Source organism: Mycolicibacterium stellerae (assembly GCF_003719305.1).
Classification (GTDB): Bacteria; Actinomycetota; Actinomycetes; order Mycobacteriales; family Mycobacteriaceae; genus Mycobacterium; species Mycobacterium stellerae.
In genome coordinates this window covers 55,955-110,826 of record NZ_RARC01000019.1, presented here as the reverse complement: position 1 = coordinate 110,826, position 54,872 = coordinate 55,955, and the positions used below count along the sequence as shown (strand labels likewise).

The following is a 54,872-nucleotide window of genomic DNA, read 5'->3' as shown; positions in this document are numbered from 1 at the left end:
GTAGACGAGGACAGGTACGGCCAGGATCGATCCGCCACCGCCGAGGAGTCCCAGTAGGACGCCGATGATGGCACCGAAGATCAATGACAGTGTGATGGCCATGTCGCGTGTTCCGTAACCGGATGTGTCGCCGCAAACCCTCGTGGTCGATCTGGTGGCCGGTGGATGTTGTGTCGCCAATGGGGTGGTGAGGACCGTCCCCCTAGCAGCGGCGGCGTTGCGGGGTAGCAGCAGCCCGATCCGGCGACCCGCATTCATGACACGCTGCGCAAGTGTCGGAATGTACGCGGCTGATGCATGTCACTGTTCCCGTGGTGGCGTCGTTGGAGCCTCACGCGAGCGCGAGGAACAGCTTCTCCAACTCCGCCTCGGTCAACGGTTGTGAACTATCGGATGTCTCACCGGTCAGGCACTGCCGCAGCCCGGTGGCGACGATCTTGAATCCGGCTTTGTCCAGCGCGCGAGATACCGCCGCCAGTTGGGTGACGACGTCCTTGCAGTCGCGGCCCTGTTCGATCATCGAAATGACCCCGGCCAGTTGGCCGTGCGCACGGCGCAGTCGATTGAGCACTACGCCGACGGTCTCTTCGTCACCAATCATGTGGCTGCTCCTCGATATACCAGTGGGGGTATTGATCTGCTGTCTTCGACTATACCCCCATGGGTATCTGTCGTCGAGCGTCGAGGCGTGGCCGGCCCGTCGCGGGTGCGACGGGCGGGGCCGCCCGGTGGAGCCGGGGTTCCGACACCGATGCCGCTGTGGGTGCTGATCCGACGTTGGATGGCGGGGCCGGACAACCACGGAGGGAATTCCCCCTCCGTGGTCTCCCCGGCGCCGAAAAAGGCCCCAAAGGCCGCTCGCGCACGGACGGGTCCAAGGCATCGAACGGGGCGCTCGCAATCATGCTGACCGCTCCTCCCTCTCTGCACACGTCCGGCGCCGGCTGCCCCGGCTAATCGGACGCAGTCACCCAGTGGCCAGCCCTTCCGCGTCAGGCGTCAGGACTGGCTGCGTGCGGCACTCAAGTCCGCTTGGATTCGCGTCGAGTTCTCCAGGGCGAATCGCAGCGTCTTGGGTGCGCGCCCAAGCAGTTCGGCCAAGTCATCGGTGGGAAGGTCGAAGTAACGAGCGCAGGCCATCAGACGCGTCAATGTCTTGAGGTGCTCGCCGTTGTGTGGCTTGCTCGCGGCGAGTGCGCTGTCGACGTAATCAGAATTCCAGGACTCGAGGTCTTGGGGTACATACATCACGGGCTGCTTCAGCGCCGCGGCGTAGTCGTCGGCGAACTCGTACATGGTCTTGAGTTCGGGCCCGATCAGCGTATAGGTCTTGCCGACGTGTGGTTCCGGATCCTTGAGGATGTTCACGCACAGTTCTGCGACGTCGTACCCCGCGATGGGCGCCACCTTGCTGTCGCCGAATGGCAAGCGCAGTTCACCCGTGGCCAGCAGGTCCGGGATGGGGAACCATGCGAAGATCGGGTTTTCGACGAATATGCTGGCGCGGATGTGGACGACCGGCAGGCCCGACCAGTCCAGAACCTGTTCCCCGATCCAGTGCGCCCGCTGTTGCGGTGACCACTGGGAGACGGTGCCGCCGAGCCAGGTCAGGCGAACTCCTTCCGGAGCCGTCATCCGGTCGAACGTCAGCAGCGACTGCTCCGACTCGGAGATGTTGACGAAGACCTCGAGATCGCCCTGCGCATGTGCCACGGCGGCCATCAGCAGGTTGGCATCGACGTAATACGGCGACAATCCCATGCTGAAGTACAGGCGCTGGCAGCCCTGCAGAGCCGCGGCGACATCGGCGACGTTGAGCAGATCACCGACGAACACGTCGGCTCCCGCTTCCCGCAGCGCCGCGGCGCGGTCATCGTCGGTCCGGACGAAAGCGCGGACCGGCCAGCCTGCGTCCAGGAGCATTCGGACCATCGTGGTGCTGACCGAGCCCACCTCACCGGCCGCGCCCGTGATCAGGATGGGACGTGTGTGCGTCGTCGACATGATTCTCCATTGCTCAATGAGTCGTGCGGATCTCTTCGCCATCGGTGTACCTGGGCACTCGCAGGACGCCGGTATTCTCAACCATCATTAATCTGCATGATGACCATCATCCAGAATGCTAGACTAAGACCGCGGATTCCACACGTCGGCACGGCAATCGAGAAGGTAGGGCGATGGGACACTCACGCGCCGAAAAGCAGCAGAGTCACGAACGGATCCTCGATGGGGCAGCCCGGATGATTCGCAAAGCCGGGCCGAATGGAGTCAGCATCGCCGACCTGATGAAGTCGGCGAACCTCACCCACGGCGGCTTCTACGGGCATTTCCGCTCTCGCGAGGCCCTAATTGATGCTGCAATCGAACGCGCAATCGCCGATGGGTCGGACTCATTTGCAGCGCTGCCCACCAAAGACGATCCCGGTTCGGTCGCGTCGATCGCGAACCGGTATCTCAGCAGTCGCCACCGCGACGACATCGCCGGCGGCTGCGCAATCGCCGCTCTGGCAACAGATGTCGGGCGCATGGATGATCGAGAAGCTCGCGAACTACTCGTGAACCACCTAGAGGCCCGTTTCGATCGCATGGCCGCGGCCATGGGTGGCGGAACGGTAGCTCAGGATGCGGCCGTGACCGCATGGTGCACGATGATCGGCGCGATGGTGCTCTCCCGCCTATTCCGCGGAACCAAGCGTGGCGATCAAATCCTCCGGCAGGCCCAGAAATCGGTTCTCGACCTCGCTGCCTCGGTGAGCGAGTCGTGACCCTCGCCGGTGGTGGCACACCGCGACTCCTCGGCGATACCGTACAACCAAGGGCCGCAGGGACGTTCGAACGAAGACCCCGCCAGAGGCATGCGCACGAGTGGCGGCGTCGCCACGGGACGCGTGCCCCGGCACCGATGGGCAGGTCGCATCCGCGCCCAGCGATCAGCCAGCCGGTCGGGCCGGCCCACGCGGCCTACGGCCAGGGCTCGGTTCCGCTGCTAGTGACCAACGTCGGTGGGTGCTGGGCGCAGTTGGCTGAGGGCCTGCTCGGCGGCTTGAATGACGACCTCGTCGGTACACCCACCCAGGGCGAGAGCAGAGATGCCGCGCAAAGTCGCCAACAGCAGGCTGGCAGCGGCCATGCAATTGATCGCGTGGTGAACGGAGCAGTGGCGCTGCGCCTCCATCACCGTGTCAGCCAGAAGCCGGTGCAGCAAGTCCAGAACGTCAGCGGCGTACGCCACGACCTGAGGGTCGGTCGCGGCGAGTTCGACGGTGCTTCTCTCCAGCAAGCAACCTTGCGGATCGACGAGCCCGGCTCGTGCTGCCGCCCGGATGAACTCGGACAAGCGCAACCGCGCGTCGGGGGAACCGGTGGTGAGTTCGGCTTTGACAGAGCTGACGATTTCGGCGCAGTCGTCGGAGAGGTCGAGCAGCAGCAACGTGCGTTTGTCCCCGAACGTCGCGTACAGGCTACTTCGAGACAGGCCCGCCGCGGCACATTGATCGTCGATCGACATCGCCGCGTACCCGGTGGTGCGGAACTGCTCGCTCGCCGTTCGCAGCGCGGTAGCTTCATCGAAGGTCATGGGGCGAACCCCTTTCGGAGATCAGCAATTTCATGTACTGATCGATCAGAAGGTGGTGAGCCGCGGTGGCGCCGGTCGATGTTCGAGGTGTCGGGGTGAGCGTCTCGTCGGGTACCGCGGGACGAGCTCCGGTGCTGATGGCCGTGCATGCTCATCCGGACGACGAGTCCAGCCAGACCGGCGGCACACTGGCGCGCTACAGCGCTGCTGGCTATCGCACCATTCTCGTCACCTGTACCGACGGGGCGTGCGGCGATGGGCCCGGTGGGGTCAAACCCGGTGCGCCTGAACATGATCCGCGGATAGTCGCTCGGATCCGCTCGAAGGAGTTGGACGCCGCCACCGCTGCACTGGGGATCAACCAGGTAGTCAAGCTGGGCTACCGAGATTCGGGCGTGCCTTCGGACACCGGCTCGGACACGACGACGGCCCTCCACGGTGACCCTTGGTCATACCGCCGGCGCGCATTTAGGCCACTGGTCACTCAGATGCTGCAATTGCTGCACGCGTACCGCCCGCAGGTGTTGATCACCTATCCGCCCAACGGACTGTCCGGGCATCCCGACCACATCCGGGTGCACGAGGTGGTCACCGCCGCGCACCGTCAGCTGATCACCGGACGTGCGCCGGACAGCCCCGAACCCGCGTCACCGTGGCTGTACCACATAGCACTGTCACGATCTCGGCTCGCGGTCGTTCAGGATGCTGTGCGGGCGGCATCGGGCCCCGATGCATGGGTTCCGCCCGAGGCGATGGCCGTCGAGGACCTCGACATTACGGCGGCGATTGACGTTTCGGCATTCTGGGACAACAAGATCGCCGCGCTGAAGGCACATGCCAGTCAGCCGGACGCAGCCAGCTTGCTCAAGGTGTTCTCCAACTTCTCCGGCCCGGCGTCGCTCAGCATGAGGGTCGAGGAGTATGTGCGTGTCTGGCCGCCGACCTCAGGCGTTGTGCCGCGGCAGCACGATCTGTTCGACCTCCACGCCGCACATGCCGACCGCGGAACCACGTGATGGGCGCTACCGCTCTACCGCGCGTGCCGAGGTGGGGGACGATCGGCGTATCCGGCGTCTTGCGATCAATCGTCATGGGCCCCATGTGATTCGCTTGGGAGCCTTCTCTCCGCCACCCTTGGTAGCGATGAGGTTCTTGACGCGCCCCTCCAGTGCGTAGTGGTCCAGGCAGCCTTGGCATCCCGCGAGGTGCCGGCACAACCTGGCGTACATCGCGGGGGCGCACTCGCCGTCGAGGAAGGTCCACGTCAGGCCGACTACGACGGCGCATTCGACCGTGTCATTCAGCGAGTCGACCACCGTGGTTCGTCCTTCGCTGCCGTACAACACGACCACACAGGGTTGGCTACTCCGCTGAGTCGCCGCTTGTTTGGCCGTGATCCAACGTTGTCGCGGCGCCGCGCGGGGCTGTGGGACAACACCGCACGCGCGAGGCGCACTGAGCGGCAGCGGGTTGACGACACGGTCGCTAGTCGTCGAACGACGCGGACTCCACGTCAACTCCAATGGCTGCCAGTAGCCCGCGCACCTTGTCGTCGAGTTCGCGACCAACGGCAGAGATCCGTGGGTCCTCCAGGCTGCCAAACAGCGTGCCGGGTCGATCGAGGCTGAACACGGCGTCGCCACGGTCGTCACTGAAGACGAGGATGCGCAGGGGGGCGTAGAGGAGGGTCAGGGGGTTGTGCCGGAACATCCGCTCGGCGATCGTGTGGTTGCCGATCAGGTACTCGACCGCGCGGGTGTGATGTCCCGCCGGTGTCATGAGCGCTGTGCCGTCGACCGTTGCGAAGACCATCAACCCGTGGGGTGCGTTCTCCGCGACCGCGGCCAGCACCTCGTCCCAGGTACCTCCGCGGTTGACGATGCCTTCGATCCGGTCCTGCCGAAACTTCGGCGCGGCCGTCTCCAGGGCTGTGAGGAACGTTTCGAAGGGGATGGCGGTCGAGATGTCCAGACGGGTCGCGAGGTGCTGCGTCCTCGTCGTGCGGGCCGTGGTCATGATTGCTCCTCGGTGTGCTGGTGTTGGTCATTGCCGCGGCGTGGGATCGCCGTGTCACTGGGTGGATGGATGGACGGTCAAGGTGTCGAAGTGCGCTGAAACGGTTGAAGAGTCGTCATGATCGCCTCTGCATCTCACATCCGACGTCAACTCTCGGAATGCACGTTGTCGTAAGACGGGTATATCGCGTCAGATGAGATTGAGTGTGTTCAAGAAGCGTTGTGCTGCCACGTGATCGCCGGCAACGGAGACGGTATTTCGCCAGTCGACCCGTCGGGTCGACCAAGCCAGGAAGTCAGCCGTCGTGGACCGGATCGTCGCAACAACGTTTGCGCAGACGTCGATCGTCGGCGTCACGGTGATGGCACCGTTGATGACACCGACCACGAGATCCCGTGCGGCCGGACCGGTGAGTTCGAGGCGGAGCGGCCCTCCAATGGCGGCGACGAGCACGGGCTGCATCTTTGTCACGCCAGCTACCAACCACGCCATCGAGGGTTCGAGCAGTACTTCGTCGAAGGCAAGCACGTCGCGGTCGATTGGCCCACGCGGAGCGAGGATGTCGTAACGCAAGTGTGTCGTCATGTCGAACGTGAACATGTCGGCGATCGCGTGCAGCGGGTAGGAACCGAGGTCCAGCATCTGGGTCTCGGCGGACGCTGCCGGCTCGTCTTGCAACGGCTCGAAGGCGGCCAGCGCTTGGTCGAGCTGATGTTTCAGGATTGTGATGGTCTCGGCACCAGTGTGATCCCGTTGTTCGGCGACTTGGATATCGTTGAGCTTCTCAATCCCCAAGTCGGGTAGCGGTTGATGATTTACCGCAGCGACGAGGTCGCCGAGTAGGCAACCGACATGCGTCACGACGTCTTGCACCGACCACCCGGAGGCTGCGCTCGGCGTCTGCCAGTCGCGATCGGTGAATGTCTCGGCTACGGAGATGAGGTCCTGTGCTGCCCGCCTCATTCCGGTGATTCCGGCCCTACTCATCTGTCGTCCTCTCGTCGTTGATCCAGTGACTGATCGCAGTCGTGCGTCGAGGAAGTTTCCTTCGAGGCGATAAATTGGGGAATGTCAGCGGCCAGTCCGTCTGCCGCACTTCGTAATAGGACGCGTCACGTAATCGTCCTATTCCCAAATGGGTCCTATAATCAGATTGTTAACGGCCGGTCCACATCCGACCGTCTTTTCTGATTCCGGAAATCCGTTCCGACGGGACGGCCCTCGCGGATGGGATTCCGATTCGAGCGTAATTTCGACGGAGCGACTTGTGGTTTGACGGATCGCGTTCGCGTCCTAGGTACCTCGCGCGAGGTCAGGTGCGACCCCGACGAGGACTCGGTTGCCCCCGAACCTGGTCCTGCCGATACCAGGATTGGCGGGGTATCCCCAGAGCTGGTGACGTGGTCGCATCCTTGTCCCAGCGGGAGCATGCATTATCACGCAATAGTGAAGGGAAGAGTCATGACCACCGGTACATCAGAAGCCAAGACGCTGTCGAACTTTGAGGGCGTCCTGGTCACGATTCGCTCGAAGAAGTCCTTCTTCGAAATCACCGAGGCGATCGAGCACCATTTGCAACGCTTTTCGATCCCCAAGCTCATGGAGTATGTCACGCGCAATGACCGAGAAGGCTTGGAGGCGTATGTCGCCGAAGCGTCGCAGCCCTCCAAGTTCTCGATCTTCTGGGAGTTCGAGCAAGGCTCAGTGATGCGGCTGGCCGGCATACCCATCGAGTCGAAGTTCTACCTCGTGGGCAACGCGGTCATCGCGCGTGGACTGTTCAAGTATTCCGCCGCTGCCGGACTCGGCGCGCCGGTGCGCGTGTGTGTCTCACAACGCGACGGCGAAGACGCGCGAATCGACTTGGATCTGCCGTCTGCGTTCTTCGGGAAGTTCCCCGAGGTCTCGGAGTCGGACGTTCCGAAACTGCTGGACGAAGAGATGGTCGCGGTCTTCGAGGAAGCGGCTCGCTGACGACTGCTGCGAGCGGTGCAGTTCCAGCAGGAAGCGCGAGACCACGGTTGCTTTCAGGATGCGGCCCTTCCACGGACCTGATTCGTCGACAACCGTGGTCTCGTGGGGTGGGATGCGCCCTGATTACTCCCACTCGATGGTGCCGGGCGGCTTGCTGGTGACGTCGAGGACGACCCGGGTTACCTTGGGCACCTCGTTGGTGATCCTGGTCGAAATGCGTTCCAGCACTTCGTAGGGATGGCACGCTGCACCAAGGCCGCGGCGACCGCGGAATCCACTCCGCCCGACAAGCCGCAAACGGCACGCCCCTCACCGATCTGCGCACGAACCTGATCGACCAGGTCATCGGCTATGTTCGCCGGCGTCCACGACGCGTCGATGCCCGCGAAGTCATGCAGGAATCGGCTCAACACCTGCTGCCCATGCACGGTGTGCATCACCTCCGGGTGGTACTGCACCCCGGCCAAACGCCGCTCGCGGTTCTCGAACCCCGCGATCGGGGCACCCGCACTGGTGGCCACCACCTCGAAGCCGCCGGGTGCCAGCGCCACCGCATCTCCATGGCTCATCCACACAAGCTGACTCTCCGGAAGATCGGAATGCAGCTCCCCGCCAACGACCTTCAAGTCCGTGCGGCCGTACTCACTGGTGCCGGTCCGCGCGACGGTGCCACCGAGGGCCTGCGCCATCGCCTGAAACCCGTAGCAGATCCCGAACACCGGGATGTCCAGGTCGAACAGGGCGGGGTCGAGTTGCGGTGCGCTGTCGGCGTAGACGCTGGCCGGGCCGCCGGATAGGACGATAGCCATCGGGTCCTTGGCCTTGATCTCGTCGATCGTCGCGGTGTGGGGGATCACCTCCGAGTACACGCGCGCCTCGCGGACGCGTCGCGCGATGAGCTGCGCGTACTGCGAGCCGAAGTCGACCACCAATACGGGCCGGGGGTGTCCAGATTCTGATGCCGTCTGCACTGGCGGCTCTGCCGTGCCCTTCAGTGGTGGGCCAATTGATCGCGGTGAACAAATGGTCCGTCGTGGGTGAAGGTCTCGGTGTTGGCGTTGACGAAGTCCGCAACGGTCATAGGCGGGTGCCCGCTGATGACCTCGACAAGGTTGTTCTCCCCGGAGAAGATGCCGTCTTGGTAGTCCCGGGCGACGTTGCTCACGTGCTGGACGAAGTGGTCACTGACGCCCTTGTCGGCCAGCAGCTTCGCGAACGCCGGGATGTCGAGGGGCTCATATCGGACGGTGATTCCCAGTGTGGCGGTGATTTCGTCGGCGATGGCGTAGTGATCGAGCTCCTTGGCGCCGACCAGGGGATAGACCTGTCGGTCGTGCGGGGCGGGATTCTGCAGGATTGCGGCAATGACATTGGCCTGATCGTGTGCGGCGATTGGAGCATGTCGTCCCGTTCCGAACGGTAGCCGTAGCACTGCTTCGGTGTCGTCGCGGCGCCACGCCCAGGTGAGCCACTCGGCGAAGAACGTCGGGCGCAGATGCGTCGTGAGGAAAGACGAACGATCCAACAGGCGTTCCGACAGCCAATGCTGCTGGGCAGCATTGCTCTTCGCGTCCCGGCGGGCCGAGATCTGGGACATGTTGACGACCGCTCCGACGCCGGCCTCGCTTGCTGCCTGGGCGAATAACACGGTTCCGGCAAGCAGCCCGTCGGTGAGAACCGGGTAGCAGAAGTACGCGGCATCGACACCGGCCATTGCCGCGCTTAGCGCGTGGAAGTCGAGCAGATCACCCTGTACGACCTCGGCGCCGATCTCGGCGAGCGCCTCGGAACGTTGGTCGATGACGTGCACGAACGCGCGCACTCGGTGCCCGGCCTCGCGAAGGATCTTGACGGTCGGTGCAGCGGTGTTTCCGGTAGCTCCGGTGATCAGAAAGAGTGGATCGGATGACATGAAGGGTCTCCCTGGATGTTCAGCGTGGGCGGGTAATTGGCAGTCAAAGGGGCGTCGAGAGTGCGAGACTGCCCCGGAGTGCAACCGGTAGCGGCGTGGTCGCAACGTCGACGACACCGTACGCGGTCGTTTGGGTTCCATCGCGGCAGGCATGGCTCAACGCCGTTGGCGTGCAGTCGGTCTCGCACTCGGTGTCGTCGCCGCGCGTCGTTCACGGTCGATGGGCGACCCTGCCGAGAGCCCCGTTCGGGGAGGAACTCATCGTGGGCTCAGTAGAGCGTCGGCAAATGCGTGGGGCTTCTCCAGTGCACTGAAGTGGCCGGCGTTGTCGATCTCTCGCACCGTGGCGGTGGGGATCGCGGCTGCGGTGGCCTTTCGGTCGGCGCTTCGCGACCAGTCCTTGTCTGAGTAGATGAGCGTCACAGGTGCGGTGATCGCCGGATAGGTGCTCCGCGCAGCGATGAGGGTCGGGAGGTTGCGGTATACCGCGCGGGCGACGCGTGAATAGCCGGGTCGCTTTCCCACCCGCATGAGTTCGTCGAGGAACGATGCCGGGAGCCGGGAGGGGTCGGCGTATCCGCCACCCATGATGCCCCTGACGATGGGCTTGTTCTCCAGGCTGGCGAACGTCGGGCCGATGATCGGCGCGCGCACCGAGGACACGATGACCCGCGCCAGGAGATTTGCGCGCTCCAACCCCTGGGGGTAGTCGTAGGTGTTGGAGGCCACCACCCGGGTGACCCGCTCGCCGAGCTCGACGGATCCGGTGAGCGCAATGGTCGCGCCCATGGACTCACCCGCCAAGGTGACGTCGGTCAAGTCGAGGCCGCGGACGAACTCCACGATGGCCGCCTGCAGGTCGGCATGGTCGTAGTGTGCGCCCGGTTGGATGTCGGACCAGCCCATCCCCGGGAAGTCCACGGCGTAAACCCGGTAGCTTCCGGTGAGCAGCGGAATCACCCGTTGGAAGTAGTCCAGCTGGGTCCGCACGGTGTGCATCAGGACCAGTGGAGGTCCGTCCCCGGTGACGACATACCGAAGTCTGCTGCCGTCGGCGCGGGTGAACCAGTGACCCTTCGCGTTGGTCCACGAGGGGAGGTAGTCGAATGCGGGTTCTCTCAGGTGAGTGGTCATATGCTGAGTATATGACCAGTCGTCTTGAATTGTCAGCAGCTATCGTTTCGCTCGTGGGCGAACGACATGGGTAGGCCGAGCGTCAAGGAGCAGTTGGTCGATCGGACCAGGGGGGTGTGGCTCGAGCGCGGGTTCGAGGGTGCCAGCGTTCACGACCTCGTCACGGCGGCGGGTGTCCCGAAGGGGTCGTTCTACAACCACTTTCCCAGCAAGGAGCACTTCGCCGTGGAGCATGTGCACCGCTACGTGCGCACCTTGCAGCTCGAAGCATTACGCGACGCGCCGGGTTCGGCCGTGGACGCTGTGCGCGAGCACTTCGAGCACCAGATCGCCGCACGCCAAGAGGGGCGGATGGACGCCGGCTGTCTGCTGGGCACCTTCAGCAACAGCGTCACCGATTCCTACCCTGCGTTGCGGGCAGCCGTTCGCCACGGGTTCGAGCAGTGGATCGAGGCACTGACGGCAGTGCTTTCTCGAGCCTGTGCTGCGGGGGAGATCCCCGCCACCTCGGAGCCTGCCGACCTCGCGGCGGCGTTGGTCGACGGTTTCGAGGGCGCAATCGCGCGTACCCGGGCCACCGGACTGGCTGACCCGCTTCGTGTGTTCGTCACCGTCACCCTCGCCGAATTCACCCGCCGCCCATGATGACGTCTCGACCGCGATGTAGCGGTCGGGGTGTGCGGCGAGGCCGAGCTGTCCGTTGAGATCACGCGTTGACTTTCAGCTGGCGGTCAAGGGCCGCGCTGCGCCGTTCGCCGGATATCTAGGTATAGTTCGCCATACCCAGTAGCGAGCGAGCGACGGTGCTCGCCGCAGACTGGCCACCGTCGGACGACATCGTGAGGCATACGTGGTTGCAACGGCGCAGGGGTCGACCCTACGGCCGACGGCCACTGTCCTCGTTGCCTCTGCGGCGGCATTTCTGGCCAACCTGGACCTGTTCATCGTCAACATCGCCTTCCCGGAGATCCGCTCGGCATTCGGTCATGCCGATCTGGCCGCGATGTCGTGGATTCTCAACGGGTACACCGTCGTCTTCGCGGCGTGCCTCAACCCCGCGGGTCGACTCGGAGACCGATACGGTCATCGCCGAATCTTCTTGTGCGGCTTGGTCGTGTTCACCGTCGCTTCGGCGGCCTGCGGACTGTCGGGGACGTTCGCCATCCTGGTCGGGGCACGTGTCGTTCAGGCCGTCGGCGCAGCGATGCTGATGCCCAGTTCCCTCGCTTTGTTGTTGGCGGCCGTTCCCGCGTCCCGGCGCGCGATCGCCGTGAGCACCTGGTCCGCCGTGGGCGCGATGGCTGCGGCCCTGGGGCCCCCGGTCGGCGGTCTGTTGGTCGAACTGTCCTGGCGGTGGATCTTCTTCGTGAACGTGCCCCTGGGCCTGCTGGCTCTTGCCGCCGGCCCGTGGGTTCTCGCCAAGACGAAGACGACCGGCGTCGGGGTGCCGGATCTGTTCGGCGCGCTGAGCCTGATGCTTGGCGTCGGGGCGCTGGTGTGGGCATTGATCGAACTGCCGACCGCCGGCTGGATGGCTACCAAGGTGGTGTCGGCCGCAGTCTTCGCCCTGTGCGCCATGGCGACGGCGGTGTGGCGGTCGCTGCGCCATCCCTCGCCGGCCCTGGACTTGGCTGCCATCCGCGTCGTGCCGATGTGGTCGAGTTGCCTTGCCTTGCTCATCTTTTCGGCGGCGTTCGCGGCGATGCTCCTGGGCAGCGTCATGTTCCTCACCACCGTGTGGGGCGAGACCCCGGCAGTGGCTGGCCTGTGTCTGTCACCGGGCCCGATCGTCGTGGTGATCGTCTCGTTGACGGTGGCGGGCCGACTCATCGGCAAGGTGGGAATCGGCGCGGTCGCCGCAGTCGGAGCGATCTTGTACGTAGGCGGGATCGTCGTCTGGCTGTGCCGAGTCGGCGCTTCACCCGACTACATCGCCGACTTCCTCCCGGGGCAACTACTCACCGGAGCAGGCGTGGGGCTGGTCATTCCGAGCCTGTCCGCCGTCACCGGTCTGGCACTGCCGTCGCATCGGTGGGGCGCCGGATCCGCCTTGACCAACACCGCCCGCCAGCTGGGAACAGTGCTGGGGACGGCGGTGTTGACGATGATCTATCAGCCCGGCATCGATCTGACCACTGTCCGACGCGGCTGGGTCTTCGTGGTCGCGGCGGCCGGGACGGCGGCACTGATCGCCGCGGCGCTCGCCGTCCGGTGGAGACCAGACCCCGAATGATCGCCGCAGGGTCGTCGAGGTGCTCGGAATTTCTGTCCCGGACGCACACCGCAGTGTGCGCCCGTAGGTCTGCTCTACGTCTTAGAGTCGATGAGTGTCCGCGAACGGCAACGCACTTGGTGAATACCTTCGGGCACGTCGCGCCCAAGTCCGACCCGAGGACGTTGGCTTGGTGGCTGGCTCGCGGCGGCGTGTGCGGGGTCTGCGACGCGAAGAGCTCGCGACGCTAGCCGGCATCAGCTCCGAGTACTACTTGCGGTTGGAGCAGGGACGGGACAAGAATCCTTCGCCACAGATCCTAGGAGCGCTCGCTAGGGCCTTGCGGCTGGACGAGAAGGCTATCGACTATCTGGACCAGCTAGTCGGCGGGGCACACGCTGAGCGCCCAAGCTGCGAGCTCGAGGTGGCCGCCGACGGCTTGGACGCGTTGATCGATCAGTTCGCGATGCCGGCCATCGTCGCCAACCGCTACCAGGACGTCCTCGCCGCGAACGGGCCTGCGCGTGCGCTGTCACCCCAATTCTGGCCCGGTCAGAACTTTCTTCGGTGGCGCTTCGTCGATCCCGCCGCCCGCGAATTCTTCCTAGATTGGGACGACGCCACTGACAATGCCGTCAGAGGGCTTCGAGAGGTAGCCGGCGGCGCTTCCGACGATCCCCGAATGCGTTCGCTCATCGAGGAATTGAGCGCACTCAGCCCGCGATTCCATGAATTGTGGGGCCGAGCCGACGTCGGATACCAAGTCGGAACGATGCGTGTGCGACATCCCATCGTCGGTGAGATCGATCTGGAACGCAACCGGCTGGCGGTCCCGCACTCGGGCGGACAACACCTGATCACCTTTCGCGCCGAGAAGGGCAGTTCCTCGGCGCTTGCTCTGGAGAGATTGCCCACGGCGTGAATGAATCTCCTTCATCGCCGGACCTTTGGCCGGAAGTGACTTGACCCCTCACAACGCCCCCCCGATGTTGCCGCAGCTCAGCTGCAAACAATGGGAGCGCCCAAACACACGCGCACGTGAGCAAGGACGCAATATTCAGGCCATTACTGGTAACCGCCATATTCGGTATGGACGTATTGCCACCCGGCCGAGTCCGATCTCGTCTTGCCTACCGAGTTGGGGCTGAGCGTCATCTAGCCCACCCCTGTAGGGCGAGAAGCTGGTCGCCCCCAAATCCTGAGCCCGCTAATTCATTTGCTGACTGCTGCCGACGATCTAAAGAATGCTTTCTGTCTACAAGGATCCAGAGCGCGGTGGATTATCAGCAATCGTCCGCCGGTGGCTCCATGTCCGGCCCGATATTCAAAGGCGGGCATGCACTTCCGCCCTTGAAAGTGCGGTCGGTGTCGTCGACGATAAGTGGATGACAACTCGTCGTCCGCTGGTGGTGCGGTTGGCAGGCCAGGTGTGGGGTGTGGCTGCGTGGGATGCGGGTGGCCCGATCGTGACCACCACATACGACGGAGAGGATCTCGGCACCACGGTGGCTTGTGCTGTCGACCTTGCGGGCAAGGTGCTGTGGCAGCGGCGATTCCAGGGCCATCCGTTTCGTCCGCGGTTGTCCGGCGACCGAACAGCGTGGATCGCTCATCGCGGTGCCCGAGGCGTGGAGATGAGCCAGCTGGACTCGGCAGGGAAGACGCTCAAGACGATCGGACTAGAGAGTCACCCATCGGAGGTGCTGGGCGAGTTCGTGGTGCTGCCCGACGGGTTGATGGTCTTGTGGACACCGGCTGTACGAGGACTGCACGCTCGTCTGGCCCGCCATGACAGCGACGGCAGCACACGGTGGTCAGTTCCCTTGCCGCTGCTCGACATTTCCCTCGCGGGTTTCGTGGCGATGCTCCGCGCGGGGGAAGTTCAGCCAAGTCCACCCCAGCCGCCCCGCGGCGTTGTGGAAGCCGGTCGCCCGACTGCACTGCTGGTGTCGGGCTCTCGTGCCGCGGCGACCGTCTGTTGCGACACGAGCGGCATCGCGGTGACCTTCTTCGTCGACACCGACACCGGGCAAGTTGCCGGGACGACTGCGCCGAGTCCGATATGCGAGAAGGCGATTGCCGGGCCTGGCGAGTTCCTGATCGGTTTTCAGGGGTACGGCGCCTTCCACACTGCTCATTACGACGCAGCCGGCACGCCGACACAGGTGTGGCCCACGCACGCGCACATGCTGGTCGACGCACAGGGCGTGGTATCGGGCGTGGAATCGGAGAACACCAACAGCGCACAATATTTCGTTCAATTCGGCGCTGACAGCACCGTAGAGTACGGCGCCGAGCTGAGCGGCTACTACACCGCTTACCCAGCCCTTGACAGTCAGGGCACCGCGGTGTTCTGGCGTGATGGCTTCTTGCTTGCCGTCGACGCCGAGGGGGCCTTGAGCAGGGTGCTGTCGCCCGAGGGGTTGCACGTCGACAATTCGGCGTACGACGAGTTGATCATCGCTCGGGAACCGGAGCCGCAAACCGTCTACCGGGTGCGCGGCGAGGGCGGATTGAGCAGGGTGCTGCTGCTCGAGGAGGGGCACGTCGCCTTTGCTCAGTCCGACGAGTTGATCATCTACTGGCAACCGAAGCTGGGAACCTTGAATGACGGCATCTGGCCGTGCGCCGATGGAGGCCTGCAAGGCAATCCCGTGAAGTCGTTTCCGCCTACGTAACCGAGTGCAATCCCGCGATTGGATCGGCGATCGGTCGCCCACCCACACCACCACTAGGGCAGCAGACCTTGCTACCAAATAGCGTTGAACAGCAGGGCAATTCGAAACGTTTACCTGACGTAATGTTCTCGGCGCCGCTTGCGTCGATCAGCGCGCAGACGGCGCAGATCGCTGAAGAACTCCTCCACCATCGCCGGCGTCCACGTCCACGGGAATTCATTGGTGTGCTCGATGAAGCGCTCGACGAGGCGCACTCGCCCCGCGATCGTGTCAGGATCCAAGTTGCGGCACAGTTGCTGGTTGCGCCAACCCTCGAGCATTTCCTCGACGGTCTGGGCCTCCGGATGCAATACCGGAACCGAACCGACAACATACACGCGACCGCTGTTATCGACGGGCAAAACGGCCTCCAGACCGGTCTCATCCAATGAATCATTGAATCATCCACTGAATCATTAGCACATCGGTGCAGGCAGGTACATCACATTCGGCACAGTTCGACCGGCGTGTCGGCAGCACGCCGCGAGCGGGCACCCTGGGACCTACCGCCACTGAGCCCAAACCCCCAGATCAACAACAGCTTTCGTCAACAGAGCACGGCGGCTACCAACCGCAGGCCACGCCGTATCCGTGATTCATCTGATGAAAACGGAGCAATTCTTCATGGATAATGCCAATTATCCATGAAACGTGAAATATCGTTGCGGGGCCGTGCTTCTCACGTGGCCGGGGGCGGGGGGAGGGCCGTCACAGTGACGAATGGGCCGCCCGGCGAGTACGGTGCAGAAGCAACGATCCATCCGAGTGCGAGGTCATCAGGAACGCGAGATTGAGCCCATGAGCGACTACACGCCGACGGACGGCCGGGCCAAACCCACGGGGAGCGCCGCAAACGCGTGACGATACAAGACCTGCGCCGCGGGGCGGAAAGCTTTCGAGACCTGGGCGATCCCGAGTTGATGGCCCAGGCGTGGCGGTGCGCCGACCCGGCCAGCCAGACGCTCACCACAGACTCCAAAGCGGAATTGCCTGCGCGAGAACGTGACTGACCAACTCAGGAGCCGGCCGTAAGGCCAGTGCGGACGAGTTGCCCTAACTCCTCCGGCCCCTGAATCAGGCCTGCCCAGGAGTCAGCGCTAGGCGCCGAAGCCCGATGCTGGAAAAGGGCCATTACACCACAGCCCGCCCCCTACACCGGTGACATAACGTCACGTGACAAATCGCACGGCAAAGACAGCGGACGGCCAACCTGCCAGCCCCGGACGACACCGAGATCCGGCACTCTCAGTTAGTTCTGGACGTCTCGAAGCTGCCCTTTCTGCACTTGCAGGTATTCGCGGATTCAGCCGACTGTGGGTGCCGCGCCAGTTATCGCACCCGAACTAGCTCCTCAGACCAGGGGCGATGGCAACTCTCAGATCGTTCCCGGATCGGACAATCGCTCAGAGGTGCGAATCCTTGCACCTAATGCAACTCGCATTGGTTAAATGCCGATAAGCCACATTATGTCAAGTAAGCGTCGCCGTTTTCATCAGATGAATCATCTCTCAACCCGGTCGCCCATCGCCGGCCGTCATCCCCCTTCGGGCACGGGTCGACGGATCAACGCTCCAGACGACGCCCACCAATGCCACAAACCCCGCAGTTAAGCCCGCCGCGGCTTGAACAAGCTGAGCAACCAGACGATGATCAGCACCGGGAATGCGACGGAATCGAATATCGCGGGTTACCACTACTGCGTAGTGCATCAGATGAACCACCACCCCGCCCGACCCGGCCCGTCCTGGTCCTCCGTCTCGAAAGCGCGCGTCGGTTGGCGGAGCCCATGGTTGCAATGTCGATTATGGGGAACCCCTCTAGCACCGGCCCCGTCAATCGACGAGTCAGCCGAGGGACATTCAGCGCCCGGTGCGCGAGAACTCCGACGAAGAAAAGAGACAAATCATGACACCCGCAGACGCACGGGATCAGGCCCACTCAAGGACTACCGACACCAACGCCGACTTGGACGTCGATCACGCGGCGTTAGATGAGCCGCGTGGCCAGTGGCAGGCGGCAGAGGAAGCGGCGACCCAGGCCGAGAACCAGCTCTCCCTCCTGTTGGAACGGCTCGAGGACAATGCCGCACGGCGCAGCGCCGACGAAGCCGCGTTGCAAGCCGCGGTCGACCAGCAGGCCGAACTCAAGCGTGCGATCAAGACGTCGAGCGAACAGCGGGAAACACTGCGCAAGGCGCGAAGCAAGGCTCAACGCGACGTGGAAGGCGCGCGCAGGCGGGCCCAAGCCGCTGAATCGATGTACGACGAGGCTCTCCTGGCTGAGGTGCTGGCCGCGCAGAAGATAAAGGATCTGACTGCGTCCGATGGCCCGGCACAGGCAGTCCATGACGAAGTCGATGCCGTGGCAGCGCCCATCGCGCAGTCCACTGCTCAGGCGACGGCCGCAGCCGTGACGGCTCGCAACGCCGGCGCCTAGCTTCCCAAGCTCCTGCGCCTGCAGAGCGGTGGCCCCAGGTGCACGAAGGCCCAGGTGAGGGATCCCCTGATCTGGGCCTTTCGGTGGAGCCGACGTCACGTCGGTCGAGGCCCTCCTCGACCGCGCGTTGGCCGGCCCCGAGAATGGTTGTGCTGTCACGACAATCGTGTTGGCGCAGCACCTGCAGCCCATGCGAAGGTGCTGATATGACAACGTTCGTCATCGATGCACAGGTGGCCGTCGACCTCGCCGTCGGTGGAGCGGCAATCCCACCCGAGCACAGCCTGGCGGCTCCCACGATCCTGCGCTCGCAGGCGCTGGCCCTCGTGTACGGGTCGGTGCACCGCGGCGAGATCGACGAACGGAGCGGCCGCAAGATTCTCGACGATATCCGTGCGCTGCGTATCCGACTCCTCGGCGACCGGTCACTGCAGGACCGCGCATGGCGAATAGCGACCAAGCTGAACTGGCCGGACACCTACCAGGCGGAGTACATCGCGCTGACGCAACTGCAGGCCGACGCGCTGGCTACCGCGGACACAAAACTCGCGGCCGCGGCCCGCCTGTTCGTTGAGACGCAGTCCCCTGCCGACATCATGCGGCCGGCGAGTTGAACCCGGATGCTCACTCGGATCGGAAGCGGCGGAAGAACCCGTGCACCTGCACGAGCAGCGAGTTCGTCCGCTGCGCGACAAGCCGAGCGCTCGCCGTCCCCCCGGATCAGCGAACGATTAGTTGCGGCATGCGGTCCCTGACGCGGACGGGCTGAAGGGTGGGCTATCCGCTGGGGGCATGAAGCTCGGTCGCCAACGTCTCCTCGCTGGCCCACGACGCCAACAGGACCAGATTGTCAGCGTCCGGCCCTCCCGCAGGTGCGGTGTAGACATTCAACTGTAGGCCAGGTTCGGTGGGCAGATCCATGGACTCGAAATTTAGATCGAGAAGGCCTACCGCCGGATGGTTCACACGCTTGCTCCCGTATCCCTTCAACCGGACGTCCTGAGATGCCCACTGCTGCCGGAATAGGTCACTGCACGTTGATAATTCGCCCACCAAGGCGATGAGTTCCTCGTCGTGGGGATTACGGCCCAGTTCCATACGCAACATCGCGGCCGCATTCCGCGCCACCTGGTCGTAGTCGACGAAGACCTTCTCAGCCTCGCTGGGATTCAAGTACACGAACCGCGCTGTGTTGGCGGGTCGTCGCGGGTCGGCCAGCACCGGTGAATACAACGCGCGCCCAAGGTGATTCATCGCGAGCACGTCGTAGCGCCCATTACGGATCAACGCCGGCGCACGGGTAATGGCGTCGAGCACCTCCTGCAGCACCGGGCGCACCGTCGCGGGAGTCTTGCGGTGCCGTCGACCGTTGGGTGCCCCGGACTGACGTGCGAGATGGAACAGGTGATCGCGCTCCGCTTCGTTGAGCTGTAAGGCCGATGCTAGCGCGTCGAGCACGCCCTCCGAGGTACCGGCCAGGGCGCCGCGCTCAATGCGCACGTAGTACTCAACCGACACTCCTGCGAGTAGCGCTACTTCCTCGCGACGCAGACCCTTGACCCGACGATTGCAACCGTAGGCGGGCAGGCCGGCCATCTCAGGGGTGATGCGGGCGCGATGCGACCTCAGAAACTCTCGGATCTCGGTGCGCAGGTCAAGCGTGGCGGTCATCCACTCACCGTAGGCCCGCATCGCAAGCCAAGGGAGGCACCGCCAATACCCTGAAGCCTCGGGTCCGGAAGATCGCGCGCATCGCGTCGGTGTCGTTGCCGAAGTATCACGCGGTCGTGGCGATCCCTCCGTCGACGGGGACGATGGTGCCCGTTAGGTAAGCGCCTGCCCGGCTGGCGAGGAACACGGCCACACCCGCCATGTCGTCGTCGCGGCCGATCCGGCGCAGCGGGGCCGACGCCGCGATCTCCTCGCCGAACTCGTCGAGGGTTGCAGCCATCATCGTCGACGGGAACGGTCCCGGCGCCACCGCGTTCACCGTGATGTGCTGCGGGCCCAGTTCCTTGGCGAGCACTCTGGTGAGTTGATGCAGCGCAGCCTTACTGCTGGAGTACGAGTAGTTGGGCCTCTGAGGGATGTGTATGGCGGCGATGCTGCCGATGTTGATGATCCGCGCGGGGTCGTCGGCGGTCCCAGCAGTGCGAAGGGCCGGCAGCAGGGCCTGCACCAGCCAAAACGGCGACTTCAGGTTGAGGTCGATGACTGTGTCCCAGGCTACGTCTGGGAACGTCGCCAACGGCTCGTCCCACATTGCGCCCGCATTGTTGACGAGGATGTCGAGACTCCCGGAATCGGCGGTGACGAGGTGAGCGAGGCGCGCACACTCCTCGTGCCGGGATAGATCGGCGGGGACCGCCCAGACGTCGCCGAATTCGGACAGCTGTTCCTGCGCCTGAGCGCACGCTTCTGCGTTGCGTGAGCTGATGACCACGCGGACGCCCGCCTGGAGAAGCCCGCGCGCGATCATCATCCCGATGCCCCTGGAGCCACCGGTGACGAGGGCGCGCTTACCACTCAGGTCGAAAAGTTCTGCATGCGTTGCGAATTGGCCTTTTATCACTTGCCGCCTTTCTCGTTGCTCGGCCACGATCCATTGCTTCTCTCCCCTGTCAGCCGGGAACCCCTCATAGCAAGTTAGGCGGTATTGCAGACGCCAAGGAGATCCCCGTAGTACGGGTACTGTCAGAGTCCCCTTGTCCGGTAGCCACTTGACGGACGCGGCAAGCGGCCAACGAATAAACCGCCAGGTGCGGACCCCGCGCGGCGCTGCGGATCGATTGGGCCGTCTTCGCGACCGAGGGCGCTGGCCTCGGCGCCGTCGCCAATGCCGGTGGCATCGACACGTTCCTGGCTGAACGCATCCTCTTTTCGACAACGACAGGCCCGCTTTGGGGAATGGCCCTTGACGGCTACGGGCCGACCGATGGGACATCACTGGCGCCGTTATCCACGAGTATGGCCGCATTCGCCTGATGAATCGTCGCGGTCAAACTCGTCGGACGACGAGCGCGCCACCGACATCGACGCGCCGACCCGGAATAAACCCGCACCCGGTGAACTTGGCTCAAGAGTCGCCCCTTCCCTCGACCCAGGAGCTCGCATGACCCGTCCCGTCCGCGTTGCCGTTCAGATCCAACCCGGCGGTACGCCCGACTACCGCACGTGGCGCGACGCCGTCCTGGCCGCCGATGACCTCGGAGTCGACGTGATCTTCGGCTACGACCACTTCCACCGCCCGGCGATGAAGGGCATCGTCGATGGCAAGCCCGTCTTGGAAGATGAGCAGCCCGACGTCACCAACTTCGAAGGCTGGACCGCGCTCGCGTCGTGGGGCGAGATCACCTCGCACGCCGAGATCGGGCTCCTTGTCACCGGTGTCGGCTACCGCAACGCGGACCTGCTCGCTGACATGGCGCGCACAGTCGACCACATCAGCGGTGGCCGGCTCATCCTCGGCCTCGGCGCTGGGTGGTACGAAAAGGACTACACCACCTACGGTTACGACTTCGGCACCTTCGGCTCCCGCTTCGATCTGTTCGACGACAGCCTGATCCGCATCGAGAACCGGCTCGCCGCACTGATCCCGCCACCCGTGCGCAAGCTACCGATTCTGATCGGCGGCACGGGGCCCAAACGCTCGCTGCCCGCTGTTGCCAGGCACGCCGACATCTGGCACGCGTTCCAGGACCTGGACGCGTTTCGCAGGTCCAGCGACCGCGTCGACGAGCTTGCCGCGACGTTCGGCCGCAACGGTGCTGACATCGAACGTTCGACCCTCTGGGAGAACGCCGATAGCGCCGATGCCTTTCGCGAGGCGGGCGTCACGCTGTTCCAGATCGAACTCACCTCCGACGACGGCTATGACCTCACGACTCTCAAGCAGGTGGTCACATGGCGGGACAACGCGTGACCACGGCCAGAAGCCTCTGACGCATCAGGCAGGCGGACGGCGCGTCAGTTTACGCTGACCGCGGGATCCAGCGTGATCAGATGTCTTCTCCTGCAATAACTTTCTGACAATGACCAGATCGAGGCCCACCTGAACCGTCGCTTGCAGCTATCGGGCCTGTCCGGCGCCGACTACACGGTCCTGGCGTCGCTCTCTGCTCTCGACGGGGATCGCATGCCCGCCCACGCTATGTGCAGCGCACTGGGCTGGGAAAAGAGCCGTCTCTCCCACCAGCTGCGGCGCATGGAGAACGATGGGCTGATCATCCGCGAGCGCAACCCCGACGACGCTCGCAGCACCTTGGTCTGCCTGCTGCCTGCGGGCCGCGCCGCCATCGAGAAAGCGGCACCCGGGCATGTGGAGGACGTCCGCCGAAACTTCATCGACCTTTTCACCCCGGCTGAACTCGACGTGCTGTCCGCCCTCAACGAACGCGTTCTGCACCACCTTGCGGCGGACGAAGACCGACTGGCGCGCCCCATTCCGCCCGCGGCCAACTGGTCGACAAGAGGTGGAAGGCAGCGGCGCGACTCTCGGGCAACAAAGGCTGAGTTAGCTAGCCGTGCTATCGGAATAGATTCATCCCAACTGTCAATTCGCTGACAATTACCTGTCAATGTTGAATAGGCTCAGTGTGCGGACCACCTACGCACAGGAGGTATACGCATGTCAGGAGTCAGGTTCTTCAAGAAACCAGGGATCGCGGCGGTTGCTATGGCGGCTGCCTGCACAGGGCTGATCACGTCAACGGCACCAGCGCAGGCGGCAGACTGCGCCGATTGGGGGTTCCGCGAGATGACCACGCGCATGGTCATCAGCAGCGGTGACCAGATGGGGTGGGGCGGAGGTTCGGGCAAGGACTCAGTTGGCCCGGGTTTCTGGACCAACGGCGTCAAGACCTGGGACGGTGCCGTCACAGCGCATATCACCGGGCCGAATTCGCTGTCGATTAACTTCACCGATTCCGAGGTGTCCTGGGACCTCGTCGGGATCATCGATTCGCAAGGTATTGCGACTGGCAACGTCACAAGTATCCCCGGCGCGACCTTCCGCTCGGACCAAGCCTTCGAGTGCAACGTCACGGGAGAAGCCGCGGCGGCCGCCCAGGCGCCGACCGTCACCTTCAACCCCATCCTCGGGGGTCTACGCGTCACCGTCGCGGATCGCAGTGGGAAGGCGTCGCAGTGCACCTACTCGGCAGACAACGGTTTCACCCGCTCCTTCGGACTCGGCGCTAACGCGACCACCAAAATCGACATAGTCCCCGCCGTCCCTGAGTTCCGGGACTGGGCCGTGAGCGTCGAGTGCGACAACGGGACCAGGAGCGACGTCTCGACGTTCTTCTGAGTAGATAACCCTGCCCTGCTAGTCCGGCCGCGGGCGGGTTACCAATACCGGTGGGAAACCCTCCCACCGTCGAGTGCGCGCGCGAGCGGAGTCAGCCCGAGGTCGCGGCAGCAAGTCGACCGAGCGTATCGGTCAGCTGATCCTTCGTGATCAGTGGGAACTTCACTTTCTCGAGCAGCCTCGGTGTGGGTGCGAGATTTGCTCGGCGCGCCCGGGCCGTCAGGTCGCAGGAAAGTAATGGCCGTTGTCCATATCGGCGAGGAGCTCCGGTTGAACGGGTTCCCATCCCAGGGTCTGGCGCGTGATGACGTTGGATGCCGGAAGGTCCAAGGTGACCAGATTAGGCTCCGCGCATCCCGGCGCCGTAGGCCACCGAGTTTGGAAGTCATTGCCGCCGTTCGATGGCCGACGGACTGATCTCGCGGGTTTTCATCTTCGAAGGTGACGCCTACCCCATACTGCTCGAATGGCGTCTCTCACAGTCTATTGCGGGTGCGCTGATGATCATTCGCGATGAGCAACCGACAGACCTGGATGCTATCCGCGCCATCACTTCGGCTGCATTCGCACAGGTACCCCAGAGTCGCCAGACGGAAGTAGCCGTCATCGATTCGCTCCGCGCGGCAGGCGATCTCGCCGTATCGCTGGTGGCGGTCGAGGAGGGGGAGGTCATCGGCCATATCGCCTTCTCCCCCGTGTCCATCGATCACGATGACGACCCGCGCTGGTACGGCGGTGGGCCGCTGGCTGTCCGCCCGGATCGTCAGCGCCGCGGAGTCGGCTCGTCGTTGGTTCGCGCTGGGCTGCAACGGTTGGCGGAGCTGGGTGCACACGGTTGTGTTCTGGTGGGCGACCCTGCCTATTACCAACGTTTCGGTTTCCGCAGTTATCCAGGTTTGACCATGCCCAATGTGCCGGCTCAGAACCTGCTCGCTCTGGCGCTCGGCACCGTCGACGTGAAGGCGGGGAACGTGAAGTTCGCCCCGGCGTTCGACGTCGGAGCGAGTTGACCGCGTCCCACGATCTAGAAAAGCTCCGGCGTCGTCGGCGCCACATCGTCGAGAAATGCGTTCACCATCGGTACGAGCACTGTCGACTCCCCCGAGATCCCGATGTGTGACATCGCCGGCAGAACCACCAGGCGTGCGGCCGGAACTTCCTGCAGCACACCAGTTGCCGCCGCCTGCTCATCCCCTCCCCCGCGCAGCTTGAACATCGCCATCGCGTGCTCGGGTTTCACGCCGTCCGCGTCGCCGATGATGACCATCGTCTTCGCGGAGATCGACCGCATCTCGTCATCGGTGATGTTCTGGTCGTCGATGTTCAGGCGCTTCATCTTCTGTAGGTAGGCGTCATACGCTTCCGGGTCCGGCGTGTGCTCCTTGAACGCCTTCTCGACGGGTGTGCCTGCGAACGCGTCGGCACCAAGTCCCTCGATGGCTGCGGACACCGTCGAGTACCAGCCATCCTTGCGGAACGTGGCCGACATCGAGACCAACTTGCTCACCAGCGACGGGTGACGGATCGCGAGCTGCAGCGCGACCCCACCACCCTGCGAGTAGCCCATCACATCCGCGGGCTCCACCTCCAGAGCCCGCAGCAAGGCCGCGGCGTCGTCGGCGAACTGTTCGTACGACATCTCGCGGGCGGTGTCCGGGGTGCGGCCATGACCCTGTTGATCGAACACGATCACGGCGCGCACGCGCGCGAAGGCCTCCACCCACACTTTCATCGAACCGGTGGCCATGAACGCGCCGGGAATCAGCAGCAACGGCGGCTTGGACGCGCCGAGCGCGCCGTACACCTCGTAATACAACTGCAGCCCATTTATCGGCAGGTGACCCCGCGACGGCATCGTTCCCATATCGGATAGACCTCAAGGGCAGAAAAAGCTCATCGCGACCGCGGCTGTAGCGTGGCGACGGTGAATGTCTCCCGCACGTCTCCTATCGCGCTTGTGGCGTCTGCCGCCTCGCTCGTCATCATGCTTGCCGCTTGCGGCTCCGATGCGGACACTTCGTCGGCAACCACGTCGTCGGCCTTAGAAGCGAGCACGTCCCCGGTCACCCAGCCGCTGGCATCCTCCGCCGTCCCCGAGGCGCCGATCGCTGCCAGCACGTGCCCAACGGCAGCGCCTGCGAATGGCGGCACACCGGAATGGACTCTTCCCGGGGCCACCGGCAGCGTCGCGGTCACCGGATCCACCGATACGACGGCGCCGCGCGTCGACGTGCAAGCGCCGTTCAGCGTGACCGAGACCCAGGTGCAGACACTGAAGGCCGGTGAAGGGCCTGTCGTCGCCGACACGGCCACGGTTTCGGTCTGCTACATGGGTGTCAACGGACGTGACGGGACGGTGTTCGACAGCGCCTACGAACGGGGCGCGCCTGCTGATTTCCCGCTCACCGGCGTCGTGCCTGGCTTCCAGAAAGCCATCGCGGGCCAGAAGGTCGGGTCAACGGTTGCTGTCGCAATGACCTCTGCCGACGGCTACCCCGACGGTCAGCCCGCCGCCGGGATTCAGCAGGGTGACACGCTCGTCTTCGCGCTCAAGATCCTCGACGCCTCGAGCTGAGCTGCCCGGCCGGGCATCCGGTCATCCAGTCGTACGAACGGGTCGCCGCTCGTCCCACACCGGCTGGTCGCTCTCGCGGACACTGCCGTCGGCGGCGAACACAAGGTAGCGGTCGAACTTGCGCGCGAACCAGCGGTCATGCGTCACGGCGATGACCGTTCCCTCGTATGCCTCCAGGCCCGCCTCAAGTGCCTCCGCACTCGCGAGGTCGAGGTTATCGGTCGGCTCATCGAGGAGAAGCATGGTGGCGCCGGACAATTCGAGCAGCAGGATCTGCACCCGTGCCTGCTGTCCGCCCGACAGGGTTTCGAATGTCTGCTCAGCCGCCCCGGCGAGCTCATACCTGTCGAGCACGCGGCTGGCCGCTTCGCGTGGCAGGCCGTCGCGGTGTTCGTCGCCGCGATGCAGGACCTCCAGCAGGGTACGTCCGAGTAGCGACGGGTTCTGGTGTGTTTGAGCGAACCAGCCCGGACGTACCCGAGCGCCGAGTTTGGCCGTGCCGGCATGACTGACCGAGCCGGGGGCGACATCGCCGACCGGTCGGTGGTCGCGTTCCGGATCGGTGCCGCCCGCCGCCAACAACCTCAAGAAATGTGACTTCCCACTGCCGTTCGCGCCAAGAACCGCGACCCGCTCACCAAACCAGATCTCCGCATCGAACCGACGCATCAGCCCGGTGAGCTCCAAATCTTGACAGACAAGCGCACGTTTTCCGGTACGGCCACCCGTCAAGCGCATGGTCACGCGTTGCTTGCGCGCGGTGGCTTGGGGAGGTCCGGCTTCCTCGAACTTCCTCAGACGCGTCTGCGCCGCCTGGTATCGACTCGCGAGCCCGTCGTTGTAAGCAGCCTTCGTCTTGTACATCAGGACCAGCGCCTTGAGCTTCGCGTGTTCCTCGTCCCAGCGCCGCCGAAGCTCGTCGAGCCGTTCGAACCGCGCGGCCCGGGCCTCGTGGTACGTGTCGAACCCGCCCGGGTGCGTCCAGGCCGTATTGCCTGCGGCGCCAAGCTCGACCGTGACCACGGCGGTCGCGGCCCGCGCAAGCAACTCGCGGTCGTGGGAGATGAACAACACCGTCTTGAGCGACTCACGCAAAGCGTCTTCCAGCCAAGTCTTTCCCGGTACGTCGAGATAGTTGTCCGGCTCGTCAAGCAGCAGCACGTTGTCCGGGCCCCGCAGAAGTGCTTCCAGCACAAGGCGTTTCTGTTCCCCGCCGGACAGCGACGAGACGTCGCGCCACTTCACCCGGTCGTAGGAGTCATGCAGAGCCGCCACGGTCACGGTGTCCCACAGCACCTCGAGGTCGTACCCGCCTGCATCTGCCCAGTCAGCCAAGGCCTGGGCATACCTCATCTGGAGCGGCTCGTCGTCTGCCTCCATCAGCGCCAGTTCTGCGGCGTCGACGGCGGCAGCGGCGTCGCGCAGGCGTTGCGGCGCCGCCGCGAGCAGTAGGTCTCGGACAACGGATTGATCGCGCACGCTGCCGATGAACTGCGGCATGACACCGATCGTGCCGCTTGTCGTTACGGTGCCCGTCGGCAACGGGATTTCGCCGGCGATCAGCCGAAGCAGTGTGGACTTACCCGCGCCGTTCGCTCCGACCAACGCGACGACGCCGCCTGCGGGTACCCGGAAGGACACGTCGTCGAGCAGCGGTGTCCCGTCGGGCAGCGCATACGACACCCGAGACACGTCCAGGTGACCCATGGACGAGATTCTGCCCGCCGGCGGGTCGCGGCGCACTCGAGTTTCATCGCCGACGCCGCCGAGCAGCCGATAGCGTTCAGGATGGCTTTAGCAGAGGGCGAAGGTCGTCGAGGCGGTCGAACAGGTGCCAGATGTAGGACGACGAACCGTTCTCCCGGTGGGCGTGCAGATCGGCCAGTTCGGGATCATTGCAGTAGCCGTCGAAGGCGTCTTTGGACTCCCACTCGACGAGTATCAGCACCTTGCGTGGCTCGATATCGCCGGTGACCGATTCACGGAACTGTCCGAGTGCGACGACGCGACCGCCGTGCCTGGCCACTTCTTGCGGTGAACGCTTGGAGTACGCCAGGTACTCGTCACGGTCGGCGATGTCGAACAGGTTGAGGGCATAGACCGTCACCCGCGTGACGCTACTCCCCCGGCGGGCGCCGAATTGGTGCAGGAACTGTTGATCGGCGGAACGATAATGGGGTTGTGTCGGTCGTATGGGAGTGTGCCTGGGTAGAGGCAGCTGTTCAGCGCGCGCGGTCTTTGGTCGCCGGTGATTCAGCGCCGCTGAGAACTGCGGCGCTGGGTGACGTCGAGAACGCGGCTTACTCAGCGACGGCCACTGCTCAGACAACGCGTGAGATGTCTGGGTTTCTTGTCGCCCAACACAAGCGCTTCGTCGCCAAGAGCGCCGTGAGATTGCGCGCGGCCGGTCAAACCGAAGCCGCCTTAAAGGCCGATATTGCGGTGGCCTCATCGATTGCACGAGGCGGCAGAGAACGTCTTGACGCGATCGCCAGGCAATCACGCGCAACCTCGCGAGCCGGTGCCGCCGCGACGACGCCTGCAGCGCAACGGGTCATCCTCAACGCGTTGCGCACTCAACTCGATCACACCGCCGGGGTCGTCGATTCGATACGGCAGCAGGGTGCCGAACTCGCAAGCCACATCAGCGCTCTTCAATATGACCCGCCGCTTGCTCCGCTTCGACTCGACCCACAATTCCCCACAGGGCCAATCGTGTGGTGTCTGAGACCGAAGGGAACATTCGGGCATTACCGGTGCTCGGTGTTGTATCCGGATCTAAGAGTCGGAACGTATTGGAGCCCAAGGGACGACACTGGCGGATCACTGCCGTGAAGCGCACCCTGGCTACTTGGAGGAAAAAGTGAGCAGGACAGCCGACGATGGTGCGATCGACGACGAACTTCGTCAGTACGCCTTCCATATGGAGCCGCAGCTGGTAGCCGACGGTGACACCTGGACGGCGTCGTATCCCGGTGCCGATTGGTCGGTGACAGGCTGCAGCGGCCACGAAGCACTCCAACGGCTTGGCGAGGAATTCATCCGTCGCCAGACTGCCGGTGAGGATCCACTCGCCTACGCGGACAGCGTTTACCGGCGGCATCTGCGTGACCCAGTGGATGGCGTGTACGCCGTCGACAACGAGTTGTACCGCGAGTTGGTGCACGCACCGGCAGACGAGCGTGAACGCACAATCAAAGAAGCAGAGCGCAGACGCAGACTCGGCCTTGCCTACACGTTGTCGGACTACCGACGCAACAGCCTGGGCGACTAGTGGCGTACCGAGCCAGGCGGGAGGTCAACGCCGATCTCGTCGCAGATCGGCGGGATGATGATCAAAGCACCGCGCGGGCTGCAGAACGGGGTGCCCGGCGGCAGCGGCTCCGGCGGGGGCGCAGGAGCGACCGGCGGAGGTGGTGCGACCTGATGGGGTACGCCCGACCACGGGTAAATGGTGCTGGTGCTCACGTCGACGATGCCCTCTGAATTCCAGTACCAGTCGTGGCAGATGTTCCAGTCCCAGCTCAGCACTTGGCTTCCGGGTATGGCAGGGTCGCCGGGACACCAGTGGGTACAGGTCATGCCGCCGGGGCAGTTGCCGCCGTTGTAGCTGGGCCCCTCGGCGTGGGAGATGCCCGCACCCAATGTCAGACCGGTTACCGCCACGGCGCCAGACACGACGACTGACGTCGCGAACCGCGAAAATCGGCTCATTCGATTCCTTTCGTTGGGCGCCGCCCACTGGCGATGCCGGTGCGTCAAGTACAGCCGGCGTGGTCGGCTACCGATCCCAAAAACAATGCCTCCTGGCAAGATCCGTTGAGGTCAATACCGGGCAAACCCCTCACCCAGCATGACCTGATCGGTTGGATGCTGAGCCAGTATGAGTTCAGCTCGAGGGCGCTCAAGGCGTTGGCGTACCAGAAGCTCGAGGCGCCGATACGCGAAGCGCTACAGGTGCTCGAACATGCGGAGCACGTCTAGCGCCCAAGCCGATCGCCGAGCGCCTGCAGGAGTTGGAGGGCCTGCGCTGCGCCGGTGTGATCTCGGAGGCCGAATACGCCGCCAAGCGCGGTCAGATCATCGACAAGATCTAACGCCGTGTCCTCCTCAGCGCTGAGGTACCTCGATGTCGGAGAACAACACGCGCACGCCACCCGTCGACAATCGCGCCATGGCCTCGAAAAACGCACCCGCCTCCGGTGTGGTCACCGCGTCGCTGGCAGACGCGTAATCCGGGTAGTAGAGGTCGATCGAACGATAGGCAGGCGTCGGGCTTCCGTCTTCCTTCGGCCACACCTTGGACGTCTCAAACCGGATGTGCCCCGGTATCCGGCGAGCGGCCTCCAGCTGTTCCGACTCGTAGGCAGCTTCGAAGGCGTCGGGATCAATGGGGTTGTCGTAGATGACCGTGATCTTCGTTTCGGACAATGGATTTCCCTCGCGTCGCTGTTAGCAGAGTGGTGGCGTTGCGCCCTAGCGATTATGCATCGGCCGACGCCACCCTGCGCGTACCTCGCACTGCCCCAGAAGTCCCCTACGAGGATGCCCGGGCCTTGGCCTTTTCCAGCTCGGCGACGAGCGCGTCCACTTCGGCGCGTCGCTCCGCAGGCACGTTCAGTGAATAGAAGGTGCCGACGTTGACGATCACCTGAAGCAGCTGCTCCTTCTCGCCGCCGAACAACTTCTTGCGTCGACTGAATTCGTTGATCTGGGTCCCGGAGTACCGGTCTGCGGGATTTCGACCCCGCGAGGTGTTCGTCCGCAGCTTCTCCACCCAGTTGCCGTCAACGACAATGCTTTCGCCGTCTATCCCATCGATTCGAAACACCCGGCGATCGTATCCGGTGCAGGTAGGTCGCGCGCTTACACCTCAGCCGTTCGGGCAGCTGGTCGTCGGAATGAACAGTGACCAGCACCATCCCGGGGGAAGGGGGGGTGTCAGGTTCGGCGGCGGCGGCGGCGGTGCCGGCGGCGTCTCTCCCTCGAAGATGTTGTGCGCCACGTTGCCCTGCCCGCTATACACGTACCAATAGGTGTGGCAGACGTTGTTGTCCCAGACCACCGGGTACACCCGGAGATTTCCGGTCTGCACCGGCGGATCTCCCGGGCACCAGTGGCACGGGCCAGATGGGTTTTCCTCAGGGCATCCGGGCCATGCACTCAGCGGTGCGGGACCGCCAGGCAGTGCCTGCGCGGTGCCTTCGGCCAAGCCCGCGCCCGCGAGTGCGAGTCCGGCCGACAGCAGCGCCCCGGCGAGGACGCGCTTGCGGTTGCGATTGGTGTTCATGTCATGTCTTTCGTCTCAGGCGGCGTGGGCGTAACCCACATGGGCCAAGTAGACAAGCGCCGTCGGGCTACCGATCCCAAAAACCACACCGGGCTGCCCCAGGTGGGTCTGTCACCGCGCACTGCGCGCTTGTCCAAATCCTGGCGGTGGATGGCTATCTAGCCACTGTCGTGGACGAATGCGGTTGGGCACTGTGGCACAGTGAGCAACCAGCAACACGTCCCGAGGACCAGCGACGTCAGCGATTCGGCCCGTTGGGGGCTTCCGGATTCCGTCATCTGTTCAGCAGCACTGCGATTACTCTTCGATGTCTCCCCCGCGTTTCTCGCAAACCACTGTGTCCGTAGCTATCTCTTCGCGCGCGAACTTGCGGCCGCCAAGGGACTGCGCAGCGACGTCGACTATGACGACGAACCGGTGTTCCTCGCGTGCATCCTGCATGACCTTGGCGTGACCGAATACGGCGGCGGCGACCAGCGATTCGAGGTCGACGGGGCCGACGCTGCGGTGCGCTTCCTTCGTGAGCAGGGACTCGACGATGAACGGGTCACCACGGTGTGGCAGTCGATTGCGTTGCATAGCAGCGTTGGCCTGGCGGACCGGTTCGGCGCCGAACAGGCCGTCTCTCATTTCGGGATCTCCCTGGACATCGCCGGTACCGGGAGGGAGCTGCTCACACCCGGTTTCGTCGAGCAGGTACTCGATGCGTGGCCGCGCCACGATGTGGGCTATGCACTCGCGGGCGCCATCGCCCGCGATGTACAAGCCAACCCGATGAAGGGTCCCCCGTTTACGTTGCCCGCCCACCTACACGAGTTGATCAACCGGACCTCGATCACCTTCTTCGACGTGGTGGAGAACTCGGGCTGGGGCGATCAAGCCCTGCCGTGGGTGGGCTAGCGACATGCATGTTCAGATCGTGCTGTTCGACGGGTTCGACCCCCTCGATGTCATCGCCCCGTTCGAGGTTCTCGTCGCGGGCAGCGACGCCGTCGGTGGTGAGTTCGACGTCGAGCTCGTGTCCGCCGAGGGCCCACGCGTCGTCGTCAGCGGATCCCGCGGGCTGTCGCTGCGGGCCACCGCGCAGCTCGATCCGGCCAATCCGGGTTACGTGATCGTGCCAGGCGCGTCAGGCCCGATTGAAGGGGATCCCGACGACGGTGTGGAGACGATCCCCGTGCTTCTCGCCCGATTCGGTGAGACCGAGGCGGTGCCGTTGATGCGTCAAGCGCTGAATAACCCGGAGGTCACGGTGGCCACTGTGTGCGGTGGATCGCTCGCGTTGGCGATGGCCGGCCTGCTGGACGGCCGTCACGCCAACACTCACCATCTCGGCGTCGACGTACTCGAGGCGACGGGCGCAATCCCCGTGCGGGCCAGGGTCGTCGACGACGGAGACCTCGTCACCGCAGGCGGCGTGACATCCGGTTTGGACCTTGCGCTGCATCTGCTGAACCGAAGTTTCGGCCCGCGTATCGCACTTGCCGTCGAGGAGCTGTTCGCCTACGAGCGCCGCGGGACGGTGTGGACGAACACCGGCCCGCTACCGAAAGCGGTCTGACGATGAGCATCTTCGGCGACTGGGACGTCAGCATCAAGACGCCGGTCGGATCGCTGTACATCGTCTACAGCTTCAAAGAGCGCGACGGCCGGATCACCGGCAGCGCAGCGGGCAAGTCCGAGACCGTGCCGCTGACCGACATCGTGCTCACCGACGACACGGACGGGCAACGGGTCAGCTGGCGGCAGACGGTGACCAAACCGATGCGGCTGAAGCTCGAGTTCGACGTGGTCGTCGATGGTGATCGGTTGGGCGGTCACTCGCGCGCGGGACGGCTGCCGCGGTCAGCGGTCTCCGGGGTGCGGCGCGCCTGAGGATCTGTCGCACGCCGGTGCGACGACGGGGCTGGCAAGATTCCAGCGGTCTGAGATGATCGCGCCAAACCGCTGCTATGGTGCGCTCATGGGCAGCGTTGCCGTCGTCGCTTTCCCCGACGTGATCGCATACGACCTCGCCCTCGCCGTCGAAGTGTTCGCGCGAGTCCCGCTGTCCAATGGCGAAAACGGATATCGCGTGCAGGTGTGCGGTACCGAACCGGTGATCGCCGCGGGACGGGTACGCATCGGCACCGATCACGGTCTGGAGGCACTCGCCGACGCGGACACCATCATCGTGCCCGGCAGCAACGACGTCGCCGCGGCGGCGCCGGGCGACCTGATCGCCGCCCTGCGCTCGGCGTACACCGCGGGGACTCGGATCGCGTCAATCTGCACCGGCGCGTTCACGCTTGCCGCCGCGGGACTGCTCGACGGAAAGCGGGCAACCACGCATTGGTTCGCGGCCGACCTCTTCCGCGCCGCCTATCCAGCCGTTCGCCTGGATCCCGACGTCCTCTATGTCGACGAAGGCCAGATCTTGACCTCGGCAGGCGCCTCCGCCGGCCTCGATCTGTGTCTGTACATGGTTCAACGTGACCACGGCGCAGCCACCGCAGCCACCGCAGCCAAGCTCGCCGTCGCACCACTTCACCGCAGCGGCGGTCAGGCACAGTTCATCGTCCGAAACCGGTTACCCATCACCATCATTGGGGAACAAACCGAGCTGGATTCCGTGCTGGCCTGGATCGAACAGAATTCGCATCGCGAGCTGACCCTGGCCGACATAGCAGAACATGCCGCGATGAGCGTACGCACTCTCAACCGGCACTTTCAGGCAGAAACCGGCCAGACGCCGATGCAGTGGGTCACCGGAGTGCGCGTCCGCCACGCGCAAGAACTGCTGGAACGCACCACCCACGGCGTCGAACGGATTGGCCGTGATGTCGGATTCACCTCCGCGGCCAACTTCCGCGAACAGTTTCGCCGGCTCAGTGGCGTTGCGCCGCAAAGCTATCGCAACACATTCCGTCAACGCACGCTGGACGACACGCTGCTCACAAGCGGTCATGCACGGCGTCGATCGCCCGGCGTATTCGCTTCTCGCTGACCGGGCGTGGGGTGCCGAGCTGCTGGGCCCACAGGCTCACCCGCAGCTCCTCGATCTGCCAGGCGATGTCGCGGACACTGTCTGCTTCCTGACGCGCCGATGGCAATGCGCGAACCAGTTCGTCGTAGGCGTCTTCGACCGCGTGCACCCGGGCCATGCGCTGCCGGTCGGCCTCGACCCCGCGGGGCAGGCTTTCCAGGCGCCGGTGGATGGCGGTCAGGTAGCGGGCGAGATCGGCGAGATGCGCGCGCCCGGCAGTGCTGACAAACCCAGCAGGCAACAGGCGGTCCAGTTGCGCGCGGACATCGTCGATCGCGTCGGCATGGGCGGGCGGTGGTTGGGCGGGCAGCTGCAGTTGCACTTCGTGTGCAGCGGACAACACCTTTTCGACGCGGCCCACCACATCGATGGTGGTGGAAAGGAGATCCGTCGCCACCCGAGCGCGCAGGGTCTCGAATTCACCGCTTGTCCACACCGGGGCGCCCACCAGCGTGTCCGCTGCAGCGTCGGCGCAGTCGTCGAGCAGAGCGGCCAGCGAGCCGTCAGGATTCGCGCCGAGTGTCAGACGCTTCCGCGGATCCAGCTGTCGCTCAACCGCTTTGACGGGTGACGGCACGCTGAGGCGCACCAACCGTCGCATCCCAGGCCCCATTGCCCGGTCCTGCTCAGCCGATGTCGCGAACACTCGCAGATCGACGGCGGCGCCCGCGTCGTCGAAGGCAGGGAAGCCGCGAACCGTCCGCCCACCGACCGTACGCTCGACGACGCGGGGAATTTCGTCGAGGTCCTCGGGCCATGTGCGAAGTCCCGTCCGTTGCAGCTCGCCGCCGACCGCGTGCGCGACGGCGTTCTGAGCCGGTGTCGCGAGCCGGTCCTGCAACGCAGTGAGGTCTTTACCCCTGGCGACCTCCGCGCCGTCCGCTGACTCGATAGTGAACGTCACCCGCAGATGCGCAGGCAGCTTGTCCAGGTCGAACGCGTCGATCGGCACCAACACGCCGGTGCGGCGGCGTAATTCACGCGCAAGCGCATCCAGCAGCGGCTCTGCACCCTGATCGATCCCGGCCATCACCGCGCGTGCGGTGTCGGGGGCGGGAACGAAGTTGCGGCGCAGGTTCTTGGGCAGCGAACGGATGAGCTCGGTGACCAGCTCCTCGCGCAGCGCGGGCACCTGCCACGCGAACTCGTCGCCACCCAGGCGCGCGAGCACATCGATCGGCACGTGCACCGTGACACCGTCGTCGACGGCACCTGGCTCGAATCGGTAGGTCAGCGGCAGCGCGACATCACCCGTCTGCCAGATGTCTGGCCGGTCGGCGTCGCCGGTGTCGTCGATGCGCAGCAGGTCGTCGCGGGTGAACGTCAGCAAGCTTGGTGTCTTGTGCCGCTGCCTCTTCCACCACGCGTCGAAATGCCGTGCGGACAGCACATCCGAAGGGATACGCGCGTCGTAGAACGCGTAGATGTCGTCGTCATCGACCAACAGGTCGCGGCGGCGGGTGCGTTCCTCCATCTCCTCGACCTCGGCGCGCAGCGCTGCGTTGTCACCGAAGAAATGGTGGCGGGTCTGCCACTCCCCCTCGACCAGGGCGTGCCGGATGAATAGTTCGCGTGCCAGCTGCGGGTCGATCGGCCCGTAGTCCACGCGACGTCGGGCCACGATCGGAAGGCCGTACAACGTCACCCGTTCATAGGCCATCACGGCTGCCCGCTGGGCGTCCCAGTGCGGCTCGCTGTACGTGCGCGCCACCAGGTGGGCCGCGATGCGTTCGACCTCCTCCGGTTGGATGCGTGCGGCGATCCGTCCGTACAGGCGGCTGGTCTCGACGAGGTCGGCGACGACGATCCAACGCGGCGGACGTTTCGTCAGCACCGATCCCGGCGCGAGCACGAACCTCGAGTTGCGTGCGCCCTGGAAGTCGCGCGTATCACCTTCGCGCAGACCGATGTGCGACAAGAGCCCTGCGGTCACCGCCGCATGCACACGCGCGGCGTCTGCCGGTTCGTCCTGCTCCCGGATGCCCATGTCGCGGGCGATGCTGCGCAGTTGGCCGACCAGATCCTGCCACTCCCGGATGCGTAGGTAGTGCAGGAACTCCTCACGACACATACGACGGAATGAGTTGCCGGAACGTTCTTTTCGTTGATCCCGCAGATAACGCCACAAGTTCAGGTAGGACAGGAAGTCGGAGTTCTCGTCGGCGAAGCGCGCGTGTTTTTGCCGGGCCGCTTCCTCTTTGTCGGCGGGTCGTTCACGCGGGTCCGGGATCGCAAGGGCCGCGGCGAGCACGAGCACTTCGCGTACGCAGCCTTCGGCGTCGGCCGCCAGGATCATCCGGGCCAGGCGTGGGTCGACGGGCAACTGTGCGAGTCGGCGGCCGACCGGGGTGATCGCGCCGTCGCTGTCGAAAGCACCGAGCTCCTGCAGCAGTTGCACACCGTCGCGAATGCTGCGCCGGTCGGGCGGGTCGAGGAACGGGAAGCTCTCCATGTCGCCGAGCGCAAGGGCCGCCATCTGCAGGATCACCGCGGCGAGGTTTGTGCGCAGAATCTCAGGGTCGGTGTAGCGCGGCCGTGACGTGAAGTCATCCTCGGAGTACAGCCGGATGCACACACCCGGCGCCACGCGTCCCGAGCGCCCGGCGCGCTGAGCCGCCGAGGCCTGCGAGATCGGCTCGATCGGCAGCCGCTGCACCTTCGTCCTGCGGCTGTACCGCGAAATTCGAGCGGTGCCGGGGTCGACAACATACCGGATGCCCGGCACGGTCAACGACGTCTCGGCGACGTTGGTCGCGAGCACGACCCGGCGGCCGGTGTGGGGCGCGAAGATCCGCTGCTGTTCGGCGGTCGGAAGCCGCGCGTAAAGGGGCAACACCTCGGTGTTCTTCAGATGACGCAACGCCTCTGCGGTGTCGCGGATCTCGCGCTCGCCCGACAGGAACACCAGGACGTCGCCGGGCGGTTCCATCTCGAGTTCACCCACGGCATCGATGATGGCCTCGGTCTGATCGCGCACTTCGGTGCGCACGACTTCACGGTCGGGATCGTCGGGGTCGTCATCGTCTGATGACGCGACCGGGACTTCCAATGGGCGGTAACGGATCTCGATCGGGTAAGTACGCCCGGAAACCTCGATGATCGGAGCGTTGAAATGCGCGGCGAAGCGTTCCGGCTCGATGGTCGCCGATGTGACGATCACCTTGAGATCGGGACGGCGCGGCAGCAGCTCACGCAGATAGCCGAGCAGGAAGTCGACGTTGAGGCTGCGCTCGTGCGCCTCGTCGAGGATGAGGGTGTCGTAGCGGAGCAGGCGGCGGTCACGCTGGATCTCGGCGAGCAGGATGCCGTCGGTCATCAGCTTGACCAGCGTGCGGTCGCTGACCTGGTCGGTGAACCGGACTGTGTAGCCCACGGTTTCGCCCAGCGGGGTGCCGAGCTCATCGGCGATGCGCTGAGCGACCGTACGTGCCGCCAGCCGTCTCGGTTGAGTGTGTCCGATGGTTCCGCGGATGCCGCGGCCGATCTCGAGGCAGATCTTGGGCAGCTGGGTGGTCTTGCCCGAGCCCGTTTCGCCGGCCACCACGACCACTTGGTGGGTCCGGATCGCTTCGGCGATCTCGTGCCGCCGCTCGCTTACCGGCAGATCGGGATAGGTGATCGTCGGCAACGCGGCTTGTCGGGTGGCGACCAGCGCATGGCCCGCGGTGATCTGCTCGGCAAGCTGGGCCAGCTTGTCCGGCTTCGCGCCGCGAAGGTTCTTCAGGCGTCTGCCGAGCCGCGCTGCGTCACGGATGGTCAATTCGTCGAGGCGCTTACGCAACTCCGCGACGGACGGTTCGGACACTCCGGCCAGGATAGGCGCTATCGGGCGCCGATGATCACGGGCACATGAAGGCGATGGGCGGGCATGGATTCGGCCGAAGCCCCTCGACCACGTGATAGAGCGAGGGTGGGTTTTCGCGCGCGTCTTGGGTAATGCCAGAAGTGGCAGGCGTTCATATCCCAAGTGATCGGTCCGTCGGCCTGGGGCAACTCTTCTCCTGGACACCATTCGTAGTTGCTCCAGGCATCGATCGGGCCCTCGCCGGCCTGGGCCGTTCCGGTGGCAAGTCCCATGGCGGCGACCGCGCCGACGCCGGATATCAGGGCAGCAGCGGCAACTCTCTTGATTTTCGGCAAAGTAGTGGTTCGCATGATCCGAAAATAGCCACTCACATTTGCTACCGATCCCAAAAACGAGAAGATCCGCAGCCGATATCAGCCTGCGGCCCACTCCTTGGCCCGCTCGAGCTCGTCGAGACCGAACATCGCCAGCTCCCCGGGAACCATCCACGCGAACGCATGCATCGCGTGCGCGACCCACTCCTTGTCGGAAACCACCGCGATCCGCTTGAACGCGGAGTGGTGCCGCGTCAGAAGGCCGAGGCCCAGCTTGAGATCCTCGGCCAGCCCGCCGGGACCGAAGCCCTCGTAGTCCGGCGCGATGACCTCGACCATTCTGATCTCACCGGTTTCCATCAGCTCGTCCATCGCGGGTTTGAACTCGCGGAGTTCGTCGCCCCGGATACGACCCGATACGCGGATACCGGTGACTCCGCGCGGCATGTCCGGCAATACCTCGATCATGGGTTCTAGTGTTGCCGCGGAAGCAGTTCAGTGACGAACCTTTCGAGGAAGTCGGTAAGTTTCACGTCGCCTGCCGGCCGGATGACGAACTTCGTCAGCCCTGCCTCGATGTAGTCGTCCAGCCTGCGGTGCAGGGTCTGCCAATCGGCCGCCACGAGCGCTGCGGGATCGAGATCAGGTCGGCGCTTGCGAATTGCAGCCAGCACCGGTGCAGGCAGATCCCCGTCGCCGACCGCGAGGTTGATCCCATAGTGATCGGGTTCGATTTCACGACCCGCAGTCTGCGCGGCAGCGATGATCGACAGGCGTGCCTGGCCCGCCTCGGCGGGAGTCAGGAAGCTGCCCAGCCAGCCGTCGCCGAGCGTGCCGATGCGACGGAACGCGGCCGGCGTTGCCCCGCCGATCCAGAGATCGAGCGGCGGAGTCGGTTTCGGCAGCACCTGTATCCCGCGCGCTGTGAAGTAGTCACCCGAGAAGTCGACGTGGTCCTCGCGCAGCGCGATGCGCAGCAGCTTGAGCGACTCGTCGAATACCGCGGCCCGCTTTCCATCCGGCACAACGAACAGGTCACGTTCGACGGGCAGCGCAGACCGCAGACCGAAGACCGGCAGAACACGCTTCGGGGCGACCGCCCACAGCGAGGCGAGCTGCTTGGCGACCAGTACTGGATGTCGGCCCGGCAGCACCGCCACCGAGGTGCCCACCTTCAGTCGGGTTGTGCGGGCAAGCGTGAACGCCATGCCGACGAACGGGTCGACGAGGTGTGAGTAGACCAGCTCGGAGAACCACAGCGAGTCGACCCCAGCACTCTCGAGCTGGTCGACGACCTCGGCGAGGTGCTCCGGGCCACTGTCGGCTCCAAGCCCGACTCCGAAACGGATTTTCACTCGCGCCTCCTTCGCACTGGCTCCCCACATCGCAACACGTGGCGGGCGCGGTTTGTGCCGCGGGCGCGGTTTGTCCTAGTGCCGAGGGACGCCGGTGTACTCGGGGTTGGGCGGCACCGCCAAGGCGATACCGATCCGATTCGTCGCACCGATGAATGCTGCGATCGAAATCGCCTCCAGAATGAGGTGGTCATCCAGCAGTCCCCGGCAACCTTGCCCAGTTTGTTGGCGTGGTTGGTGTGGCAGTACGCGCAGCAGTTCTCCCCCGAGACGACGGTGGCGATCACCTCACGTTCGCGCGCCGTCAGTCCGCCGCGATTGTCGGTGCCGAGTAGCGGCAGCAGGTAGGCGTTGAACCGTTCGAGGTCATCCTCGTTAAGCGACAGCGCGCGAAACCAATTCGACGTCAACCGCTCCTCGCGAAGTTGGCGGGTGAAGAAGCCGCGCACCGCATCGTTTCGCAGGGATTCGACCTCGGGGACATCGAGTCGCGAGATACGGGCGGGGCCGAGAGCGGGACGGATTTCGGCGGTTGTCGTCATGTGTTCGACGATGCCCGCCGCCCCACACGTAACCAAGAATTTCCGCGTACGCAGATTCAAATGCCGCGCCGGCCGATGAGCACCTGATCCACGCGAGCAATACCCTTAGTCGGTGGCATCAGTGTTGTCGGTCAACCTTGCTCGTGTCCGCCCGAATCCCGACGCACCGTCGAGGCCGACGGGAATCGACAAGTCGGCGGTGGACGAGTCGGTGATGGTGCGGTCGCCGGGGCCGATGCGTGACGGTCTCGGCAGCGGGCTGGTCGGTGACACCATCGGTAACCAAAAACTGCACGGCGGCGACGACCAGGCCGTCTACGCGTATGCGCGCGAAGATCTCGACGGGTGGGAGGCGCTGCTGGCCCGTCCGCTGCGCAACGGAATGTTCGGCGAGAACCTGACCACGTCGGGCCTCGACGTCACCGAGGCTCTGATCGGCGAGCGCTGGCGAATCGGCACCGACGGACCGCTGCTCGAGGTGTCGGCTCCCCGTACGCCGTGCCGAACCTTCTCCGCGTTCCTCGAGCTGGACAAGTGGATCAAGACTTTCACCACAGCCGCGAAGCCCGGTGCTTATCTGAGGGTTATCTCACCGGGGGTGGTGCGCGCCGGGGACCACATATCGGTTGATCACCGCCCCGACCACAATGTGACGATCGGTCTGGTGTTCCGCGCCCGGATGTCGGACCCTGACCTGCTTCCGAAGTTGTTGGCGGCCGATGCGCTGTCGTCGGAACTCAAGACCTACGTGCGTCGCCGCGTCGAGTCGAGCTGAGAATGTTCCGCGACGCTCTGAGCACCCTGCAACGGTGGAATTACCGCGACGGTCGTCCCAGTTGGACGGCGCGCGCCTCGAACCGACTGAACGCCATCGCCTTCGCGGCGGGCATCGGACCGCGTCATGCTGCGACGCTCGAGGTTCGGGGCCGCAAGACCGGACGGACGATCTCGTTTCCTGTCGTCGTCGCCGACTACAAGGGCGGCCGCTATCTGGTGGCCATGCTCGGCCAGAAAACCGAGTGGGCTGCCAACCTGCGCGCCGACGATCACGCCGTCCTGCTGACGCGCCGACAGCGCGAAGGCGTGTCGCTGGTCGAAGACTTCTCGGATGACAGGGCCGCGATCCTGCGTCGCTACCTCGAGCTCGCGCCGGGGGCACGCCCATTCTTTCCGGTCGACCGCCATTCACCGTTGGGCGAATTCGCGGGAATTGTGAACGACTATCCCGTCTTTCGGGTCGCCTGAGGTTGCTTGCGCAGGTCGGCGAGCGAGTTCTTCAGGCCGCCGTCGATGCGGATCTGTATGGCCGCGACTGCGATCATGACGGCCGCGGTCACCAGGTGCACGATCGCGTCGCTGGTGTTGTTGGGAAACGCGAAGACGAACGCGACCTGTTGTGAGAAGAACGCCCAGATCCCCGGAAGCGCGCCGGCTACCGCGGCGATGAGCAGATACAGCACCGACCACGACTTGCGCAGCGCGAACACCAGACCGGGCGCGAACAGCGCGAGGCCGGCAACCGCATGCCATCCGTTGTAGTCCATCCCCAGCACTTGGACGGTCGGCGCGTCAGGACCGGTCGCAAAGCTGGGCTCGACGATGAATCCGATCACCGCCTGGATGACGTGAAAAGCGGCGATTATCAGCAGCCCTATCTGGGCGAAACTCCACTTCACAAGGCACCTCCGGATGTCATACGGTGGGGCTCACCGGCAATACTACGCAAGGTAGTAGGAGTTGCCTATCCCCTGAGCTGAAATTGGTCCGCCACGAATCCGCCTCGGTGCGACGATGGTCGCCGATACTGCCGTGGAACCTGAACAGCGCACCCTGGTCCTGACCGCCTTCCCTGCCGAGGCGGATGCGATTCTCGCCCGCACCACGCTCGACGAGAGGCCGGTCGTCGTCGTGCACCGCAAGCACTATTACCTCGGCAGGCTGGGCGGCAACAAGGTCGTCGTCGCGATGACAGGCATCGGCATGCGGAACGCCGCCGACACCACCGAAACAGCACTGAAGCACTTCACTCCCGCGTCGGGTATCTCCGTTGGCGCAGTCGTTTTCGCCGGCGTCGCGGGCGGCTACGGACGCACCCGGATCGGCGATGTCGCCATCCCGACGCGATGGACATCCGATGACGGAGCCACATGGCAGGCGGTCGACCCCGAGATGCTCGACGCGGCCGACGACCTCACTGTGGATCTGGAGAGCACCGTCCCCGCCGCCGACGCCTCCTGCCGTATTTGTGCTGCCCTGTCTGGGCTGCGGCTCGTCAACCTCAATCGCGAGCCGCAACTCTATGTAGGCGGTGACGGCTCAAGCGCCGACAACAACAACGGTGCAGCGTTCCCGTCCATCCCCCTGGGCGGGGCCGTCTTCGGTCCTCAACCACATGCCGCACCGGACTTCTCACCGCTGTTCGCGGGCAACTTCTTTCGGGCGGTGGCGCCGTTCCTGGTTCGGGGAGTGCTCAGCAATATAACGGGCTTCCTGGCGAGGGGCAGCGCGCCTGTGGACGCGGTCGACCAGGAGACCGCCGCCGCACAACAGGTCGCCGATGCGCACGGCGTCCCGTTTCTCGGCATCCGTGGAATGTCTGACGGGCCGGGCGACCCGCTGAACCTGCCGGGCTATCCGTTCACGTTCTTCGTCTACAAGCAGGTCGCGGCGGACAACGCGGCCATCGTCACCGAGGCGTTCCTACAGCGCTGGGTGGGCGCCGGGGCCTGAGTTCGTGCGCGGCTGTAGTTCGCGTCGTCCTCGATGTCCACCCGGCGCAAACGCCGACTTACAGACCAGCCGACGGCGTCGATTCTGGATTGCGTTTCCTGGGTCATGATGGAGCTATGGAGTCGACCCGGCTGGATCGGTGGTTGTGGGCGGTCCGGCTGACCAGGACCCGGCCGGATGCGGCCGCCGCCTGCCGAAGTGGGCATGTCCGGGTCAACGATCGGCCCGCAAAACCGTCGACGGCAGTGTCTCCCGGTGACGAAGTGCGTGCCCTCATCGGAAGTAGGACGCGGATAGTCGAGGTGGTACGGGTGATCCAGAAGCGGGTCGGCGCCGCCGACGCCGTGACCTGCTACCTCGATCGGACACCCCCGCCGCCTCAGACTCCGCACGTTCCCGTGGCGCCTCGCGATCGCGGTGCCGGGCGGCCGACCAAACGGGACCGGCGAATTCTGGACAGGTGGCGCGCGGGCCGGCGCTGAAAACTTCCGTGCCGAGGTTGCGTGCTCGAACAACGCGCTGGCCCTACAGTCGTGACGTGGCGCAGACCAGCCCGGCCGGGGACACCATCCAGCTGGCGGCGGGCGTCGTCGGAGACACGGTGGGGCAGCTCGAGCGTCGTATCCACGCACGCTTCGGCGAGCGTGGACTCACGAAGGCCGCGCGCGACCTCGGCGGCCTTGTGGTCCGCGTCCAAGCAGAGGCCGGCCAGTCCCGAGATCGGTTGCGGCGCATGACGATGAGCCCCGCATCGCGAGCATCACCATCGTCGCGGCGACGTTGATCGCGCTGGCCTTCAGCCTGCGATCGGCCGTTGTCGACGGGCTCGCCAAGACGGCCGATTGGGTGCCGCTCGTCGAAAGTGTCGTCAACGACCTGGTCTTCGCGGCGATCGCGGTCGTGTTCCTCTGGGCATTTCCCGAGCGGCTGGAGCGGCGCTCATTGCTGCGCCTGCTGCACCGGTTGCGCTCCCTGGCGCATGTCATCGACATGCATCAGCTCTCCAAGGATCCTGAACAGGTCAGCCCGACCTACACGCCGACCGCGGCGAGCGTCGCGCACGGTTTGGACGCAGACCAGCTGCGCCATTACCTCGACTACTGCTCGGAGATGTTGAGCCTGACGGCCAAGACGGCGGCGTTGTGTGCCGAACACAGCACCGACGGGGTCGTACTCGAGACCGTCTCCACGATCGAGACCCTGACCACTGAGCTGTCGAACAAGATCTGGCAGAAGATCTCGCTTCTCCCCCGTTGAGACTCAGCCGAGGATGAACGGAAGCTTCGCGGCCAGCGTGCCCAGTTGGGAAATCTCCGCATCGGAGGCGACCCGCCGTCCTGTGCCGACGAGAAGAACGTCCTCATCGGAGAGCGACTCGGGAAACGACACCCCGGCGATGGCCTCCAGCATCAGCCTCGCGGCTGTCAGCCCCTCGGTGGGCGGTTTGGCTGCGCCGGGAAGGCGTGAAATCAGGTCGAGGTGGTGCAGCGTCCATTCCAGCACGTATGCAGACAGGTAGTCACTCGCGGTGAGAACCTCACCGCGAGTGCTCACGTGCAGGCGCGGATCGCAGAGTTCGGCGGCGCGCGCCGCCGCCGAACCGACGTCGCCGAGGTGGAATTTGAGGAGATTGGGGTCTTGGTATGCGGCCGCAAGTCGGACGGTCAGCGAGTCCAGGGGCTCCTCGCCAGTCGGCGGCGTTTCTGCCAACTCCCAGTAGGTGACGGCGTCCCGCGTCGGCTTGGATTTCGCCGGTGTGACCAGCGTGATCAATACATCCTGTGCGTCGATGATCAGATGACACACCAGGTCGCGAACCAGCCAACCCGAACAGCCCGACACCTCGGCGAAGGCCTCGTCGGGTAGGTCGGCGATCGCTGCACGCAATGCCGCCCACGTCTGCAAGAAGAGGTACACGGCCGCAAGCTAGCAGCTGTCGGGTTAGGCTGGTCCGGGTCGGCTGAGAGGTGCGGAGAGCTTAGATGGTGAATTTGAAGCGTGGTGTGGTCGTTTTCGGATGTGCTGTGGCCTTCGTCGCGGCCCCGCTGGTGGTCGTGTCGCCGGCCTCGGCTGACTCCGAATGCCCGTGGGGCACGAAGCCGACCCGTTTCGACGGCGTGTGCATCAGCGGGGCAGGTGGCGGCCCCGCGCCGGTTATCCCCGTTCCTCCGCCGGCCGGCGGCGGGGCGAACATCGTCAACAATCCGAACGGATTCGACACGGTGAACGGCGTGCCGTGCACGCCCGAGCACTATGGCGCTTGCTACGGAATGTCGCAGAACGGCTGATCGGCCACTAGTTAGATCCGGTCGTCGTGGTACCTCGTCTGAATCCGGTCCGCTTCCATGGCGGCGACGCGCCAAGCACTTCCCCCGACTTTCGATTGCCGCGTGGCCATCACGCAACCTCGGTGGACGCAATCGAAATGGGCAAAGTGCCGCGACCTAGGTAGTCACTGAAGGATGCCGAACGCGGTGTCTATTGGCTGGGGCTCACGGGCAGCAGGTCCCGCTCGGCGAAGACCCGCTTGGCGACGAAGATCGCGTTTAACGCTTTCGGGAAGCCGCAATAGACAGCGGCATGGGTGATCGCTTCAACAATCTGGGTAGATGTCAGCCCCACGTTCAGGGAAGCGTTGATATGGACGTCGAGCTGAGGCTCACATCCCCCAAGTGCGGTGAGCATCCCGAGGGTGACGAGCTGGCGCTGGGGCGGCGTCAACCCCGGTCGGCCATAGACATCACCGAAACCATAGGCGACGACGTGGTGAGCCAAGGCGGGGGCGATGTCGGCCAGCGATTCGACAACTTTCTGGCCGCCCTCGCCGTCGACCCGGGCGAGCATTTCGGCTCCACGTTCGTAGCGAGCCCGCTCGACGTCGTCGGTCAGGATGCTGCCAAGGGTGGATGCTGTTGTGGGGACGTCGTTCACGTGCGCTCTCCTTGTTGGGCGGTGTTGATGAGGTGCTCGTAGTGCGCGATCTTGTCGGTCAGTGCGGAGAGGTGGTCTTGCTGGACAGCGATGGCTGCCTCGACGTGGCGTCGGTGCTCGTCGAGAAGCTGTCGTCGCTGTTCAAGCGTCGCTACCCCGTCCGCGCGTAGCCGCGCGAACTTCTGCATCTGTGTGATGGGCATCCCGGTCTGACGCAAGCGGACAAGGAACGCGAACCAGTCCAAATCGCTGGCCTCGTACTGTCGCCGACCCGAGGTGCTGCGTTCGACGGGCTCGATCAGGCCCGCACGTTCGTAATAGCGCAACGTGTGTCGCGACAGACCCGTTCGCTGTGACGCTTCGGCGATCGAGACGCGACGGGTCTCCTGACAATCCTGATTGCTACTCACAAGGACCACCGTAGAAGTTAGAGCGCGCTCGAAGTCAAACTCCTGGGTGCAATCCGATTCCGCGACAACTACCGGTGACGTCAGGATTCACAAACAACCACACATGCCAGAACACTGGGGTCGGCCGATGTCCCACGGCGCCGGTCCGCCGTGGTAGGAGGCGTCCCACGGTTCACCCGTCATGCGTTCGTGACTGGTCGGCTTCCGGCCGCGCAGCGGGATCTCGCTCATGTGCTGGAGTCGGTGTTGTCGCGGCTGCTGCCGGTGGCGTCGGCGTCGCCCAATACTTCCTGAAGCTTGTCCAGCGGATTACCGCCGTCGTCGGTACCGAGACGATGCGGCGGTGCTGATCCGCCGCCGGACACCGGGATCCTGTCCGGGCTGACCGGGTCGAGAACGCCGGGGCCGTCGCCGCCCCCGCCGCCGTTCTCGATGACCGGACCGTCGCCCGGCGCCGGTGGTGGAGGTGGAGGAGGTGGCGGGGTCGACGTCGCGCCGGGCGCGGGTGGCGGCGGCACCGCTGTCGGCGTCAGCGACGTCGGTGGCGGTGCAGAGTCCACCGTCTGCGGGGGCGCGGGCGCCGGTGCTGGAGGAAGGTGCAGGTTCTTGATCTTGTCCTTCAGCCGGGGTTCGGCGTCGTTGCGTATGCGGCGCCGGTCGGGGTTGGCGTCGCTGTTGTCCTTGAAACAACCGGGCGGCGCGTCGGAAACCACTTGGAGCGCACTGTTGTAACGCTCTTCGGCCTTGGCCTTGTCGCCGCTGCGAGCGGCGAGGTCGCCCTGAGTCTCCCGTACCAGCTCGAGGTTCACGCGCGCCGAACACTCTTGCGCGCCGCTACCGGAAAGCGCATCGTCGAAGCGTTGTTCAGCCTCGTCGAGGCGACCCTCGAGGACGGCGAGATCGCCTGCGATGAACGACACTTCGCCAGGCTCGATGATGTTCAGCGTGTTCAACGCGGCGACGTCGCCGCGCAGCGCGTCGATGTCATGGCTGGCGAAGTCCGATACCGCCGCGTCGCCGACAACCATGGTCGAGGTGATCTTGGCGATGACCAAAAGCAGCAATAGCGCCACGGGCAATGCGAGCACCATGAGGCGCCTACGTAGCCGCATTCTGGACGGCCCTCGATGCCACCACCGGCCAAGGCTCATCCGGGCACGGCGGGCGGCGGTGCGCGGACCTTTGCGCAGCATCATCGGCTCACCTTGCGGGGTATGCGATTACGCCGGAACTCGACCACCGTCAGATACACCTCGACCAGGAGCAGGATTGCGGCCAACCCAGTGAAGACCCAGTACAGTTCGGTGCGCTCGACCGCTATCGACGAGACCACCGGCGAGTCGTCCGGGCCGGGCCCGGTCAAGTCGACCGCGGGTATCACCGGCGTGATCGGGCCGTTGTCCCGATGAAAGTACGGGACCCCCAGCTGTGCGGCCAACGCCTTGAGGGTGTCCTCGTTGATGCCCGAGATCGCGGGTGCACTCGTCGTCGGGTCGCTCATGTACACCAGCGCGCCGTTGAAATAGCCCTGCCGGATCGGTCCGCCCGCCGCAGTGCCGTACCCCAGGACAGCGCCCCCGGCCACCGCGCCTTCTGGCAGGTCGAAGCCGCTCTGCGGGGCGCGTGAGCCGCCCGCTCCTTCCCCGAAATAGAACACCAGATTCTTCGAGCCGGGATACAGCCGCGACGCTTGAGCGAGCTTGTCCCGCAACAGATCATTCGCTGCGGCGGCATCGACGGTGAACATCGCATCCGGCGGGACATCGGTGTAGGGCGACATGCCGTCGATGCGGGGTTTGAGCGACCACATGTCATCGGACAGCGGCCAGTCCATCCGCGCCTTGGATGCGAAGCCGATCACCGCGAACCGGGCCCGCGGATATTGGTTGACGAGTGCGGTCATGTCGCTGCGCATCCCCGACATCCGCGTGCCGCCGTCGACGAAATCCTCGACGCGCGAATCCACCGATCGATCCACCACGAAGAACACGTTGACGTTGACGTTCTGCGCGTTGGCCGGCTTGTTCTCGGCGCGCGCGTTGGCGTCATTGGGCTCCAGTCCAGGGCGGGCCGCGGCCAACACGAGAAGCAGTCCTGCCGCGGTCAGGCCGCTCCAACGCGCCACCACCCTGAGGTAGCGGCCCGTGCCCGTGCGCACCAGCACGCGGTACAGCGCGACCATGCGGATCACGATGAGCACGGCCGCGATGCCGAGAAGCGCTGCGATGGGAAGGATCGGCTGAAACGTCATCGACGCAGCACCGCCAGAGAGAGGAAGAGCAGGCCGGCCATCAGCAGAGAGCCGATCAGCGGCACGTTGGGATAATCCCAGGATCGACGGGTGATGATCGTGCCGCTGGGTAGAACCACGTTGGGCGGGTTGTCGCGGATCTTGTCGAGCAGCCCCGCCAACGTCGGGTCGGTGCCAGACGGACTATCCCCTGCCGTGCCTGCCGGGTTGTACACGCTGGCCCGGCCGCCGCTGGCCGACGCGACCGCGGTCAGTGCGTCATTGGCCTCCGGGGTCGAGTTGTTGATGTCCGCGCGGGTGATGACGTTGACCTGGATGCCTGCGGCGGCCGCCATGTCCTTGACCTGTTGGTCGGAGAAGAGCGCCGCCCTTGTGTCCTCGGGGCTGCCAAAGCGGCTGTGGCCCAGGTAGATCAGCGAGCGACGGCGGGTGCTCTTGTCGTCGAAGGACGGGAAACCGGTCATGCACAACGCGAGGATGTCCTGCACGCTGCGCACGTAGTCGTCATAAGTGACCGTGCGGGAGAAGTCGTTGATCCCTGCCCGCAATTCGTCGGCTTGCGGTCCGGCGAGCTTCTTGTCGGTATCCAGATCGTGCTGCAACGACGCCAGCCCGGCGAATCGACTGAATTGCGCTGCCGCGTAGTCGTCGTCGCGGGTGAGCGGCACCACTCGCAGCGACGGTGAGGTGAGGCCGATGCGCTGGGTGTCGAACGTGTGGACGTGCTGTGCGAAGTAGTTGAGAAAGCCTGCGGTGGTCGGATCCGTCACGGGCTGACCCACGCAGAGCATGATGTCCTCGGGATGCACGGCCTCGAAATTTCGGCTGGCAGAGGACAAACCGATCGGCCTCGACGTGGTCAGCAGCGCGGTACCGAACAGGGCGAGCAGCAGGATCAAGGTGATCAGCATCGACCAGAACTGGATCCGCGCGATGCGGGCGTACTCGGGCATGCCGGTCAGCCGGTCGACGTGCGCCAGCGGGCGCAGCACCCTGGTGATCCTGTCCATCGGCACCATGGTCGCGAGCGCGACCGCCGCACCGAGCGCCACCGCACCGACGATGAAGACAGCCCACCATCTCAGGTCCACGTGCGGATCACCTCTACGGCTGCGGATGCCACGCGGTCGATGTCGGTGTGCTCAGTGGAGAACTGTGCGTCGTTGAGCGCGCTGATGACGGGTGCCGCGGGCGCCAGCGCGTGATGGCCCGCAATGTCGTCGATGTGCATGTACTGTGCGCGGGCGCCGGTCGCGACGTAGAGGAAGCTGCGCAGCGTTCTGCTGATCGCTGCCGCCGCGTGCGCCGCGGGCATGCCGCCTGCCCGGTGGTGCCCGGCGATGGTGGTGATGCTGCGCGAGAAGCGCCGCCGTAGCAGTCGGGAGTGCAGGCTTCCGAGGACGGGAAGCCTGCGCAGCCGTGCGGGAGGCAATGTCCACACGAATACGCCTGCGTACCAACCGATGATCCCTGCGGCGCACAACGCGGCGACGATCCACCACCACCACGAGAATCCCGCGGGCCCGCCGAGATAGCGCAGCAGATCACCCGGCATGCTCGAACGCCTCTGTCATCGCGACGATCTTGGCGCGGATCTCACCGCTGCCCGCGATTCGGGTATGGCCGATCCCCCTAGTGGTGAGAAACTCGTCGAGCGCGGCCATCCGTGCGGCTTCGCGGCGCCGGTAGGAATCGATGATGCGGGGACCCAGGGTGGCGCCGTTGAGCACGTAGCCGCCCGTGGCGACGTCATACCCGTCTCGTTCACCTTCGGCGGATCCGACGGCGGCCATATCGGACACCATCGCCCACATCAGGTCGTGGCGACCCGAGAGCTGTTGCAGCGCCTCGGCGAGCCGTTCATCGACATTGGGTTCGTCAGAGATCACGATGACCAGCATCCGGCGGCGGTAACCCGTTGCCACATAGGTCAATTGGGTGACGATGTCGCTGGTGGCCGACTGACTGGAGCTGTGATTGTAAAAGCGGTCGAGCAGGCTCTCGATGTGGGTTTCGCCCCGGCGGGCTGCAACGTTGGCCGACCCACGTGAATCCCCGTAGACCATCGCCAACTCGTCGGCGCGGTTGCCGGTGATGAGCCCGATCGCACCCATGACGTGCAGGGCGACATCGCGTTTGAACTCCCCGCTCGGCGCCAGCGCACTCATGTTGCGGCCGGTGTCGACGATCAGCAGGATCTTGTGGTGTTTTTCCGAGACGAACCGCTTGATGAGCACCTGATCGGTGCGCGCGGAGGCTTTCCAGTCGATATCGCGAACATCGTCGCCGGCCACATAGGGCCGCAGGTCGTCGAATTCCAGGCTGCGGGTGTGCAGCAATGCGTATCGGCCGCCTTCGAGCAGTCCGCGGGTGTCGGTGCCGAAGTACAGCTTGGCCCGGTTGAGGTACTTGCCCATCAGCGCGTCAGGGCACCCGCACCGTTTGCAGGATCGCGTCGATGATCGTTTCGGGGGTGATCTTCGCGCTCGCGGCTTCGAAACCGAGGATCAGTCGGTGGCGCAGGATGCGATGGGCGAGCTGCTGAACATCTTCGGGGCGAACGTGATTGCGACCGCGCAGCAACGCGAGCGCGCGACCGGACTCGCAGAACGCGATCGTGGCACGCGGGCTGGCACCGTACTCGATCACGCGGGCCAGCTGCGGCGGCAGGAACTGCGACGCTTGCCGGGTGACCGCGACGAGCTGGCTTGCGTAATGCATCAGCGCGGGGTCCATGTGGATACTGCGCACCACCGACTGCAACCTGCGCACATCCTCGAGACCGATGACGGCATCGGTCCTGTGGCTCTTGTCGTACACGCCGGCGTCCCGGCGGAATACGACCTCGACCTCTTCCTGCGCACTGGGATACTGCAGGACTTCCTTGAGCATGAAGCGATCGGTCTGGGCTTCCGAAAGCGGGTACGTCCCTTCCTGGTCGACCGGGTTCTGCGTGGCAACGACCAGGAACGGTTCCGGAATCGGGTAGATGGTCCCTGCGATCGTCGTCTGACGCTCCTCCATCGCCTCCAGCATGGCGCTCTGTGTCTTCGCACTGGACCGGTTGATCTCGTCGAGCAGCACGATGTTGGCGTGTACCGGGCCGAGCTGCGTGGCAAAGGAGTTGGTGGCCGATTCGTAGACCTGTGTGCCGATGATGTCGCTGGGCAGCAGGTCCGGCGTGCACTGGATGCGCTGGAACTGGCCCTCCACCGATTCGGCAAGCACGCGCGCGGCCGTCGTCTTGGCCAGCCCGGGAACACTTTCCAGCAGGATATGACCGCCGGTGAGCAATCCGATCAGCAGGGATTCACGCAGGTTGTCCTGGCCGACGACCTTGGCTGCGAACGCCTGATTCAGCGAGGCGATGATTCGCTGCGCGGTATCGATGTCCTGGTGATTGGGTTGGGTTCTCGTCGCGGTCATCGCGGCCTTTCAGGCATTGGCAATAGGGGTGGGGCTAGTTGAATTTCAGTTCGGGCGGGGTCTTGGCCATATCGGCAGTGCCGAACAGGAACGGCGTAAGGCTTCCCTGGTCGGTTCCGCCCGAGGTGGTTTTGACCGTTAGCGGAACGGAGATCTCGCCGCTGAACATCAAGGTCAGCCGGTAGGGATCGAAGTTTTGGACCTTGATCTTGCTGAGGTCGGCGGGGCCCCAGGCAACCGTCCCCTCGGCGTACCCGTCGGGGTCCAACTTCACCGGACAGCCTGGTGGCGCAAGCAGATTGGAGCTCTGGCATTTACCCAACGCGTCCTTGAGTTGCGCGTTGACGGCGTCTGTCCCCTTGTCGGAGAGAACGAAACTGGGCTGGATCCAGGACAGCGAGAACAGCGAAAGCTGATCGAGCAGCATGGGTTTGGCCGAAACCGTCATGTAGGTATTGCTGGTGCCGAGGTCGATCCAACCCGGGAACACGTACACCGTGGAGTCACCTGCCGGCTTTCCGAAGAACGTCAGGGTCTTGGATGCGGCGTAGTTCTCCGCCCCAGGGGTGGGCTGGATCTTGATCGCCGCCGAGTCCAGCTTCCAGACGTCGTCGTTCTTCTTCATTTGCAGCGTCGCATCCGAGGTCTTGTTCCCGAAGTTGGCCGCGACGTGCACAGAGGCCATGCCGATGGTTGCGCCCGCCCCCGACGAGTCGTCGCTCAGTATCCGGATGTTGGTGATCGGCCATTCCGCGGTCTGCTTCTTGAGAATGTCGTCGGTCAGCAGCTCCTTGCTGGCGGGCTGGTCGATTCCGTACGACAGCGCCTCTTCCGCGTTGCCTGCACTCAACGCCTCCAGGTAGGCCTTGACGACGTCTCCTGCCGATCCACTCTTCTTCGAATTACCGCTTCCGCCCGCGAGGGTGATCGCCAGCACGACAGCTACCACCACGATCACCGCGCCACCGGCCACCAATGTGATCACCAGCGGCTTACGGCTTTTCGGTGGTGGCGGCTGCGGTGGCCCGAACATCGGTAGCCCAGGCGGGGGTTGATTGGCGTAACCAGGCGGTGGGGCCTGCCACTGTTGGGGCGGCATCGGCGGCGGCTGCTGACCTGGCCACCCTCCCCCACCCTGAGGTCCCTGCGGTTGCCACGGGCCAGGCGCGGGCGTCGACGGCTGCCAGCGACCACTCTCGGATTGCGGTGGCCACGGGGCGGGCTGCCCGGAAGTGCCCGGCTCCCAGCGCCCTGGCTGGGGCGTGTCGTGCGCCTCGGGACCGCTCGGATCCGATCCTCCGACCGGGTTGGGGCCACCGAACCGACCCCCCGACCAATCGGTCACAGCAACTCCTCCTGCCCATTACGGCGTTCGTCTTGACCATCCTAAGTCAGCCAGCGAACTGCTCCGTTCGCAAATTTTGCGCGCTGATAGGCGCTTGCAAGGCCGACGACAGTACACAGTTGGCTCCGATGCGGACCAGCTCAGCGCGTGTGCAACGGCCCGCACAGCAAATCTTTCGAAGTGTACCTGCCGGTCAGTGCGGCATCTTGTTGGCGATGGAGTTCACGACGGCCACCGCCTGTTCTGCCTTGACGTCGTCGGCGCAGACGTAGACGTCGATGACCACATTGGATCGGGATGCGATCGCGCGCTCGCAGAGGTAACCATCCCCGGCCTCCGGGCTTATCAGCAGGGTCGGGATCTCGTCGGTGACGGTCGGAAACCCGACCGTGTATGTCTGCGGTAGCTTGTCGTCCTTGTTTTCGCTGACGCTGACGCGTTTGTCGGAGCATCGATCCCAGTCGAGCTGTGTCCGAACGACGTAACGGCTCGCCTCGTCGGCACTGCGAAACGACACCACACCCTGGTCGGTGTCGGTCAGACCCCACTCGTCGCCGGGTGCGCCGACCTTCCGTCCGACCATGCCGGTGTAGTCGATTCCGTCATATGCGGTGTACATCGTGTTGAACAGCGCCCCCGCGCATGAAGGGTCCGAGTAGCTCTCTCCTTGCGGCGGCGTGAGCTCCTGGTAGGGGTCGTGGCTGACGAGGCCGGGCACAGCGATGGCATCGCTCATTTCCGCATCCGAGAGCAACAGCGTGCCCAGATCGGCGGGCGCGACGGCGGGGGCGGCGCCGTCCGCTGCGGCAATGGATCGTGGGTCACCGTTGACAGTCTGCGCACAGCCCGCGCAGAGCATGACCGTGCCGAGCGCGAGCGCACGAAGTCTGCTGTAGGTCATCTATTCGGCCGGAATCTTTTTGACTATCGCCGCGGCGACATCGACTGCCTCGTCTTTGATGCCGTTGCGGCACACCTGAACATTCACGGCGACGTTGTTGCGGATCGTCAGCGCTACTCCACATGTCCAATCACTGTCACCGTCTTCGTACTGCGCAATGCTCAGGGTTCCGTCCGTGTTGGTTGTGTCTCCCAGGGTCCAGAAGCTGTCGGTTGCGTCGGGGTCGTCGAGGTTGCGCACGTTGACCCGACGGCCGTTGCAGACGGGCCAACTGGCCACCTGCTTGGCAAAGAACGCCTCGGCATCAACGGGAAGCGGGAACGAGACCACCGCCTGCCAGGTCTTGTTCTGGTAGCTGTCGTCCGGCCGCATCTGGACCAGGTACTGGGCGCGAATCGCGGTCCAACCGCTGCCTGCGTACACGGGACCCGACGGCACCTGGCCCGCGGCAGCACAATCGCCGGCGGCGGTTTTGCCGCGATACATCTGGGAGAACGTGTCCTTGACCGTGAGTTCACTTGCGCCGACGAGCGTACTGAGCTGTTCGGGCGGCAGCAGGAATGCGTCAAGTGCCCGAACGGCCACCGGGGCGGGCCCCCTACCCAGATCGGCTGCGGGGACGGCTTCACCGTCGGCGGTGACCGTACAACCGGTCAGCAGAACAGCTGCCGCGACCGCACCCGCCC

At 64.8% G+C, this 54,872-nt stretch carries 63 protein-coding genes and 5 pseudogenes (2 of these 68 running past the window's edge); 26 read left to right on the top strand and 42 right to left on the bottom strand.

Going from position 1 to position 54,872, the window contains the following annotated elements:
* The 3 genes from D6M19_RS21915 to D6M19_RS21905 all read right to left on the bottom strand — a co-directional run.
* Window positions 1-102, bottom strand: the 5' end (the start) of a protein-coding gene (locus tag D6M19_RS21915) for a sulfite exporter TauE/SafE family protein (protein ID WP_123027356.1). Its footprint begins 672 nt before the window's first position; 102 of the gene's 774 nt are visible here — the first part of the coding sequence; its start codon is at window positions 100-102; the stop codon falls past the left edge of the window.
* 229 nt (window positions 103-331) lie between these two features.
* Complete coding sequence (locus tag D6M19_RS21910) at window positions 332-601, bottom strand: metal-sensitive transcriptional regulator (RefSeq protein WP_123027355.1); 270 nt, start codon at window positions 599-601, stop codon at window positions 332-334.
* A 398-nt stretch (window positions 602-999) separates the two neighbouring features.
* The gene (locus D6M19_RS21905) at window positions 1,000-2,004 is read right to left on the bottom strand and encodes an NmrA family NAD(P)-binding protein (RefSeq protein ID WP_206428592.1); all 1,005 of its coding nucleotides are present in this window, start codon (window positions 2,002-2,004) and stop codon (window positions 1,000-1,002) included.
* Window positions 2,005-2,177: 173 nt separating this feature from the next.
* Here D6M19_RS21905 and D6M19_RS21900 point away from each other — a divergent pair, with 173 nt between their 5' ends.
* Complete coding sequence (locus D6M19_RS21900; RefSeq protein WP_123027354.1) at window positions 2,178-2,765, top strand: TetR/AcrR family transcriptional regulator; 588 nt, start codon at window positions 2,178-2,180, stop codon at window positions 2,763-2,765.
* A gap of 221 nt (window positions 2,766-2,986) precedes the next feature.
* On the opposite strand, the gene D6M19_RS21895 is transcribed toward D6M19_RS21900, so the two are convergent.
* Window positions 2,987-3,577 carry a TetR/AcrR family transcriptional regulator gene (locus tag D6M19_RS21895; protein ID WP_123027353.1) on the bottom strand — a complete coding sequence of 197 codons (591 nt, stop codon included), beginning with the start codon at window positions 3,575-3,577 and terminating at the stop codon, window positions 2,987-2,989.
* A 95-nt stretch (window positions 3,578-3,672) separates the two neighbouring features.
* Here D6M19_RS21895 and D6M19_RS21890 point away from each other — a divergent pair, with 95 nt between their 5' ends.
* Window positions 3,673-4,593: a PIG-L deacetylase family protein gene (locus D6M19_RS21890; protein WP_206428591.1), complete on the top strand. Its 921-nt coding sequence runs from the start codon at window positions 3,673-3,675 to the stop codon at window positions 4,591-4,593.
* Window positions 4,594-4,665: 72 nt separating this feature from the next.
* Here D6M19_RS21890 and D6M19_RS21885 read toward each other — a convergent pair whose 3' ends face one another.
* From D6M19_RS21885 to D6M19_RS35400, 3 genes are all read right to left on the bottom strand, one after another.
* Complete coding sequence (locus tag D6M19_RS21885; protein ID WP_234834982.1) at window positions 4,666-4,929, bottom strand: zf-HC2 domain-containing protein; 264 nt, start codon at window positions 4,927-4,929, stop codon at window positions 4,666-4,668.
* Window positions 4,930-5,062: 133 nt separating this feature from the next.
* Entirely contained in the window at window positions 5,063-5,593 is a 531-nt protein-coding gene (locus D6M19_RS21880) for a DUF302 domain-containing protein (protein WP_123027352.1), read from the bottom strand.
* A 189-nt stretch (window positions 5,594-5,782) separates the two neighbouring features.
* Window positions 5,783-6,580, bottom strand: coding sequence for a maleylpyruvate isomerase N-terminal domain-containing protein (locus tag D6M19_RS35400; protein WP_123027351.1), 798 nt, complete (start codon window positions 6,578-6,580; stop codon window positions 5,783-5,785).
* 474 nt (window positions 6,581-7,054) lie between these two features.
* Between D6M19_RS35400 and D6M19_RS21870 the strand changes: the two genes are divergently transcribed.
* Window positions 7,055-7,567 (top strand): DUF302 domain-containing protein, encoded by a 513-nt coding sequence (locus D6M19_RS21870; RefSeq protein ID WP_123027350.1) that lies wholly within the window; start codon window positions 7,055-7,057, stop codon window positions 7,565-7,567.
* Between the two features lie 123 nt (window positions 7,568-7,690).
* Here D6M19_RS21870 and D6M19_RS35300 read toward each other — a convergent pair whose 3' ends face one another.
* The 4 genes and pseudogenes from D6M19_RS35300 to D6M19_RS21850 all read right to left on the bottom strand — a co-directional run bounded on the left by D6M19_RS35300 (window position 7,691) and on the right by D6M19_RS21850 (window position 10,613).
* A complete protein-coding gene (locus tag D6M19_RS35300; RefSeq protein ID WP_407665388.1) occupies window positions 7,691-7,759 on the bottom strand; it encodes a GMP synthase (glutamine-hydrolyzing) in 69 nt (22 codons plus the stop codon).
* Between the two features lie 44 nt (window positions 7,760-7,803).
* Window positions 7,804-8,538 (bottom strand): annotated as a pseudogene (guaA, locus tag D6M19_RS21860) (glutamine-hydrolyzing GMP synthase); the annotation flags it as partial.
* Window positions 8,539-8,558: 20 nt separating this feature from the next.
* A complete protein-coding gene (locus tag D6M19_RS21855) occupies window positions 8,559-9,479 on the bottom strand; it encodes an NmrA family NAD(P)-binding protein (protein WP_123027348.1) in 921 nt (306 codons plus the stop codon).
* A 258-nt stretch (window positions 9,480-9,737) separates the two neighbouring features.
* Entirely contained in the window at window positions 9,738-10,613 is an 876-nt protein-coding gene (locus tag D6M19_RS21850; RefSeq protein ID WP_123027347.1) for an alpha/beta fold hydrolase, read from the bottom strand.
* A gap of 66 nt (window positions 10,614-10,679) precedes the next feature.
* On the opposite strand from D6M19_RS21850, the gene D6M19_RS21845 reads away from it, so the two are divergent.
* The 4 genes from D6M19_RS21845 to D6M19_RS21830 all read left to right on the top strand — a co-directional run bounded on the left by D6M19_RS21845 (window position 10,680) and on the right by D6M19_RS21830 (window position 15,503).
* Entirely contained in the window at window positions 10,680-11,258 is a 579-nt protein-coding gene (locus tag D6M19_RS21845; protein ID WP_123027346.1) for a TetR/AcrR family transcriptional regulator, read from the top strand.
* 205 nt (window positions 11,259-11,463) lie between these two features.
* Entirely contained in the window at window positions 11,464-12,846 is a 1,383-nt protein-coding gene (locus tag D6M19_RS21840; protein ID WP_123027345.1) for an MFS transporter, read from the top strand.
* 94 nt (window positions 12,847-12,940) lie between these two features.
* On the top strand, window positions 12,941-13,747 hold the full coding sequence (locus tag D6M19_RS21835) for a helix-turn-helix domain-containing protein (protein WP_123027344.1): 807 nt from the start codon (window positions 12,941-12,943) through the stop codon (window positions 13,745-13,747).
* A 463-nt stretch (window positions 13,748-14,210) separates the two neighbouring features.
* Complete coding sequence (locus D6M19_RS21830) at window positions 14,211-15,503, top strand: hypothetical protein (protein ID WP_164478615.1); 1,293 nt, start codon at window positions 14,211-14,213, stop codon at window positions 15,501-15,503.
* Between the two features lie 134 nt (window positions 15,504-15,637).
* Here the strand turns inward: D6M19_RS21830 and D6M19_RS21825 are convergent.
* Window positions 15,638-15,904: pseudogene (locus D6M19_RS21825) on the bottom strand (site-specific integrase); the annotation flags it as partial.
* A gap of 1,507 nt (window positions 15,905-17,411) precedes the next feature.
* Here D6M19_RS21825 and D6M19_RS21820 point away from each other — a divergent pair.
* Window positions 17,412-17,978 (top strand): hypothetical protein, encoded by a 567-nt coding sequence (locus tag D6M19_RS21820; protein WP_123027342.1) that lies wholly within the window; start codon window positions 17,412-17,414, stop codon window positions 17,976-17,978.
* A gap of 206 nt (window positions 17,979-18,184) precedes the next feature.
* Complete coding sequence (locus D6M19_RS21815) at window positions 18,185-18,592, top strand: type II toxin-antitoxin system VapC family toxin (protein WP_123027341.1); 408 nt, start codon at window positions 18,185-18,187, stop codon at window positions 18,590-18,592.
* A gap of 163 nt (window positions 18,593-18,755) precedes the next feature.
* Here the strand turns inward: D6M19_RS21815 and D6M19_RS21810 are convergent, their stop codons facing one another.
* Both D6M19_RS21810 and D6M19_RS21805 read right to left on the bottom strand, forming a co-directional pair.
* Window positions 18,756-19,649 carry a helix-turn-helix transcriptional regulator gene (locus D6M19_RS21810; RefSeq protein ID WP_123027379.1) on the bottom strand — a complete coding sequence of 298 codons (894 nt, stop codon included), beginning with the start codon at window positions 19,647-19,649 and terminating at the stop codon, window positions 18,756-18,758.
* Window positions 19,650-19,755: 106 nt separating this feature from the next.
* The gene (locus D6M19_RS21805) at window positions 19,756-20,577 is read right to left on the bottom strand and encodes an SDR family oxidoreductase (RefSeq protein WP_407665386.1); all 822 of its coding nucleotides are present in this window, start codon (window positions 20,575-20,577) and stop codon (window positions 19,756-19,758) included.
* A gap of 513 nt (window positions 20,578-21,090) precedes the next feature.
* On the opposite strand from D6M19_RS21805, the gene D6M19_RS21800 reads away from it, so the two are divergent.
* From D6M19_RS21800 to D6M19_RS21790, 3 genes are all read left to right on the top strand, one after another.
* Complete coding sequence (locus D6M19_RS21800) at window positions 21,091-21,900, top strand: LLM class F420-dependent oxidoreductase (protein ID WP_123027339.1); 810 nt, start codon at window positions 21,091-21,093, stop codon at window positions 21,898-21,900.
* Between the two features lie 141 nt (window positions 21,901-22,041).
* Window positions 22,042-22,542 carry a MarR family winged helix-turn-helix transcriptional regulator gene (locus D6M19_RS21795; RefSeq protein WP_234834981.1) on the top strand — a complete coding sequence of 167 codons (501 nt, stop codon included), beginning with the start codon at window positions 22,042-22,044 and terminating at the stop codon, window positions 22,540-22,542.
* Window positions 22,543-22,734: 192 nt separating this feature from the next.
* On the top strand, window positions 22,735-23,286 hold the full coding sequence (locus D6M19_RS21790) for a hypothetical protein (RefSeq protein ID WP_164478613.1): 552 nt from the start codon (window positions 22,735-22,737) through the stop codon (window positions 23,284-23,286).
* A gap of 91 nt (window positions 23,287-23,377) precedes the next feature.
* On the opposite strand, the pseudogene D6M19_RS34880 reads toward D6M19_RS21790, so the two are convergent.
* Window positions 23,378-23,467, bottom strand: a pseudogene (locus tag D6M19_RS34880) (polyketide cyclase); the annotation flags it as partial.
* 220 nt (window positions 23,468-23,687) lie between these two features.
* Between D6M19_RS34880 and D6M19_RS21775 the strand changes: the two are divergent.
* Window positions 23,688-24,296: a GNAT family N-acetyltransferase gene (locus D6M19_RS21775; RefSeq protein ID WP_234834980.1), complete on the top strand. Its 609-nt coding sequence runs from the start codon at window positions 23,688-23,690 to the stop codon at window positions 24,294-24,296.
* 14 nt (window positions 24,297-24,310) lie between these two features.
* Here the strand turns inward: D6M19_RS21775 and D6M19_RS21770 are convergent, their stop codons facing one another.
* On the bottom strand, window positions 24,311-25,150 hold the full coding sequence (locus D6M19_RS21770) for an alpha/beta fold hydrolase (protein WP_123027336.1): 840 nt from the start codon (window positions 25,148-25,150) through the stop codon (window positions 24,311-24,313).
* A 60-nt stretch (window positions 25,151-25,210) separates the two neighbouring features.
* Here D6M19_RS21770 and D6M19_RS21765 point away from each other — a divergent pair, with 60 nt between their 5' ends.
* A complete protein-coding gene (locus tag D6M19_RS21765; RefSeq protein WP_206428590.1) occupies window positions 25,211-25,861 on the top strand; it encodes an FKBP-type peptidyl-prolyl cis-trans isomerase in 651 nt (216 codons plus the stop codon).
* A 21-nt stretch (window positions 25,862-25,882) separates the two neighbouring features.
* Here the strand turns inward: D6M19_RS21765 and D6M19_RS21760 are convergent, their stop codons facing one another.
* The 3 genes from D6M19_RS21760 to D6M19_RS21750 form a co-directional block, all read right to left on the bottom strand.
* Entirely contained in the window at window positions 25,883-27,568 is a 1,686-nt protein-coding gene (locus D6M19_RS21760; RefSeq protein WP_123027376.1) for an ABC-F family ATP-binding cassette domain-containing protein, read from the bottom strand.
* A 76-nt stretch (window positions 27,569-27,644) separates the two neighbouring features.
* Complete coding sequence (locus tag D6M19_RS21755; RefSeq protein ID WP_123027335.1) at window positions 27,645-27,968, bottom strand: DUF1330 domain-containing protein; 324 nt, start codon at window positions 27,966-27,968, stop codon at window positions 27,645-27,647.
* A gap of 392 nt (window positions 27,969-28,360) precedes the next feature.
* Window positions 28,361-28,504 carry a hypothetical protein gene (locus D6M19_RS21750; protein WP_164478612.1) on the bottom strand — a complete coding sequence of 48 codons (144 nt, stop codon included), beginning with the start codon at window positions 28,502-28,504 and terminating at the stop codon, window positions 28,361-28,363.
* A 220-nt stretch (window positions 28,505-28,724) separates the two neighbouring features.
* Between D6M19_RS21750 and D6M19_RS21745 the strand changes: the two genes are divergently transcribed.
* Entirely contained in the window at window positions 28,725-29,135 is a 411-nt protein-coding gene (locus tag D6M19_RS21745) for a hypothetical protein (protein ID WP_123027333.1), read from the top strand.
* Here D6M19_RS21745 and D6M19_RS21740 read toward each other — a convergent pair.
* From D6M19_RS21740 to D6M19_RS21720, 4 genes are all read right to left on the bottom strand, one after another.
* Window positions 29,132-29,575, bottom strand: coding sequence for a hypothetical protein (locus tag D6M19_RS21740; RefSeq protein WP_123027332.1), 444 nt, complete (start codon window positions 29,573-29,575; stop codon window positions 29,132-29,134). The two genes, D6M19_RS21745 and D6M19_RS21740, sit on opposite strands and share 4 nt — an antisense overlap.
* A 396-nt stretch (window positions 29,576-29,971) precedes the next feature.
* Window positions 29,972-30,292 carry an EthD family reductase gene (locus D6M19_RS21730; RefSeq protein ID WP_123027330.1) on the bottom strand — a complete coding sequence of 107 codons (321 nt, stop codon included), beginning with the start codon at window positions 30,290-30,292 and terminating at the stop codon, window positions 29,972-29,974.
* Between the two features lie 106 nt (window positions 30,293-30,398).
* Window positions 30,399-30,692, bottom strand: coding sequence for a hypothetical protein (locus D6M19_RS21725; RefSeq protein ID WP_123027329.1), 294 nt, complete (start codon window positions 30,690-30,692; stop codon window positions 30,399-30,401).
* A gap of 42 nt (window positions 30,693-30,734) precedes the next feature.
* The gene (locus D6M19_RS21720; RefSeq protein WP_234834979.1) at window positions 30,735-31,151 is read right to left on the bottom strand and encodes a hypothetical protein; all 417 of its coding nucleotides are present in this window, start codon (window positions 31,149-31,151) and stop codon (window positions 30,735-30,737) included.
* Between the two features lie 201 nt (window positions 31,152-31,352).
* Between D6M19_RS21720 and D6M19_RS21715 the strand changes: the two genes are divergently transcribed.
* The 4 genes from D6M19_RS21715 (at window position 31,353) to D6M19_RS21700 (ending at window position 34,137) form a co-directional block, all read left to right on the top strand.
* Window positions 31,353-32,051 (top strand): HD domain-containing protein, encoded by a 699-nt coding sequence (locus tag D6M19_RS21715; protein WP_123027328.1) that lies wholly within the window; start codon window positions 31,353-31,355, stop codon window positions 32,049-32,051.
* A 4-nt stretch (window positions 32,052-32,055) separates the two neighbouring features.
* Window positions 32,056-32,712: a DJ-1/PfpI family protein gene (locus D6M19_RS21710; RefSeq protein WP_123027327.1), complete on the top strand. Its 657-nt coding sequence runs from the start codon at window positions 32,056-32,058 to the stop codon at window positions 32,710-32,712.
* 2 nt (window positions 32,713-32,714) lie between these two features.
* The gene (locus tag D6M19_RS21705; protein WP_123027326.1) at window positions 32,715-33,026 is read left to right on the top strand and encodes a hypothetical protein; all 312 of its coding nucleotides are present in this window, start codon (window positions 32,715-32,717) and stop codon (window positions 33,024-33,026) included.
* 88 nt (window positions 33,027-33,114) lie between these two features.
* Entirely contained in the window at window positions 33,115-34,137 is a 1,023-nt protein-coding gene (locus D6M19_RS21700; RefSeq protein ID WP_123027375.1) for a GlxA family transcriptional regulator, read from the top strand.
* Here D6M19_RS21700 and hrpA read toward each other — a convergent pair.
* The 5 genes and pseudogenes from hrpA to D6M19_RS21680 form a co-directional block, all read right to left on the bottom strand.
* On the bottom strand, window positions 34,085-37,981 hold the full coding sequence (hrpA, locus tag D6M19_RS21695; protein WP_123027325.1) for an ATP-dependent RNA helicase HrpA: 3,897 nt from the start codon (window positions 37,979-37,981) through the stop codon (window positions 34,085-34,087). The genes D6M19_RS21700 and hrpA overlap by 53 nt on opposite strands.
* Window positions 37,982-37,998: 17 nt before the next feature.
* Complete coding sequence (locus D6M19_RS34565; protein ID WP_206428589.1) at window positions 37,999-38,331, bottom strand: hypothetical protein; 333 nt, start codon at window positions 38,329-38,331, stop codon at window positions 37,999-38,001.
* A gap of 63 nt (window positions 38,332-38,394) precedes the next feature.
* On the bottom strand, window positions 38,395-38,763 hold the full coding sequence (locus D6M19_RS21690) for a SpoIIAA family protein (RefSeq protein WP_123027324.1): 369 nt from the start codon (window positions 38,761-38,763) through the stop codon (window positions 38,395-38,397).
* 5 nt (window positions 38,764-38,768) lie between these two features.
* Entirely contained in the window at window positions 38,769-39,650 is an 882-nt protein-coding gene (locus tag D6M19_RS21685; RefSeq protein WP_123027323.1) for a TIGR03854 family LLM class F420-dependent oxidoreductase, read from the bottom strand.
* A 75-nt stretch (window positions 39,651-39,725) separates the two neighbouring features.
* A pseudogene (locus tag D6M19_RS21680) lies at window positions 39,726-40,192 on the bottom strand (carboxymuconolactone decarboxylase family protein).
* A gap of 112 nt (window positions 40,193-40,304) precedes the next feature.
* On the opposite strand from D6M19_RS21680, the gene D6M19_RS21675 reads away from it, so the two are divergent.
* Together D6M19_RS21675 and D6M19_RS21670 are read left to right on the top strand one after the other, a co-directional pair.
* Window positions 40,305-40,967 (top strand): MOSC domain-containing protein, encoded by a 663-nt coding sequence (locus D6M19_RS21675; RefSeq protein WP_234834978.1) that lies wholly within the window; start codon window positions 40,305-40,307, stop codon window positions 40,965-40,967.
* A 2-nt stretch (window positions 40,968-40,969) separates the two neighbouring features.
* Window positions 40,970-41,437: a nitroreductase/quinone reductase family protein gene (locus tag D6M19_RS21670; RefSeq protein ID WP_123027321.1), complete on the top strand. Its 468-nt coding sequence runs from the start codon at window positions 40,970-40,972 to the stop codon at window positions 41,435-41,437.
* On the opposite strand, the gene D6M19_RS21665 is transcribed toward D6M19_RS21670, so the two are convergent.
* Window positions 41,413-41,868: a DUF4383 domain-containing protein gene (locus D6M19_RS21665; RefSeq protein ID WP_123027320.1), complete on the bottom strand. Its 456-nt coding sequence runs from the start codon at window positions 41,866-41,868 to the stop codon at window positions 41,413-41,415. The two genes, D6M19_RS21670 and D6M19_RS21665, sit on opposite strands and share 25 nt — an antisense overlap.
* 115 nt (window positions 41,869-41,983) lie before the next feature.
* Here D6M19_RS21665 and D6M19_RS21660 point away from each other — a divergent pair, with 115 nt between their 5' ends.
* The 4 genes from D6M19_RS21660 to D6M19_RS21645 all read left to right on the top strand — a co-directional run bounded on the left by D6M19_RS21660 (window position 41,984) and on the right by D6M19_RS21645 (window position 44,179).
* Window positions 41,984-42,922: a 5'-methylthioadenosine/S-adenosylhomocysteine nucleosidase family protein gene (locus D6M19_RS21660; RefSeq protein ID WP_123027319.1), complete on the top strand. Its 939-nt coding sequence runs from the start codon at window positions 41,984-41,986 to the stop codon at window positions 42,920-42,922.
* Between the two features lie 116 nt (window positions 42,923-43,038).
* Window positions 43,039-43,404, top strand: coding sequence for an Hsp15 family ribosome-associated heat shock protein (locus tag D6M19_RS21655; protein WP_123027318.1), 366 nt, complete (start codon window positions 43,039-43,041; stop codon window positions 43,402-43,404).
* Window positions 43,405-43,460: 56 nt separating this feature from the next.
* The gene (locus D6M19_RS21650; RefSeq protein WP_123027317.1) at window positions 43,461-43,706 is read left to right on the top strand and encodes a hypothetical protein; all 246 of its coding nucleotides are present in this window, start codon (window positions 43,461-43,463) and stop codon (window positions 43,704-43,706) included.
* A complete protein-coding gene (locus tag D6M19_RS21645) occupies window positions 43,703-44,179 on the top strand; it encodes a hypothetical protein (protein ID WP_123027316.1) in 477 nt (158 codons plus the stop codon). The genes D6M19_RS21650 and D6M19_RS21645 overlap by 4 nt, the downstream gene beginning before the upstream one ends.
* A gap of 3 nt (window positions 44,180-44,182) precedes the next feature.
* On the opposite strand, the gene D6M19_RS21640 is transcribed toward D6M19_RS21645, so the two are convergent.
* Entirely contained in the window at window positions 44,183-44,839 is a 657-nt protein-coding gene (locus D6M19_RS21640) for a maleylpyruvate isomerase N-terminal domain-containing protein (protein ID WP_123027315.1), read from the bottom strand.
* Between the two features lie 65 nt (window positions 44,840-44,904).
* Between D6M19_RS21640 and D6M19_RS21635 the strand changes: the two genes are divergently transcribed.
* Complete coding sequence (locus D6M19_RS21635) at window positions 44,905-45,210, top strand: hypothetical protein (RefSeq protein ID WP_123027314.1); 306 nt, start codon at window positions 44,905-44,907, stop codon at window positions 45,208-45,210.
* Between the two features lie 190 nt (window positions 45,211-45,400).
* Here D6M19_RS21635 and D6M19_RS21630 read toward each other — a convergent pair whose 3' ends face one another.
* The 12 genes and pseudogenes from D6M19_RS21630 to D6M19_RS21575 all read right to left on the bottom strand — a co-directional run.
* On the bottom strand, window positions 45,401-45,853 hold the full coding sequence (locus D6M19_RS21630; protein ID WP_206428588.1) for a carboxymuconolactone decarboxylase family protein: 453 nt from the start codon (window positions 45,851-45,853) through the stop codon (window positions 45,401-45,403).
* The gene (locus tag D6M19_RS21625; RefSeq protein ID WP_234834977.1) at window positions 45,850-46,263 is read right to left on the bottom strand and encodes a MerR family transcriptional regulator; all 414 of its coding nucleotides are present in this window, start codon (window positions 46,261-46,263) and stop codon (window positions 45,850-45,852) included. Before D6M19_RS21625 ends, D6M19_RS21630 begins: the two co-directional genes overlap by 4 nt.
* Before the next feature lie 114 nt (window positions 46,264-46,377).
* Window positions 46,378-46,494: pseudogene (locus D6M19_RS34870) on the bottom strand (SAM-dependent methyltransferase); the annotation flags it as partial.
* Window positions 46,491-47,459, bottom strand: coding sequence for a tetratricopeptide repeat protein (locus tag D6M19_RS21615; protein WP_234834976.1), 969 nt, complete (start codon window positions 47,457-47,459; stop codon window positions 46,491-46,493). The pseudogene D6M19_RS34870 and the gene D6M19_RS21615, both read right to left, overlap by 4 nt.
* Window positions 47,456-48,514, bottom strand: a complete 1,059-nt coding sequence (locus D6M19_RS21610; protein WP_123027311.1) for a VWA domain-containing protein — start codon at window positions 48,512-48,514, stop codon at window positions 47,456-47,458. Before D6M19_RS21610 ends, D6M19_RS21615 begins: the two co-directional genes overlap by 4 nt.
* Complete coding sequence (locus D6M19_RS21605; protein WP_123027310.1) at window positions 48,511-49,605, bottom strand: hypothetical protein; 1,095 nt, start codon at window positions 49,603-49,605, stop codon at window positions 48,511-48,513. Before D6M19_RS21605 ends, D6M19_RS21610 begins: the two co-directional genes overlap by 4 nt.
* Complete coding sequence (locus tag D6M19_RS21600) at window positions 49,596-50,069, bottom strand: hypothetical protein (protein WP_123027309.1); 474 nt, start codon at window positions 50,067-50,069, stop codon at window positions 49,596-49,598. The genes D6M19_RS21605 and D6M19_RS21600 overlap by 10 nt, the downstream gene beginning before the upstream one ends.
* Window positions 50,059-50,931, bottom strand: a complete 873-nt coding sequence (locus D6M19_RS21595) for a DUF58 domain-containing protein (protein ID WP_123027308.1) — start codon at window positions 50,929-50,931, stop codon at window positions 50,059-50,061. The genes D6M19_RS21600 and D6M19_RS21595 overlap by 11 nt, the downstream gene beginning before the upstream one ends.
* A gap of 7 nt (window positions 50,932-50,938) precedes the next feature.
* Entirely contained in the window at window positions 50,939-51,940 is a 1,002-nt protein-coding gene (locus D6M19_RS21590; protein ID WP_123027307.1) for an AAA family ATPase, read from the bottom strand.
* 34 nt (window positions 51,941-51,974) lie between these two features.
* Complete coding sequence (locus D6M19_RS21585) at window positions 51,975-53,285, bottom strand: DUF4878 domain-containing protein (RefSeq protein WP_164478611.1); 1,311 nt, start codon at window positions 53,283-53,285, stop codon at window positions 51,975-51,977.
* Window positions 53,286-53,478: 193 nt separating this feature from the next.
* Window positions 53,479-54,186, bottom strand: coding sequence for a sensor domain-containing protein (locus D6M19_RS21580; protein ID WP_123027305.1), 708 nt, complete (start codon window positions 54,184-54,186; stop codon window positions 53,479-53,481).
* On the bottom strand, window positions 54,187-54,872 hold the 3' portion of the coding sequence (locus D6M19_RS21575; RefSeq protein ID WP_164478610.1) for a sensor domain-containing protein. 46 nt of this gene lie beyond the right edge of the window; only the last 686 of its 732 coding nucleotides appear in the window; its start codon lies off the right edge, out of view; it ends in the stop codon at window positions 54,187-54,189. It lies immediately after the preceding gene.

Excerpts from the sequence above, each read along its gene's own strand:
- D6M19_RS21635 (WP_123027314.1), top strand. The coding sequence starts at position 44,905 with ATGGTGAATTTGAAGCGTGGTGTGGTCGTTTTCGGATGTGCTGTGGCC.
- D6M19_RS34565 (WP_206428589.1), bottom strand. The coding sequence starts at position 38,331 with ATGCGAACCACTACTTTGCCGAAAATCAAGAGAGTTGCCGCTGCTGCC.
- D6M19_RS21660 (WP_123027319.1), top strand. The coding sequence starts at position 41,984 with ATGGTCGCCGATACTGCCGTGGAACCTGAACAGCGCACCCTGGTCCTG.
- D6M19_RS21800 (WP_123027339.1), top strand. The coding sequence starts at position 21,091 with ATGACCCGTCCCGTCCGCGTTGCCGTTCAGATCCAACCCGGCGGTACG.
- D6M19_RS21855 (WP_123027348.1), bottom strand. The coding sequence starts at position 9,479 with ATGTCATCCGATCCACTCTTTCTGATCACCGGAGCTACCGGAAACACC.
- D6M19_RS21790 (WP_164478613.1), top strand. The coding sequence starts at position 22,735 with ATGACCACGCGCATGGTCATCAGCAGCGGTGACCAGATGGGGTGGGGC.
- D6M19_RS21815 (WP_123027341.1), top strand. The coding sequence starts at position 18,185 with ATGACAACGTTCGTCATCGATGCACAGGTGGCCGTCGACCTCGCCGTC.
- D6M19_RS21880 (WP_123027352.1), bottom strand. The coding sequence starts at position 5,593 with ATGACCACGGCCCGCACGACGAGGACGCAGCACCTCGCGACCCGTCTG.
- D6M19_RS21910 (WP_123027355.1), bottom strand. The coding sequence starts at position 601 with ATGATTGGTGACGAAGAGACCGTCGGCGTAGTGCTCAATCGACTGCGC.
- D6M19_RS21580 (WP_123027305.1), bottom strand. The coding sequence starts at position 54,186 with ATGACCTACAGCAGACTTCGTGCGCTCGCGCTCGGCACGGTCATGCTC.
- D6M19_RS35400 (WP_123027351.1), bottom strand. The coding sequence starts at position 6,580 with ATGAGTAGGGCCGGAATCACCGGAATGAGGCGGGCAGCACAGGACCTC.
- D6M19_RS21615 (WP_234834976.1), bottom strand. The coding sequence starts at position 47,459 with ATGATGCTGCGCAAAGGTCCGCGCACCGCCGCCCGCCGTGCCCGGATG.
- D6M19_RS21600 (WP_123027309.1), bottom strand. The coding sequence starts at position 50,069 with ATGCCGGGTGATCTGCTGCGCTATCTCGGCGGGCCCGCGGGATTCTCG.
- D6M19_RS21775 (WP_234834980.1), top strand. The coding sequence starts at position 23,688 with ATGGCCGACGGACTGATCTCGCGGGTTTTCATCTTCGAAGGTGACGCC.
- D6M19_RS21740 (WP_123027332.1), bottom strand. The coding sequence starts at position 29,575 with ATGAGCCGATTTTCGCGGTTCGCGACGTCAGTCGTCGTGTCTGGCGCC.
- D6M19_RS21610 (WP_123027311.1), bottom strand. The coding sequence starts at position 48,514 with ATGACGTTTCAGCCGATCCTTCCCATCGCAGCGCTTCTCGGCATCGCG.
- D6M19_RS21760 (WP_123027376.1), bottom strand. The coding sequence starts at position 27,568 with ATGGGTCACCTGGACGTGTCTCGGGTGTCGTATGCGCTGCCCGACGGG.
- D6M19_RS21900 (WP_123027354.1), top strand. The coding sequence starts at position 2,178 with ATGGGACACTCACGCGCCGAAAAGCAGCAGAGTCACGAACGGATCCTC.
- D6M19_RS21770 (WP_123027336.1), bottom strand. The coding sequence starts at position 25,150 with ATGGGAACGATGCCGTCGCGGGGTCACCTGCCGATAAATGGGCTGCAG.
- D6M19_RS21870 (WP_123027350.1), top strand. The coding sequence starts at position 7,055 with ATGACCACCGGTACATCAGAAGCCAAGACGCTGTCGAACTTTGAGGGC.
- D6M19_RS21905 (WP_206428592.1), bottom strand. The coding sequence starts at position 2,004 with ATGTCGACGACGCACACACGTCCCATCCTGATCACGGGCGCGGCCGGT.
- D6M19_RS21895 (WP_123027353.1), bottom strand. The coding sequence starts at position 3,577 with ATGACCTTCGATGAAGCTACCGCGCTGCGAACGGCGAGCGAGCAGTTC.
- D6M19_RS21710 (WP_123027327.1), top strand. The coding sequence starts at position 32,056 with ATGCATGTTCAGATCGTGCTGTTCGACGGGTTCGACCCCCTCGATGTC.
- D6M19_RS21845 (WP_123027346.1), top strand. The coding sequence starts at position 10,680 with ATGGGTAGGCCGAGCGTCAAGGAGCAGTTGGTCGATCGGACCAGGGGG.
- D6M19_RS21705 (WP_123027326.1), top strand. The coding sequence starts at position 32,715 with ATGAGCATCTTCGGCGACTGGGACGTCAGCATCAAGACGCCGGTCGGA.
- D6M19_RS21700 (WP_123027375.1), top strand. The coding sequence starts at position 33,115 with ATGGGCAGCGTTGCCGTCGTCGCTTTCCCCGACGTGATCGCATACGAC.
- D6M19_RS21655 (WP_123027318.1), top strand. The coding sequence starts at position 43,039 with ATGGAGTCGACCCGGCTGGATCGGTGGTTGTGGGCGGTCCGGCTGACC.
- D6M19_RS21670 (WP_123027321.1), top strand. The coding sequence starts at position 40,970 with ATGTTCCGCGACGCTCTGAGCACCCTGCAACGGTGGAATTACCGCGAC.
- D6M19_RS21830 (WP_164478615.1), top strand. The coding sequence starts at position 14,211 with ATGACAACTCGTCGTCCGCTGGTGGTGCGGTTGGCAGGCCAGGTGTGG.
- D6M19_RS21590 (WP_123027307.1), bottom strand. The coding sequence starts at position 51,940 with ATGACCGCGACGAGAACCCAACCCAATCACCAGGACATCGATACCGCG.
- D6M19_RS21810 (WP_123027379.1), bottom strand. The coding sequence starts at position 19,649 with ATGACCGCCACGCTTGACCTGCGCACCGAGATCCGAGAGTTTCTGAGG.
- D6M19_RS21720 (WP_234834979.1), bottom strand. The coding sequence starts at position 31,151 with ATGAACACCAATCGCAACCGCAAGCGCGTCCTCGCCGGGGCGCTGCTG.
- D6M19_RS21850 (WP_123027347.1), bottom strand. The coding sequence starts at position 10,613 with ATGACCACTCACCTGAGAGAACCCGCATTCGACTACCTCCCCTCGTGG.
- D6M19_RS21690 (WP_123027324.1), bottom strand. The coding sequence starts at position 38,763 with ATGATCGAGGTATTGCCGGACATGCCGCGCGGAGTCACCGGTATCCGC.
- D6M19_RS21595 (WP_123027308.1), bottom strand. The coding sequence starts at position 50,931 with ATGGGCAAGTACCTCAACCGGGCCAAGCTGTACTTCGGCACCGACACC.